Source organism: Gemmata algarum (assembly GCF_034097035.1).
GTDB lineage: Bacteria > Planctomycetota > Planctomycetia > Gemmatales > Gemmataceae > Gemmata > Gemmata algarum.
On sequence record NZ_JAXBLV010000179.1, the window covers coordinates 1 to 57671 of the forward strand.

33 protein-coding genes and 1 pseudogene (1 of these 34 running past the window's edge) are annotated in these 57671 nt (G+C 67.8%); 16 read left to right on the forward strand and 18 right to left on the reverse strand.

The window, feature by feature from the left end:
• Nucleotides 1-16 precede the first annotated feature (16 nt).
• Nucleotides 17-1414 carry a hypothetical protein gene (locus tag R5W23_RS15525; RefSeq protein WP_320687065.1) on the reverse strand — a complete coding sequence of 466 codons (1398 nt, stop codon included), beginning with the start codon at nt 1412-1414 and terminating at the stop codon, nt 17-19.
• 231 nt (nt 1415-1645) lie between these two features.
• On the opposite strand from R5W23_RS15525, the gene R5W23_RS15530 reads away from it, so the two are divergent.
• From R5W23_RS15530 to R5W23_RS15540, 3 genes are read left to right on the forward strand one after another with little or no spacing between them, the layout of a single operon-like run.
• A complete protein-coding gene (locus R5W23_RS15530) occupies nt 1646-2263 on the forward strand; it encodes an AAA family ATPase (RefSeq protein ID WP_320687066.1) in 618 nt (205 codons plus the stop codon).
• Nucleotides 2232-2444, forward strand: a complete 213-nt coding sequence (locus R5W23_RS15535) for a hypothetical protein (protein ID WP_320687067.1) — start codon at nt 2232-2234, stop codon at nt 2442-2444. Before R5W23_RS15530 ends, R5W23_RS15535 begins: the two co-directional genes overlap by 32 nt.
• Nucleotides 2445-2486: 42 nt before the next feature.
• Nucleotides 2487-4868 (forward strand): BatA domain-containing protein, encoded by a 2382-nt coding sequence (locus R5W23_RS15540; RefSeq protein ID WP_320687068.1) that lies wholly within the window; start codon nt 2487-2489, stop codon nt 4866-4868.
• Between the two features lie 48 nt (nt 4869-4916).
• On the opposite strand, the gene R5W23_RS15545 is transcribed toward R5W23_RS15540, so the two are convergent.
• On the reverse strand, nt 4917-8051 hold the full coding sequence (locus tag R5W23_RS15545; protein ID WP_320687069.1) for an SMC family ATPase: 3135 nt from the start codon (nt 8049-8051) through the stop codon (nt 4917-4919).
• Nucleotides 8052-8171: 120 nt separating this feature from the next.
• Nucleotides 8172-9407: a metallophosphoesterase family protein gene (locus R5W23_RS15550; RefSeq protein ID WP_320687070.1), complete on the reverse strand. Its 1236-nt coding sequence runs from the start codon at nt 9405-9407 to the stop codon at nt 8172-8174.
• 126 nt (nt 9408-9533) lie between these two features.
• Between R5W23_RS15550 and R5W23_RS15555 the strand changes: the two genes are divergently transcribed.
• The 3 genes from R5W23_RS15555 to R5W23_RS15565 all read left to right on the forward strand — a co-directional run bounded on the left by R5W23_RS15555 (nt 9534) and on the right by R5W23_RS15565 (nt 16253).
• Nucleotides 9534-10913 carry an OprO/OprP family phosphate-selective porin gene (locus tag R5W23_RS15555; RefSeq protein WP_320687071.1) on the forward strand — a complete coding sequence of 460 codons (1380 nt, stop codon included), beginning with the start codon at nt 9534-9536 and terminating at the stop codon, nt 10911-10913.
• A 167-nt stretch (nt 10914-11080) separates the two neighbouring features.
• Complete coding sequence (locus R5W23_RS15560) at nt 11081-12391, forward strand: efflux RND transporter periplasmic adaptor subunit (RefSeq protein WP_320687072.1); 1311 nt, start codon at nt 11081-11083, stop codon at nt 12389-12391.
• 100 nt (nt 12392-12491) lie between these two features.
• Entirely contained in the window at nt 12492-16253 is a 3762-nt protein-coding gene (locus R5W23_RS15565; RefSeq protein ID WP_320687073.1) for an efflux RND transporter permease subunit, read from the forward strand.
• Between the two features lie 107 nt (nt 16254-16360).
• On the opposite strand, the gene R5W23_RS15570 is transcribed toward R5W23_RS15565, so the two are convergent.
• From R5W23_RS15570 to mnmG, 9 genes are all read right to left on the reverse strand, one after another.
• A complete protein-coding gene (locus R5W23_RS15570) occupies nt 16361-21079 on the reverse strand; it encodes a beta strand repeat-containing protein (RefSeq protein ID WP_320687074.1) in 4719 nt (1572 codons plus the stop codon).
• Between the two features lie 574 nt (nt 21080-21653).
• Nucleotides 21654-22085, reverse strand: coding sequence for a hypothetical protein (locus R5W23_RS15575; protein ID WP_320687075.1), 432 nt, complete (start codon nt 22083-22085; stop codon nt 21654-21656).
• A 33-nt stretch (nt 22086-22118) separates the two neighbouring features.
• The gene (locus tag R5W23_RS15580; protein WP_320687076.1) at nt 22119-25664 is read right to left on the reverse strand and encodes an efflux RND transporter permease subunit; all 3546 of its coding nucleotides are present in this window, start codon (nt 25662-25664) and stop codon (nt 22119-22121) included.
• A gap of 12 nt (nt 25665-25676) precedes the next feature.
• Nucleotides 25677-27122: an efflux RND transporter periplasmic adaptor subunit gene (locus tag R5W23_RS15585; RefSeq protein WP_320687077.1), complete on the reverse strand. Its 1446-nt coding sequence runs from the start codon at nt 27120-27122 to the stop codon at nt 25677-25679.
• Between the two features lie 985 nt (nt 27123-28107).
• Nucleotides 28108-29097 (reverse strand): DUF1573 domain-containing protein, encoded by a 990-nt coding sequence (locus R5W23_RS15590; protein WP_320687078.1) that lies wholly within the window; start codon nt 29095-29097, stop codon nt 28108-28110.
• A 207-nt stretch (nt 29098-29304) separates the two neighbouring features.
• Nucleotides 29305-30114, reverse strand: a complete 810-nt coding sequence (locus R5W23_RS32675) for a ComF family protein (RefSeq protein WP_407936131.1) — start codon at nt 30112-30114, stop codon at nt 29305-29307.
• Between the two features lie 581 nt (nt 30115-30695).
• Nucleotides 30696-32372 carry a HAMP domain-containing sensor histidine kinase gene (locus R5W23_RS15595; RefSeq protein ID WP_320687079.1) on the reverse strand — a complete coding sequence of 559 codons (1677 nt, stop codon included), beginning with the start codon at nt 32370-32372 and terminating at the stop codon, nt 30696-30698.
• A 104-nt stretch (nt 32373-32476) separates the two neighbouring features.
• The gene (locus tag R5W23_RS15600) at nt 32477-33058 is read right to left on the reverse strand and encodes a response regulator (RefSeq protein ID WP_010038808.1); all 582 of its coding nucleotides are present in this window, start codon (nt 33056-33058) and stop codon (nt 32477-32479) included.
• 602 nt (nt 33059-33660) lie between these two features.
• Nucleotides 33661-35544: a tRNA uridine-5-carboxymethylaminomethyl(34) synthesis enzyme MnmG gene (gene mnmG, locus R5W23_RS15605; RefSeq protein WP_320687080.1), complete on the reverse strand. Its 1884-nt coding sequence runs from the start codon at nt 35542-35544 to the stop codon at nt 33661-33663.
• A gap of 169 nt (nt 35545-35713) precedes the next feature.
• On the opposite strand from mnmG, the gene R5W23_RS15610 reads away from it, so the two are divergent.
• Complete coding sequence (locus tag R5W23_RS15610; RefSeq protein ID WP_320687081.1) at nt 35714-37732, forward strand: RNA polymerase sigma factor; 2019 nt, start codon at nt 35714-35716, stop codon at nt 37730-37732.
• Between the two features lie 662 nt (nt 37733-38394).
• Here R5W23_RS15610 and R5W23_RS15615 read toward each other — a convergent pair.
• A complete protein-coding gene (locus R5W23_RS15615; RefSeq protein WP_320687082.1) occupies nt 38395-39120 on the reverse strand; it encodes a hypothetical protein in 726 nt (241 codons plus the stop codon).
• A gap of 622 nt (nt 39121-39742) precedes the next feature.
• On the opposite strand from R5W23_RS15615, the pseudogene R5W23_RS32680 reads away from it, so the two are divergent.
• The 3 genes and pseudogenes from R5W23_RS32680 to R5W23_RS15630 all read left to right on the forward strand — a co-directional run.
• Nucleotides 39743-40495, forward strand: a pseudogene (locus R5W23_RS32680) (serine/threonine-protein kinase); the annotation flags it as partial.
• A 982-nt stretch (nt 40496-41477) separates the two neighbouring features.
• On the forward strand, nt 41478-42089 hold the full coding sequence (locus R5W23_RS15625; RefSeq protein WP_320687084.1) for a histone H1-like repetitive region-containing protein: 612 nt from the start codon (nt 41478-41480) through the stop codon (nt 42087-42089).
• 111 nt (nt 42090-42200) lie between these two features.
• On the forward strand, nt 42201-44171 hold the full coding sequence (locus tag R5W23_RS15630; protein WP_320687085.1) for a phospho-sugar mutase: 1971 nt from the start codon (nt 42201-42203) through the stop codon (nt 44169-44171).
• 54 nt (nt 44172-44225) lie between these two features.
• On the opposite strand, the gene R5W23_RS15635 is transcribed toward R5W23_RS15630, so the two are convergent.
• Nucleotides 44226-46130 (reverse strand): serine/threonine-protein kinase, encoded by a 1905-nt coding sequence (locus R5W23_RS15635; protein WP_320687086.1) that lies wholly within the window; start codon nt 46128-46130, stop codon nt 44226-44228.
• The gene (locus tag R5W23_RS15640) at nt 46127-48418 is read right to left on the reverse strand and encodes a hypothetical protein (RefSeq protein ID WP_320687087.1); all 2292 of its coding nucleotides are present in this window, start codon (nt 48416-48418) and stop codon (nt 46127-46129) included. The genes R5W23_RS15635 and R5W23_RS15640 overlap by 4 nt, the downstream gene beginning before the upstream one ends.
• Before the next feature lie 458 nt (nt 48419-48876).
• Here R5W23_RS15640 and R5W23_RS15645 point away from each other — a divergent pair, with 458 nt between their 5' ends.
• Nucleotides 48877-50346 (forward strand): DUF1501 domain-containing protein, encoded by a 1470-nt coding sequence (locus R5W23_RS15645; RefSeq protein ID WP_261188635.1) that lies wholly within the window; start codon nt 48877-48879, stop codon nt 50344-50346.
• A 256-nt stretch (nt 50347-50602) separates the two neighbouring features.
• Nucleotides 50603-51541 (forward strand): response regulator, encoded by a 939-nt coding sequence (locus R5W23_RS15650; RefSeq protein ID WP_320687088.1) that lies wholly within the window; start codon nt 50603-50605, stop codon nt 51539-51541.
• 230 nt (nt 51542-51771) lie between these two features.
• Here the strand turns inward: R5W23_RS15650 and R5W23_RS15655 are convergent, their stop codons facing one another.
• Together R5W23_RS15655 and R5W23_RS15660 are read right to left on the reverse strand one after the other, a co-directional pair.
• Nucleotides 51772-52026 carry a hypothetical protein gene (locus R5W23_RS15655; protein WP_320687089.1) on the reverse strand — a complete coding sequence of 85 codons (255 nt, stop codon included), beginning with the start codon at nt 52024-52026 and terminating at the stop codon, nt 51772-51774.
• A gap of 580 nt (nt 52027-52606) precedes the next feature.
• Nucleotides 52607-53779 carry a nucleoside monophosphate kinase gene (locus R5W23_RS15660; RefSeq protein ID WP_320687090.1) on the reverse strand — a complete coding sequence of 391 codons (1173 nt, stop codon included), beginning with the start codon at nt 53777-53779 and terminating at the stop codon, nt 52607-52609.
• 354 nt (nt 53780-54133) lie between these two features.
• On the opposite strand from R5W23_RS15660, the gene R5W23_RS15665 reads away from it, so the two are divergent.
• Together R5W23_RS15665 and R5W23_RS15670 are read left to right on the forward strand one after the other, a co-directional pair.
• A complete protein-coding gene (locus tag R5W23_RS15665) occupies nt 54134-55147 on the forward strand; it encodes a DUF1559 domain-containing protein (protein ID WP_320687091.1) in 1014 nt (337 codons plus the stop codon).
• 66 nt (nt 55148-55213) lie between these two features.
• Nucleotides 55214-55624: a hypothetical protein gene (locus tag R5W23_RS15670; RefSeq protein ID WP_320687092.1), complete on the forward strand. Its 411-nt coding sequence runs from the start codon at nt 55214-55216 to the stop codon at nt 55622-55624.
• 99 nt (nt 55625-55723) lie between these two features.
• Here R5W23_RS15670 and R5W23_RS15675 read toward each other — a convergent pair whose 3' ends face one another.
• Nucleotides 55724-56740 (reverse strand): DUF1559 domain-containing protein, encoded by a 1017-nt coding sequence (locus tag R5W23_RS15675; RefSeq protein ID WP_320687093.1) that lies wholly within the window; start codon nt 56738-56740, stop codon nt 55724-55726.
• Nucleotides 56741-56928: 188 nt separating this feature from the next.
• On the opposite strand from R5W23_RS15675, the gene R5W23_RS15680 reads away from it, so the two are divergent.
• The gene (locus R5W23_RS15680; RefSeq protein WP_320687094.1) at nt 56929-57366 is read left to right on the forward strand and encodes a hypothetical protein; all 438 of its coding nucleotides are present in this window, start codon (nt 56929-56931) and stop codon (nt 57364-57366) included.
• Nucleotides 57367-57394: 28 nt separating this feature from the next.
• Nucleotides 57395-57671, forward strand: the start of a protein-coding gene (locus R5W23_RS15685) for a CRTAC1 family protein (protein ID WP_320687095.1). 1559 nt of this gene lie beyond the right edge of the window; 277 of the gene's 1836 nt are visible here — the first part of the coding sequence; it begins with the start codon at nt 57395-57397; the stop codon falls past the right edge of the window.

The window sequence follows — 57671 nt, forward strand, 5'->3', positions numbered from 1 at the left end:
TGTAGGGGTTGCGGTGTCATGCCGGTTCGACGAACTCGCTGTCGTCGAAGAACGTCACGCCACTGGTGCCGACGTTCTTCGTCGTGTTGAAAACCAAGTACAAGCCGTCACCTTGGGTCGCGGAGTTGCTCCCGATCCACACGCCGTTCAGGTTAATGGTGCCCTTCCCGAAGTAGATGCCGCCGCCCTTACCGGTCGTGCTGCTCACCACGTTGTTCTGGACGGTCGTCCCGCCGGTCAGGATCAGGATCGAACCCGCCGCGACCGGGTTACCGACGTAAATTCCGCCACCCCGGGTGGCGGCCGAGTTGCCGTTCACGTCCACCCCAGATAGGGCGACGTTCGACGCGGAGATGTAGAGGCCACCACCGCGGTCGGTGGCGATGTTGAGCGTCAGGTGGGTGTCGTAGATGGAGCCGTTCACGCCGTCGCCGAGGTAGATTGCCCCGCCAAGCGCGGCCTTGTTCCCGGTGAACCCGCCCCCGGTCACCTTCAGCGACTCGGCTTCCGCCGCGATCGCGCCGCCACGGCTACCCGTCGCCTCGTTCTGGCTGAACGTGCAATTCTCGACGTTCAGGTAGCCGTGCGAGAGGATCGCCGCACCCGGGTTGAAGTCGAGCTTCCCGTTCTTCACGGTCAGCCCGTTGAGTCGGGCCCGGACTTGCGAAGTAACCTCGAAGATGCGGTGAAGGGTCGTAGTGCTCGCGTCGCGCCGGACGGTAATGCCCTTGTTCTCCCCGTCAATGAACACACCCGAGCTGAGCGTTAGTTGCCCGAAGCCCGCGTTCGGATTGAGCGTAATCGTCGCCCCGTTTAGGGTGTCCTTGAACTTGATCCGCTGGGAGCCGGCGGGGTTCGGCTTACCGTTGACTACTGCGATCGCCTCCCGCAGTGAGGTCTCGCCGTCGAAGTTATCGACGACGTCTTGCGCGGTCGTGACAAGGAGCGTCGGAGCCGGGGCCGCGACCGGCCCGACCCCGGCGGCACCCGGCCCGCCGGTGCCACCCATGAAGCGCATGTCCGGCCCCAACTCCTCAACGCCCGTCATCGACGTGGTGAACGTGAAGTCGGCCGAGGCGCCGGCGGCGATCGCACCGCCCTGCCAGCCCAGCAGCGTCGGGTACCCGATGTACCCGACGGCGCCGCTCCAGCCCGAGCCGCCCCCGATGTCGGCCACGTCGTCCGGGTCGCCGACCGGGATGGCAAAGCCGCCGATGGCGTCGCCCGTCTGCTGGGTGTAGCCGGTGTTCGTGACGGTGTACGTCCACAGGTACCGCCCGGGGTGCCCCGGCGCGTCGTCCTCGACCGTGACCGTCACGTCGGCCCCCGGCGCGAACCCGTAGTACGACCAGGCGTATGTGTCGGTGAAGATGACGGCTGGCACGTCGCGGCCTTCCAGTGCTTCGACGGCCAACCGGCACTTCGCCGCGCGGCGGTCATTCGCATGGGGGGGGCGATTGTTTAAGGAGCTTGGCGATCCACTTGCGCATTATGGACTCCTGGTGCCACGAACGCTCGTGCCCGATATGGTGTATACACGAGCGACCTTACGGTATACTGTTTCTGAACGGTGTCAATGACAATCTTTGGCAGTTCTGTAACTGGCAATCGAGAAGCCCGACAGGTCGAACGCTGGGTGACGTATATGAATGATGCCGCAGCCATCCGCCCGCAGGTCGCGGTTCTCGCCGGCATCAACGGGGCCGGTAAAACGACCGCCTCACAGCACCTGCTCCGCGACGCGATGCGAATCCCGTCCTTCACGAACGCCGACGCCATCGCCCGCGGGCTGAACGCGTTCGATGTCGAATCGGTCGCGGCCAAGGCCGGGCGCGTGATGCTCGATCACCTGCACGAGCTGGCCGCGGCGCGCCGGAGCTTCGCCTTCGAGACCACGCTCTCGGGCCGGGCCTACGCCCGCTGGCTCCGCGAACTGGCCCAGAGCGGTTACGCCGTTCACCTGCTGTACTACTGGTTGCGAAGTCCCGATATGGCGATCCGGCGCGTCGCAGAGCGCGTTCGCGCCGGCGGGCACCATGTGCCGGACGACACCATTCGCCGACGATACTCGCGCAGCGTGCGCAACTTCCTCGACCTGTATCGACCTGTTGTGACCACGTGGCAGGTGTATGATAACAGCGAGGAACGGCGGCTCGTTGCGTTCAATAACAGCTATTTCGACACGGTTCTCGATCCCGATACGTGGAACGCTTTTCAACGGAGTGCCGACAATGCCGGAACAAGCGACGCTTCCAGCGAGTGACCTCCTTGACCTCGACGCCATCGCGCGTGCGCACGCCGCCGCCGACAAGGAAGCGCTCCTCGAACACGCGCGTATGGGACGTTCTGTGAGCGTGTGGCGGAACGGCGAGATTGTGGAGGTTCCGCCGGCCGAGATCTTCGCGCGGTACGGGCTCGACGAGTTCGGCCGTCCCAAGAGCTGAATCGTGCCAACACGCACCGTCCGCGGTGGTTAGAATGGCACCATGAACGCCATTCTTCTCGCGGGTGCGGCCCTCGTCGGGTTGCCGATCCTGCTGCACCTGATCATGAAGCAGGAGCCCAAGCGGCTCTCGTTCCCGGCGTACCGCTTTCTCAAGCAGAAGCTCAAAACCAACCAGCGCAAGCTGCGCCTGCGGCACTTCATCCTCCTCGCGCTGCGGATGCTCATCATCGCCCTGTTCACGCTCACCCTGTACCAGCCCTCGCTCAAAAGCGACCAGTTCAACATCCGCGGTGAGCAGCCGGTCGCCGCGGTCATCGTGATCGACACCAGCCCGAGCATGGGGTACGCCCCGGACAAGCTGTCCCGGCTCGACGAGGCCCGCCAGCGCGCGATCGAGTTGCTCAACGACCTGCCCGACCGGTCACCGGTCGCGGTGCTCGACACCGCCGACCTCACCGCGGTGTGGCTCCAGGACACCAGGGCCGCCCAGCGCCGCATCGAGGACCTCAAGGAAACCCGCGGCGGGGGCCACAACGTCAGCGCCGCCATCGCCGCGGCCTACCAACTGCTCGCGAAGGTGGACCAGGAAACCGACGCGGCCGACCCGCTTCAGAAGTTGGTCGCGGTGTTCACCGACCGCACCGCGTCGTCGTGGGACGGCACCCGGACCGAAGACCTCAAGAAGCTCCGCGAGCAGGTCCCCGATCCGAAGCCGACGCACGTTGTGTTCGACTTCGGCCCGGACCAGCCGGTGAACGTGTCCATCCTCGCCGTGGAAATGAAGCCGCAAATCGTCCCGGCGAACCAAACCGTCACGGTTGATGTGACCGTGGGGGCCGTCGGCGCGGCGGGCGAAGCGATTGAGGCGGTTGTTACCCCGAAGCTCACCGGCGCGGCGAAGGCCGACGGCTCGCTGGCGAAGCCGGTGAAGGTCGTCAGCGGCCAAACGCAGCGGGTGTCATTCGAGCTGCGGAACCTCAAACCCGGGCTCAATCAGTGGGAGTTCGCCCTCTCCAAACCGGACAACCTCGCGGCCGACAACGTCCGGTACCTGACTTTCAAGGTCGGCGCGGCCCGGCGCATCCTCACCATCACCGACGACCCGAAGGGCGCTACGTTTTGGCAGGTGGCGCACCTCACCAAGGAAGAGTTCGACTGCCTCGTGGTGACGCCGAGCCAAATCGAAACCGCCGAGGGCGGACAGGCGGTGGTGAAATTCGCCCCGGACCCGAAGAAGCCCGCGGAACTCGTCACCGAAGACCTGCGCAGCTTCGAGACGGTGTGCCTGCTGGCAGTGAACAACCCAAACCTACCGGCGGGCAACACCCTCTGGGACAAGCTGCGCCCGATGCTGCGCGCGGGCGGCAAGCTCATCGTGATCCCGGGCCGCGACGGCTGGACCGATCCCGCCGGTTATAACGACGTGGCGAGCGACCTGATGCCCGGCACCCTCGGCAAGGTGATCGACACGCGGCGCGTGACCCCGCCGCCGCCGCCGCAGACGGCCTCGACCTGGGAGGAGCCCCGCGAGGGCAAGAACGGGGTGACGTGGGTTCTGGACGAGAAGGCCCTCGCGCAGCCGCTGTTGAAGCCGATCGACTCCTGGCGACAGCAAAGGACGGAGCGGCTGAACGTGATTTCCAACCCCCGCGTGACCTGGAAGTTCTGGGACGTGACGCCCGCCGCCGGCGCAACCGTGGCGGTGCGGTACCGCGACGCCGAGAAGCCCGAGCAGCAGCACCCGGCGGTGTTGGAGCGATCGGTAACGGACCCGAACGACGGGAACAAGCCGAAAGGCAAGGTGGTGCTGCTCACGACGCGGATGGACGTGGGCGACGACCGGGACAACTGGCACAACTACTGGGCGCAGGACGGGTCCTGGTTCGTGGCGTTTCCGAACCTTCTGGTGCGGTACCTCGCCGGTGACACCGAGGACGCAAACTTCAACTACCCGACCGGCGCAATGGTGACGGTCCCGCTGCCGCGCGGGAAGTTACAGCGGGAGAGCGTGGTGCTGTTCGAGGGGCCGCCGAACGTGATCGTGGGCAACGATGCCACGATCCGCCCGGGCGACAAACAAACGGAGCTGCGCATCAGCCCGCCGAAGACGAACGCCCCCGGCAACTTCGCGCTGTCCGTGCGTCCGGGGGCGACGGAGGTGTGGCGCGACGGGTTCAGCCTGAACGTGCCGGCCGACGAGAGCAACCTTGCGAAGGTCGATGTGAAGGATGTGGAGGAGTTGGTCGGCGAGGGGCGCGTGATCGTGGTGACGCCCGCGACGAAAAACGTGTCACTGGCCGACCTGTTGACAACCACCCTGGGCGGGCTGATCGACCTGTTCCCGTGGCTGCTGATCGCCGTACTCGGGCTGCTTGTGGGTGAGAGCTTCATCGCGAACCGGTTCTACCGCCGGGTGCGATAGGACCGGTTCGCGATCCCGGCGGGCGGCAAGCGTGAAACGCGATACCGCTTACCGCACCAGCCGGCTCACCCGCGTCGCGCCGTCCTGCAACTCGAACTTGTACCCGTCGGGGAACGCGTCCGCGAACTCCTCCTGGTGCGACACGAGCAGAATGCAGTGCAGGTGCCCGCGGAGGTTCTGGAGCTCCTGGATCATCACCTGCCGGCCGGCCCGGTCCAGGCAACCGAACCCCTCGTCGATGATGACGCTCTCGATCGGCCGGTGCTGCTTGCTCGCGTACTGCCCGATCCCCAGCGCGAGCGCCACCGCCACCCGGAACCGCTGGCTCCCGCTCAGGAACGCCACGTTGATCGCGCCGCCGCCGGTCACCCGGTTCGCGCACTCCAGGTCCAGCGCCTTGTCGGTCCCGGCCTCGGACTCGACCAGCCGCATGAACAGTTGTCCGCCGCTCAGCCGGTCCAGAACCGCGTTCGCGTAGTCAACGATCTGGCGCTCGGCCTGGCGCACCAAGTGGCGCTGCAAGCGGTCGCGGCCCAGCAGCTCCGCCAGCACCTTATGGCGGTTGTGGTCGGCGTCCACCGCGCGGAACCGCTCCGCCAGCTCGAAGCGCTGCTGCCGGTAGCCGTCCAGCACGCGCCGGCGCCCGAGCGCGTCGAGGTGCTGTTGGTTCCGAAGGTCCAGCTCCTTTCGCGCCGCGGCCACCTCGTTCCGCACGTCGTCCGGCAAGCGGCGTTCCTCTTCCGGGAACGCATCGGCCTCGCCTTCGAGCTGCTTGATTTCGGCCCGGAGCGGGTCCAACCCGCCCCGCGCGGCCTGGAGCTGCGTGTACCGCGCTTCCGTATTTTTGGTCACCAGTTCGTCGAGTTCGTCCTGCCACCGCGCGCGGTCCGTGAGCCCCGCGGTTTCGAGCGGCTTCTGCCACGCGGCCGGGAGCGCCTTCTTCGCGCGTTCGATCGACTCGCCGCTCTGCCGGCGGCTCGACTCCTCAAGCTCCAGTTTGCCCGCGATGGTGACCAGTTCTTGCTCCGCGTTGTTCACGGCGCGCTGGTAACGTTCGATGTCGCCCTCGGTCGCGGTGATCTCTTTCTTGCCCGCTTCCAGCGCCGCCTTAACGCTTTTCTCTTCGCTCTGCTTCGCGACGTATTCCTGACGGAGCGCGCCGGGGTCGCCCCCGGGCAACGCGCGCTGCGCCCGCGCGAGCCGCTCGCGCGCCGAGTCGAGCTTCGCCCGGAGGGCCTCGGCCTTTTTTGCCTCCTCCTGCGCGGCCTTCAACCTCCGGCGGGTGAGTTCGATCCCGCGGGCCTCGTCGTTGAGCGCGGCGAGATCCTGCCGGTTCGGGTACGTCACCGCCGACCAGTCGGCCGGCTCGGACGGGCCGAGCTTCTGCTTGAACTCGTCGGGCAGCGCGAAGTACGTTTGCCGGCACGCCTCGGTCAGGCGCTTGATGTCGGCGGTCGTCTGCTTGAGCGCCGCGTCGGCGTCCTTCCACCGGTCGCGAAGGTCGGTGAGCCGCTTGCGCTCCGTGACTTCCTTCGAGGCGAGTTCGTCCTCGCGCGTGCGGGCTTTCTCCGCGCCAACGGTCAGCGTCTTGAGCCGCTCCTCGGCCTTTTTCGCCTCGGCCTCGCGGGCCTTCTTCTCGTCCGCAAAATGCTCGGGCGTGAGCTTCTGGCCGCACGCCCGGCACTTCGTGACGCCGGTCATGCTCTTGAACTCGTCGGCGAGTTCGCGTGCCTGCCGGGCGAGCGCGCGGGCCTCGGCCGCAGCCTGGTCTTTTGCGGCCCGGTCCTCGCGGGCGGCCTTCGCATCCGCCTCGAGTTGCGTGAAGTCCTCTTTCGCCTTGATGCCCTCGGCCTTGAGCCGCGACTCGTCGGCGCGGACCTGCCGCTCGGCCGTAACCGCCTTCGTGAGTTCGGAGCGGTCCTGGTGCAGGCGGTCCAATAGCGCGACGTGCTGAGCGAGCAGCGCGAGCCGCTCGTGTTCGGTCTGGAACTCGCGCACCCTCGCGTCGGTGTCCTTCGGGAACGGCTTCAGCTCGTCGTCCAGGCGCGCGATCTCGGACTCCGCGTCCTCGACCTGTTTGACCTTTTCGAGGACCGCGGTCAGCTCGCGCAAGCGCGTTTCGAGGTGCCCCTTTTTGGCCTCGTTCTCGGTCTGCGTGGTTTTGAGCGCGGCGAGCTTCTTCCGGAGCTGCGAGAGCGTGTTATCGGTCTTACGCCGGGTCTCCGTCACCTCCTCGCGCTCCTTGGTGAGGCGGTCGGTGTTGCGCTCCGACGCGTTGACCCGGCCGCGCTCGGTGACGATCGTGTTGACCGCCGGAAGCACGTCGCGGAGCTCGCGCAGCCGGGTGTGGTCCTTCTCGATCGCGACCGCGGTGCCGAGCAGCTTTTCGGCGCCTTGGAGCTTCGCCCGCACCCCCTGGAGCTTGGCCTGCGTGTCGGTCCAGCGCCGCGCCCGCAGCTCCAGCGCGTTGAGGTGGTCGATGCGCTCCTGCGCGCGCAGCCGCGCCTCGTCCAGCTCCAGAATCTGCGCCTCCACCTCGGCGTACTCCTCGTTGGTCACCTCCTTCACGCCGAGCAGTTGATTCGTGAGGCCCTCCAGCTCGCTCTTGAGCGCGCGGCGCTTGTCGTCGGCTTTTCCGTGAAGCTTCTGGTAGCGCTCCAGGTCCACGATCCGCGCGAGCACCCCCGCGCGCCCCGCCGGGGTGCTGTCGAGCAGCTTTTCCGATTTGCCCTGGAGCAACAGCACCGACGACGTGAACGTCTCGTAATCGAGCCCGATCTTGTCCTTCACCCAGGTGTCGAACTTCGCCTTGTACTCGGTCCCCGCCACCGCCTCCCACGTCTCGCCGGTGATCTCGCTGTGCGTGTGCTTCAGCACCTGCTGCGTGCTGGCGACGCCGCTCTGGCGCTTGCGCACGGTCCGCTTGATCCGGTACAGTTGCCGCTCGCTGGTGAAGTCGAACTCGACGCTGAGGGTGGTGGCTTCCTTGTTGATGAGTTCGGCGGCGCTCTGGCTCCCGCCGCGGTGGTGGCCGAACAGCGCGAACGTGACCGCGTCGAAGATGCTCGACTTGCCGCTCCCGTTGGTGCCCGACAGCATCCACAGGGGCGCGCCGTCGAAACGAATCTCCTGCTCGTCCTTGTACGAGAGGAACCCGGACAGCTTCACTCGTTGCGGGATCATTTCGCCGTCTCAATCCAGAAGGCAGAAACGGCACAAAAAGCTCAAAAAGAGGCCAAAGAACATCCGCTCTCAATTTGTGTTCTTCTGCTTCCTCTTGTGCCGTTTTGCGGCCATTAATGCTTAGTTTTCCAGTTCCTTCAGCAGCCCGTCCGCGATCTTCAGGATCGCGTCCCGTTCGCCCTCGTCGTGCTGAACGAGTTCTTGTCCCAGGTACTCGCGCACCGTTTCGCCGAACCCTTTTCCGCCGGCGCCCTCCGCGGGGTTCACCAGCGTCGGGCCGAGTGCGCCGGTTTCCTGCCAGTCGCGGGCGTACCAGCGCGGGAAAATGCGGTCCAGGTCGCGCAGCACGTCCTCGAGCTGGTCCTTGCCCGAGGTGTAGCGGATCTGAAGGTTCACGAGGTCGTTCTGCGCGTCCGGGAACTCCTCCCGCAGCCGCGGGATGTCCTGCGCCGGGTCCAACACGACCACTTCGTAAATCGGAGTGGACGGGAGCGGCAGCACCTCTGGCTCTCCGTTCCGCCCGGTTCGGCCGATGTCGACCAAAACGACGCCCTTCTGGTCGCCCTGTTCGCCTAGGTCCATGCGTTCGATGCTGCCGCAGTAGCGCATGTGCGGCGCGCCAACGACTTGCGGCTTGTGAATGTGCCCCAGCGCAACGTAATCGAACTGCTGCGGCAGGTCCGCGCCCTCGACCACCACGTCCTCTTCGATCGTAATCCGGAACAGGCTCGGCCCCACCGTCGAACCGTGGACGTGAACGTGCGCGCTCAGCACGGCGGGCGCGGTGGCGTCGTATTTAGGGTGCGCGCGGATCTCGCGCAGCGCGTCGGCCCACGCCGACACCAGCAGCGCATTTTTCTCCTCGGGGCTGCCATACTTCAGGGCGGCGTCGCCGCGGAAGAACCGGTGCGGGGTCGGGAACGGCATCAGCACGAACTGCACCGGGAACCCGTCCGTTCGGTCTTCGAGGCGCAGGAACGTGGGCTCGGCCGCGAGGTAGAGCCGCCCCGGGGGGACCACCTCTCCGGGGCGCCCGATCGTGGGCGACGCGAGCGACATCGCGCTCACAAGCGTCTGGCAGAAGTTCTCGTTGTCGTGGTTGCCGGTGAGTGTGAGGATCGTGCCGCCGGTTTCGAGGAACTCGCGGAACACCTCCTGCCAGTGCCGGATCGTTTCGCGCAGCCCGTCCGGGCGAGCCAGCTCGCTGAACAGGTCGCCGGCGACCAGGAGCACGTCCACGTTCTGCTCTTTGCAGTGCGCGGCGACGCGCTCGACCGCTCGGCGGAGGTCGTCGGTACGGTCGATCCGGCCGAGCCGGTCCCCCAGGTGCCAGTCGGCGGTGTGGAGTATTCTCATACCCGCGTATTGTGCCGCCGCGCCGCGCGCCGCGAAAGGTCAGATAGCGCCTCGGGTTCCGGTTGATTCACCCCGCGCATGTCGTTAAAGGACCGGAATCTCCGATGCTTGACGGAACTCCGATCGATGTTGCGCCCCCTGTTCGCGCTGGCTCTTTGCGCCGCTTGCCTCATTTGCGCACGCCTCAGCGCTCAGGAGCGGCCGGCCGTCACCAATGCACCGGTCCAACCGGTCGAGGCCACCTCCCCCGCGGAACTGGTGCCGGCGGCGGACGGACCGAAGGACAAGCTCACGGAACTGATGCAGCGCGTCTCCAACCTGGAAGACGAGCTCAAAAAGTCGAAGCAGAAGGCCGCCGACGCCGCCAAGAAGCCCACACTCAACTGGTCCGTCCAGATTCAAGCCGACTCGATCTGGTCCGATCAGGACGCGGTGAACCGGGCCGCCGTCGGGAGCATCCCCGACGGGGCGGCGTTTCGCCGTGCCCGCTTCAACATGTTCGGTGAATACGGCCAGGTCGAGTACCGACTCGGCTTGGACTTTGCGCTCCCGGGCCGGCCGTCGTTCATCGACGTGTTCGTCGGCCTCAACGACGTGCCGTGGCTCGGTCACGTCCGCGCCGGGCACTTCTTCGAACCGTTCGGCCTCGAGCAGTACAGCCAGAACCGGTTCATCACGTTCATGGAGCGTAGCCTCCCGACGGAGCCGATCAGCCCCGGCCGCAACACCGGGGTGATGGCGTTCGACACCTACGCGGACCAGCGCGGGACGTGGGCCGTCGGGGCCTTCCACACCGACAGCGACGTGTTCGGCGACGACACCGGTAACGATTTCCGCACCGCGGCGACGGGGCGTGTGACGTACCTGCCGTGGTACGACGAAGCAACCGACGGTCGCGACCTGCTCCACCTGGGGCTCGCGTACTCGGCCCGGGCCACGAAGGGGGGCCAGGTGCGGTTCGCCGTGCGCCCGGAGCTGCGTTCCGGGTCCGCCGCGCCCAACGTGCCCAACTTTGTGGACACCGGGGCCGTCGGGGCCGGGTTCTATCAGCTCATCGGGGCGGAGGCGCTGCTGATCCGCGGCCCCTTTTCGGCTCAAGGCGAGTACGTCCTCGTCCCCATCGACACCTACGCCAGCGGCGCGGTCTACCTTCAGTCCTGGTACGTGTACGGCAGCGTGTTCTTGACGGGTGAGAACCGGACGTACCGGCGCAGCACCGGCATGCTCGACCGGATTTCGCCGCGCCGCGATTTCGTCGGCCGGGAGGCGCGGAGCTTGGGCCGCGGCCCGGGCGCGTGGGAACTGGCACTACGGCTTTCGCACCTCGACCTGAACAACGGCAGCGTCCGCGGCGGCCGGCTCACCGACCTGACCGCCGGCCTCAACTGGTACTTGAATCCGTATCTGCGCATCACGGCGAACTACATTCGCGCGTTCCAGACCACCCGAACCGGGCGGCACGGCGCCGCGGACCTCTACGGCGTGCGCGTCGGGTTCGATTTTTGAACCGCCCCCAAACACTTCGTACAAGCATAGTCCAGCGGACTAATGCCCAACACTTTTCTCCATCCGTAAGGGCCGGCGTCGGCGCCAGTAATACAGGTAAAACGGTGCGCGGGCCGGCGCGCCGCTTGCACTATTGCACCCCGTTCAACCTCGCAAGGAACGTCGCGATGCCCCGAATCTGGCTGGGCACTTTTCTGGTCGCGGCCGTTAGTGCCCTGGCCGGGTGCCGCGCGCAGAAGCCCGCACCTCCCGCGCCCCCTCCCCCCCGCGTGACCGTCGTCCGACCCGCCACAACGCCCGTGCGCGACTACTGGGTGTACAACGGGTACCTGAACACCACCGAATCGGTCGAGGTGCGGTCGAAGATCCGCGGGTTCCTCACCGAGGTGCTGTTCAAGGAAGGGACCGAGGTCGCCGAGGACGCGCCGCTCTATACGATCGACAAGCGCGAGTACAACACGGCGGTGCGGAAGGCGGAGGCGGAGCTGCTCAAGGCCGACGCCGAGATCAAAACGTGGGAAGCCCAGATCGAGCAGTCGAAAGCCGACCTGGAGCGGGTCAGCGGGCTCATCAAGGTCGCGTCCGCCTCGAAAGCGGACCTCGATCTCGCCAGGGCAACGCTCGGGGTTCGGGTCGCCGAGTTAAAGGCGGCCGAAGCGAACCGCGACGCCGCAAAGGAAGCTCTGCACTCCGCGAACCTGATCCTGAGCTACACGGACATTAAGGCGCGGATCCCGGGTCGCATCGGCCGCACGCACGTCCACCGCGGGAACCTGATCCAGGCCGACACGACGCTCATGGCTACGATCGTTCGCGTGGATAAGTTGTACGTCGAGTTCGACGCCCCAGAGGCGGACTACTTTGCGGCCCAAAAGGCGCGGATCCGGGCGCACCCGTCCGGGGATGTGGCCGACATCGAAATCGGGGTCGGCGACGAGCGCGACTTCCCGCACCGCGGCACCCTCGACTTCCGGGACAACCGCGTCGAAACGGCAACCGGCACGATTCACGTGCGCGGGACGCTCGACAACCCCCTGCTGGCCAACAACGTCCGGCTCCTCTACCCCGGCATGTACGCGCGGGTGCGCGTGCCAAAATCCGACTACACGCAGCAAACCGTAATCCCCGAAGATTGCCTGCTGAGCGGCCAGGAGGGGCGGTTCCTGTTCGTGGTGGCCGCCAACAACGCGGTCGAGAAGCGAATCGTCACCGTGGGGGCGCCGGTGTGGAAAGCGCCGCCGCCCGAGCCCGGCAAGGCGCCGCCCAGTTGGATCGCGGTCAACCCGACCCCGGCCCCGCCCGCGGAGGGCCAGCCGCCCGCCCCGAGCCGCCGCCCGATCAAGTCGGTCGTGGCGATCACCGCCGGCCTCCTCCCGCAAGACCGCGTTATTCTCGACGGCCTCCAGCAGGCCCGCCCCGGTGCTCCCGTGGCGCCAGAGGAGTGGAACCTGATCCCGCCCGCCGCGCCCAAGAAATAACCTCCGCAGCGTGTTGATCCGGGCAGCCGCGCTCACTCGTGGCCGCCGCGGATCGACACGCGCTCCTCGTCTCGCCCCTCCCAATACACGCACCCGCCGCATGATTTCGAACTTCTTCATCGACCGGCCGATTTTTGCGAACGTGCTCGCGATCATCACGCTCCTGTTCGGCGCGGTGGCGCTGTACCGGCTCCCGGTCGAACGGTACCCACCGATCACCCCGCCCACGGTGGTGGTGAGCGGGCTGTACCCCGGGGCCAACGCCAAGGTGGTGACCGAGACCGTCGCCGCCCCGATCGAGCAGGAGGTGAACGGCGTCGAGAACATGATGTACATGTCCTCCACGTCCTCGGCCGACGGCTCGTACTCGCTGACCATCACGTTCGAGATCGGCACGGACCTGGACGCCGCCCAGGTGCTGGTGCAGAACCGGCTCAGCATCGCCGAGCCGCGGCTCCCGGAAGAGGTCCGCCGCCAGGGGCTCCAGGTCCGCAAGCAGTCGTCGGCGATCATTCTGGCGATCTCACTGACCGCGCCGCCGCCGAAGGATCGGTATGACCTGACGCTCGACCCGAACTCCCTGAGGGCCACCGGCGCGGCCCCCGAACACGTGCTCGAGGCGGTCCGCGCCGCCGGGGCGCGGGTTGAGCCGCATCTGTCGCACGTCACCGAGATCGCGGCCGGGGTGATCGCGGCCGGCTCGACCGGCGCCGCACCCGCAACCGAACACCCGCTGTACTACCGGATCGCCGTTGCAGACGACTTCGCCAACGACGGCCCCGCGGGCGCGGACAAGTTTCGCGCGCTCACCGTCCGCCCCCCCGGCCGCCCGCCGATGCCGCTGACGGACGTCGCCCGCGTGGACACGCTCCCGGACCCCTACGACGGGCTGTTCCTCTCGAACTACGCGACCCTCAAGCTGCGCGACGAGCTGAGCCGCGTGACCGGCGTCGGCGACGTGCTGGTGCGCGGGGTGGGCGCGTACTCGATGCGGGTGTGGCTGAACCCGGACAAGCTCGCCGCCCGGCAGCTCACGACCGAGGACGTGCTGGCCGCGCTCCAGCGCCAGAACGTGCAGGTCGCGGCCGGCCAGGTGGGGCAGCCGCCGAACCCGTCCGGGCAGCGGTTCCAGTACACGGTGACCACCCTGGGCCGGCTCCAGGACCCGGAGCAGTTCAAGAACATCATCGTGAAGTCCGGCGCGGCCGGGCAGATCGTCTACCTGCGCGAGATCGCGGACGTCGAGCTGGGGGGCCAGTCCTACGACTCGTTCGCGTCCCGCAGCGCGTTCCCGGCGGCCAACATCCTGATCTACCAGCTCCCCGGGTCCAACGCGCTGAACGTGGCGAAGGGCGTGCGGGCGGCGATGGAGAAGGTGAAGCCGACGCTCCCGCCCGGGGTCGAGTACAGCATCCCGTTCGACACCACCAAGTTCGTCGAGGCCGCCATCGACGAGGTGTACACCACCCTGTTCGAGGCCGGGGTGCTGGTGCTGGTGGTGATCCTGGTGTTCCTCCAGAGCTGGCGCGCGCTGTTCGTCCCCGCGACGACGGTGCCCATCACCATCATCGGCGCGTTCGCGTTCATGCCGTTCCTCGGGTTCTCGGTGAACCTGCTCACGCTGTTCGGGCTGATCCTCGCCATCGGCATCGTGGTGGACGACGCGATCGTGATCGTGGAGAACGCCAGCCACCACATCGAGAAGGGGATGACGCCCCGGGCGGCGACGATCCAGGCGATGAGCGAGGTGACCGGGCCGATCATCTCGATCACCTTCGTGCTGATCGCGGTGTTCCTGCCGACCGCGTTCCTGGGGGGCATCACCGGACAGCTCTACAAGCAGTTCGCGCTGACCATCGCGGCCACCGCGGTCATCAGCGCGGTGAACGCGCTCACGCTGAAGCCCGCGCAGTGCGCCGTGTGGCTCAAGCCGGTGAAGAAGAAGGGGCTGTTCTCGCGGGCCTTCGACGCGGTGTACGGGCCGATCGAGGGCGCGTACGCGTGGAGCGTGAAGTGGCTGCTCCGCGCGTGGCCGGTGGCGCTGGTGGCGTTCCTGGCGCTGGCGGTCGGCACCGGCATGTGGTACCAGCAGACCCCGCAAGGGTTCCTGCCGGACGAGGACCAAGGGTACATCGTCATCGCGGTCCAACTGCCGGACGCGGCCAGCATCGACCGCACCCGCGAGGTGACGGACCGGATGAACACCGCCCTGCGGAACACGCCCGGCGTGGAGAACTGGTTCGTGCTGGGCGGGTTCTCGCTGCTCGACGGCACCGCGGCGCCCAACAGCGCGACCGCGTTCGCAGCCTGGAAGGACTGGAAGCACCGCAAGGACCCGGCGCTCAGCCAGGAGGCGCTGGTGGCCCGGCTCCAGCGGGAGTTCGGCGTGTACCGCGACGCGATGATCCTGGTGCTGGTGCCCCCCTCGATCCAGGGGCTCGGGTTCGTGGGCGGTTTCCAGATCCAGATCGAGGACCGCGAGGGCGTCGGGACCGACGTGCTTCAAGAGCGGGCCAACGCGGTCGTGGCGGCGGCGGCGCAGCGGCCGGAGATCGAGGGCCGCCAGACCCGCAGCACGTTCCGCGCGGGCGTGCCGCAGATCTACCTCGACATCGACCGCGAGAAGGCGGAAAAGATGGGCGTGAAGGTGGACGACGTGTTCAGCACGCTCCAGGCGAACCTCGGGTCCGTGTACGTCAACGACTTCAACAAGTTCGGCCGCACCTACCAAGTGCGCATCCAGGCGGACGCCCGGTTCCGCGGCGACACGGACATCATCAAGCGCCTGGAGGTGCCCGGGCGCGAGGGCGGCGTGAACCCCGACGGCTCGGCACGGACCGGCCCACGCCCGCGGGTGCCGCTCGGCACGCTGCTCGCCGCGGACGTGGTGATCGGGCCGCAGTCGATCATCCGCTACAACCTGTACCCCACGGCCCAGATCCCGGGCCGGGCGAAAGAGGGCATCAGCTCCGGCGAGGCGATCGCCGCGATGGAAGAGGTGGCGAACAAGGAGCTGCCGCCGACGATGGGCTTCGAGTGGACGGCGCTCTCGTACCAGGAGAAGCGGTCGAGCGGGTCGGCGTTCGACCTGCTCGGCAAGCCCATCACCGAGTCGTTCATCGTGTTCGGCCTCGCGGTGCTGATGGTGTACCTGGTGCTCGCGGCGCTGTACGAGAGCTGGCTGCTGCCGTTCGCGGTGATCCTGGTGGTGCCGCTCGGGCTGCTGGGTGTGGTCGCGGCCGTGAACACGAAGGCGTGGCTGCACGACAAGTACCCGTCGATCGCGTCGATGGACAACAACATCTACACCCAGATCGGCGTGGTGCTCATCATCGCGCTGGCGTCGAAGAACGCGATCCTGATTGTGGAGTTCGCGCGCGAGCTGCGGTTGGGAGGCCGGAGCGTCCGGCAGGCGGCCCTGGAGGCCGCCCGGATGCGGTTCCGGCCGATCATCATGACCAGCTTCGCGTTCATCCTCGGCGTGGTGCCGCTGGTGCTCGCGACCGGCGCCGGCGCGGCGAGCCGACAGTCGCTCGGCACCGCCGTGTTCGGCGGCATGATCACCTCGACCGTGCTGGCGGTGTTCTTCGTGCCGGTCTTCTACGTGGCGATCCAGGGCTTCATCGAGCTGATGAACGGCCCGCCGAAGCCGTCGCCGGGCGAAGAGCCGGCGGTCGCGGCCGGTCACCACAGCCACCAGCCGGCGGCGGAACCGGTCGCCGAGGTCCCGGCGACGCCGCCAACAGAAGTGCCACATGAGGACCGGAGCCCGCCCGATGACCCGGCGGCGCCACCGGTCGGACCGGTGGCGCCCGAGCCGGACACCCCGGGACCGGCCGACAGCGTGCAGAAGCACCCCTGACCGGGGCCGGCCGGTCGGGGAAAGCCCGTGAGCCCGCGCGCCGAGTCAAACGCTCGGCGCGCGGGCTCACATTCGTGTCGGAGCTGGGGTCGTCACCGATCGGCCGATCAGCCGACGTAAACGCCGCCGGTAAAGCTGGTGCTACCGGCGAACAGGCTGCTCACCTCCAGGCCGTTGACGAACGCTTTCACGTGCGGGCCGGCGCCGGGGCCGGCGCCGGTCAGCACCGCCGTCTGACCGTTCACGACCCCGGTGCCCACGCGGACCCCACCCCGGAAGCCGGCGTCGTAGGCGAAGAAGCTCTGGAGCAGCGACCCGTCCGACGCGCTGAACACCTTCACGTGCGCCCGGGTGCCAGGCCCGGTGCCGGTGACGATGTCATCGCGGCCGTCCCCGTTAACGTCCCCGGCCGCCACGTACACCCCGCCACCGAACCCGGCGTCGTACGCGAGGAAGCTCCGGAGCAGTGACCCGTCCTTGCCGCTGAACGCCTTCACGTGCGGGGCCGACCCGGGTCCCGAGCCGGTGATGATGTCGTCGAACCCGTCCCCGTTCACGTCCCCGGTCGAGACCCGCACCCCGCCCCGGAACCCGGGGTCGTACGCGAGGAAGCTCTGGAGCAGCGACCCGTCCTTGCCGCTGAACACCTTCACGTGCGGAGCCGCCCCGGCGTCCGCGGCGACGACGATGTCTTCACGACCGTCCCCGTTCACGTCCCCCGTTGCCACGAACACTCCGCCCGAGAACCCGGAGAACGCCAGGAAGCTGTACAGCAGTGTGCCGTCCGCGGCGAACACCTTCACGTGCCCGCCGGCGGCGCCCGCGCCCGCCCCGGTGATCGTGTCCGCCAAGCCGTCGCCGTTCACGTCCCCGGACGCCACCCGGATCTCCCCGCCGAACCCGGCGAACGCGGTGATCGGCGTCCCGGGCGCACCGGTCACCGGGTCCACCGGGCGCACCGTGCCGGGCGTGCCGCCGCCCGTGCCGATGCTGACCACCGCCGGACTGGTTTTGTCGTCGTTGGTGATGGTGCCGGTGCCGGTGCCGGTCGCGATGGTCGCGTTGCTGGCTCCCGAGAGCACGACCGTGAACGTCTCGTCGGGCTCGACGGTCGTGTCGCCTGTCACTGCGACGGTGATGGTCTTCGAGGTTTCACCCGGCGCGAACGTGAGTGTGCCGGAGGCGCTCGTGTAGTCGCTCCCGGCCTGCGCCGTCCCGTTCGCCGTGGCGTAGTTGACGGTCACGGTCTGGGCGCTGACGGCCGACAGCGTCACGGTAAAAGTGAACGCCGTAGAGCCGGAGTTGCCCTCGCCCGCTGTCACGTTACCGATGCTGACGGTCGGCGGCGCCACCGACACCACGACGTCGTTTCCGGTGCCGCCGACATAGCTGATGGTGAAGGTCTTGCCGCCGGAGGTGAATGTCGCGCCTTCGGGCAGCCCCGCGAACGTCCCCGTCACCGCGTCGACGCCGTCGTTGGCGATCAGGATGAAACTGGTGCCCGCCGACGGAGCGAAGCCGAGTGTGGTGCTGAGGGTTGAACCGGTCAGGTTCACGGTTCCCGTCACCGAAGCCTGGTCGTAACCGGTCCCGACCGTTGTACCGTTGATCTCCGCGCTGAACGTGGCCCCGGCCGGAAGTGTCAGCGCGCCCGTGTTGATCACGCCCGGGGACGTGCCCGGGGCCAACGTCGCGCCGGACACAGCCGTGACGGCCGGAACAGTACCGGTCCCGCCCAGCGTCGCGCCGTTACTCACTTGTACGCCCGAGCTGGTAGCGATGCTCCCGGTGACGAGTGTTGTGCCGGCGCTCGCGGTGGTAGCGCCGGTGTACGTGTTGGTGGCCGACAGGGTCAGGGTACCGGTCCCGGCCTTGGTGAGGCCCCCGGCACCGGAGATGACGCCCGACGCCGTCACCGCGGCCGAGTTGGTGATGGTCGCGGCGCCGCTCAGGGCGATGGCGTTGTCGATGGTGGTGGCCCCGGTGACGGCGAGCGTGGTGGTGGCCACCAGGGTCACCGCCCCGGTGCCCAGGTTCGCGTCCCCGGCCACGCTCAGCGTGCCGGCGCTCACTGTGGTCGTGCCGGTGTACGTGTTGGTGCCCGACAGGGTCAGGGTTCCGGTCCCGGCCTTGGTGAGCCCGTTGGCCCCGGAGATCACCCCCGAGAGGGTGACCGCGGCCGAGGTGTCAACGGTCGAGGCGCCGCTCAGGGCGATGGCGTTGTCGATGGTAGTGGCCCCGGTGACGGCGAGCGTGGTGGTGGCCGCCAGGGTCACCGCCCCGGTACCCAGGTTCGCGTCCGCGGCCACGCTCAGCGTGCCGCCGGACACGGTGGTGGCACCGGTATACGTGTTGGAGCCCGACAGGGTGAGCGTGCCGGTCCCCGCCTTAGTCAGGGCCCCCGTGCCGCTCATCACACCCGAATACGTGGTGCTCGTGTTATCGCCGCCGGCCGTGAGGAAGTTCACACCGAGGCTCACGCTCCCGGCGCCCGCGAGCGAGCCAATGGTCTCGTCGGCGCTCACAGCCAGGGTGGCCCCGGCGCTGACGGTGACGGCGCCCGTATCCGCGATCGCCGAGTTGCTCCCGAGTGTCAGCGTGCCCGCGCTCACCGTGGTGGCGCCGGTGTACGTGTTGGCCCCCGACAGGGTCAGGGTCCCGGTCCCGGCCTTGGTGAGCCCGCCGGTGCCGGCGGCCACGCCCGAGAACGCGGTGCTCGTGTTGTTCCCGCCGGCCGTCAGCGTGAACGTGCCCAGGGTCACGCCCCCGGCACCGGCCAGCGAACCGACCGTCTCGTTCGCGCCCAGCGCCAGGGTGCCACCGGCGCTCACCGTTACCGCGCTCGTGTCCGCGATCGCCGCCCCGCCGTTGAGCGTCAGCGTGCCCGCGCTCACCGTGGTCGTGCCGGTGTACGTGTTCGCGCCGCCCAGCACGACCGCTCCGGTACCCTGGTTCGAGACCGTCAGGCTACCGTTACTCACCACGCCCGAAAACGTGAGGTCCGCGCTGATGCTGTCGTTGATGGTGCGCGTGCTGCCGGTCAGGTCCACCGCGCCGGTGAACGTCAGAGCGGCCGCCCCCGACATCGTGAACGTACCGCCGAGCGTCAGCGCGTTGGCGATTGTCCGCGGGGTCCCGCCCGACGCCCGCACCTTCCCGCCGTTGATCGCCAGCGCGCCCGAACCGAAGGCCGCGTCGTCCCCGAACTGCAGGATGCCGTTGTTCAGCGTCACGGTGCCGCTGTAGGTGCCACCGTTGGCCACAGGGATCGAGAGCACGTTACCGCCGACAGTGCTGTTCACGGTCAGCCCGGCGGACCCCGTCAGCGTGCCGTTCAGGGTGACGGACCCGTTCGACAGGTCAACGGTGGCGCCGCCGCTGCCGACGGTCACCGCGACGCTGGTGCTCAGGGACACGGACGCGGCCGAGAGGGTGCCGCCGTCGAGAGTCAGCGACGCGGTGCTGCCGAGCGAGTTCGTCGCGAGTGTGCCGCCCGAAACGGTGGTGGCACCGGTGTACGTGTTGGCGCCCGAAAGGGTCAGGGTGCCGGTCCCGGTTTTGGCGAACCCGCCGGTCCCGCTGGCGATGCCCGAGAACGTGGTGCTCGTGTTGTCCCCCCCGGCCGTCAGAGTGAACGTGCTCAGCGTCACGTTGCCGGCCCCGGCGAGCGAACCGACCGTCTCGTTCGCACCCAGCGTCAGGGTGCCACCGGCGCTCACCGTTACCGCGCTCGTGTCCGCGATCGCCGCCCCGCCGTTGAGCGTCAGCGTGCCCGCGCTCACCGTGGTCGTGCCGGTGTACGTGTTAGTGCCCGACAGGGTCAGGGTCCCGGTCCCGGCCTTGGTGAGCCCGCCGGTGCCGGCGGCCACGCCCGAGAACGCGGTGCTCGTGTTGTTCCCGCCGGCCGTCAGCGTGAACGTGCCCAGGGTCACGCCCCCGGCACCGGCCAGCGAACCGACCGTCTCGTTCGCGCCCAGCGCCAGGGTCGCCCCGGCGCTCACCGACACCGCGCTGGTATCGGCCACCGCCGAACCGCCGTTGAGGAGCAGCATACCGGCACTCACGGTGGTGGCGCCGGTGTACGTGTTGGCCCCCGACAGCGTCAGGGTTCCGGTTCCGGCCTTGGTGAGCCCGCCGGTCCCACTGGCCACGCCCGAGAACGTGGTACTCGTGTTGTCCCCGCCGGCCGTTAGGGTGAACGTGCTCAGCGACACGTTCCCGGCTCCGGTGAGTGAGCCGATGGTCTCGGTCGCCCCGAGGGTCAGCGCGGACCCGGGACCCACCGTCACCGCGTTCCCGTCGCCCAGCGCCGCCCCGCCGTCGAGTTGCAGCACGCCGCCCGAGATCGTGGTGCCCCCGGTGAACGTGTTCGTGCCCGACAGGATGAGGTCCGCCCCGCCGGACTTCGTCAATGTTCCTGCGCCGTCAATGCTCAGCGAAATCGCGCTCGAGCCCACGGGCGTCGAATCCGTCACCGCCGTCACCACGGTAACGGGTTGCGTGCCGGTGATCGTGTAGCCCGGGAAGCTGAGCTGGATTTCGCTCACCGTCAAACCCGGGATATCGTTGTTGCTCGTGAAGGTCGAGGCCGAACCGTCGAACACGAGGACATCAGCGTTCGAACTTGGAACAGTCGTGTTCATCCCCCCGTCGTTCCAGTTACCCGAAGTCGACCAGTTGTTGTTCCCCATTGCCCCACCGATCCAGGTGAGCGTTGCGGGGACCGTGCGGTCTTCGAGGAGCGCCAGTTGCAACCGTGTGCGGGTAGACGTGGCGGCGGAGGCGAACGTTTGTGTTCGGCGGAGCAACGCGGAAAGGAGCGACATCTCTGACCTCGGGCTTGGGAGTGGGCGGCGCGACCGCTCGAGCCGCAGACAAGGAATCACCGACCCGCCGCATGGCCGACGGTCGGAGGGACGGGACTCACCGGCTCAGTCGATTGACGCGCGCACGTTCACACGCACGGCGGACCCGATGCCCGGTGGTGAGCGTCGAGTCAGTGCGTGCGGTAGCGCTGCACCTGAACAATCGCAGTGCGAGTCAAGAGCGGTGATTAAGTACCCGCACGAATCCTATTTAGATTGAGGAAATACGGTATGCAAGCAAGATAGGCAAAATTCATGCGGGAAGTGCAACCCTTCCGCCAGTGAAAGTGAGCCGATTAGTTGCGGAGAGCGAGCCGTTCGGATCCCATTTCCGGTTTCGAAATCACCCATCCGAGAGTTGTCAAGGAAGCACGATTCGCCCCGGTTCCTGAGTGCGTCCGCGTTCCGCGAGCGGTGCTGCGGACGCTCAAAGCGCTGTTGAGGATCACAGCGCGCACCGTTTCGCAACCGCTCGCGGCGCGGACGCACTCAAAGCATAGCCACATCAGTCGGCGCCGACTCGCGCCGTGCCCAATCACTTCTGCTTGAAGTCGCCGGAGTACGGCTTCGTACCGACCTTGCCGCTGATGGTGCCCACCAGCTTCTTGTCGGTCTTGAAGGCGTCACTCTTGCCCGTGAACACCGACGACTTCCCCTTGGGGTCGTCCTTGGCCGGCTTGGCCTCCAGCTTGACCGTCGTGGCCGGCTCCGTGGTCTTCAGCGCGAGGGTCAGCGTCTTGGCGTCGATCGGCAAGGCCCGGCCCTTGTGAAGGTCGTTGTGGTTGCCGTACACGTACACCGTCACGTCGCCCGTCTTGGCGTCCGCGACCACCTCCAGGTGGAGCTCCTCGTCGCCCCACTCCGCGACCGGCCCCTTGTGCGGGCCGACCTCGTCCTCGGCCCGACTCACACCGCCGAACGCCAGCCCGATCACCGCCACCAGCCCCAGCACGAACATCGTGCGCATCGTGTCGCCCTCCTCGTCGAAAAAGCACCGTCGTCACGGCCCCTGCGGGGCGGCCGTGCTCCCAGAACCCGCCGCACCGTGCGGCGGGTGTGGTTCGTGTGACGCGGCGGGCGGGTCGTCCAGCCCGTCGGCGTCCGATCCGTGCCCGGCGAGCCTCACCGCATCCGCCCCGCTGAACCGCCAGAACAGCCCGGGCCGCAGCAGGAACTCGCAGAACGTGCTGGTGATGAGGCCGCCGAGGATCACCGTCGCGACCGGGTACAGGATCTCGCGCCCGGGCTGCTGACCGGCGACCACCAGCGGGATCAGCCCGATGCCCGCGGTGAGCGCCGTCATCAGCACCGGCGACAGTCGCTCCAGACTGCCGCGCAGGATCATGTGCTCGGTGAACCCCTCGCCTTCGTGCCGCATCAGGTGTAGGTAGTGGTTGACCAGCAGGATACCGTTGCGGGCCGCGATCCCGCCCAGCGAGATGAACCCGACCAGGCTCGCGACCGTCAGCGTCTGACCGGTCACAACCAGCGCGAGCACCCCGCCGATGAACGCCGCGGGCACCGCGTTGAGGATCTGTAACACCACCCGCGCGGACGGGAACAGCATGTACAGCACGAAGAACATGCCCACCACCGACAGGGCGGCCAGCGCCGCGATCAGCCGGGTGGCCCGCTTCTGGCTCTCGAACTGCCCGCCGTACTCGACGAAGTACCCCTCCGGCATCGGCACGTCGGAGCGCACCACCCGCTCGATGTCCCCGACCACAGACGCGAGGTCGCGCCCGGCGGCGTTGCACCGGATCACGATCCGCCGGCGCACGTTCTCGCGCTTCACCTGGTTCGCGCCGCTGTCCCCGCCGGTCAGCGGCGTCACGTCGGCCAGATCTTTGAGTCGGACCTGCCCGCCCCCGTTGGGCAGATCGAGCCGCAGCTCCTTCAAGTTGCCCACGTCGGCCCGGTACGGCTCGTCCAGCCGCACCACCAAGTCGAACCGGCGCTGCCCCTCGACCACTTGCGACACCACTTCGCCGTTGAGTGCCGTTTGGACGAACGCGCCGACGTACGCCCGGTCCACCCCATAAAAGGCGAGCGACTCGGGGTCGAGCTTGATGTGGATCTCGTCCACCTTGCGGATCGGCTCAACCGCCAGCGAGCTGATGCCCGGGACGCCGCCGACCGAAGCCTTGATCGCGTTGGCCAGCTTTTCCAGCGTGTCGAGGTCGTCGCCGTACACCTTGATCGCGATCTGGGCCGTACTGCCCGAGATCATGTGACTGATCATGTGGGCGAGCGGCTGCTCCACCTCCACGTCCACCCCGGGCACCTCCTCCTTCACCTCGCTCTGGAGCAGGGCGATGACCTCTTTGCGGGATTTGCCGGACGCCGGGTTGATGGCGACGAAGTACTCGTTCACGTTCGGCGGCTCGGCGTGCTCGTCCAGCTCCGCGCGGCCGGTGCGGCGGAAGAACGCCAGCACCTCCCCGTCGGGCCGGGCGCCCGACTTCTGCATCGCGCGCAGCTTGGCGTCCACCAGTTTGGCCACGGCGTTGGACGCCTCGAGCGACGAGCCGGGCGGGAGCGTGACGCCCACCTGCACGGTGCCCTCGTCGAACGGCGGCAAGAAGTCGGCCCCTAGCGTGGTGACCCGCCACCCGCAGTACGCGACCATCAGCCACGTCAGCAGCAGCAGCAGCCCGGCCCGCCGCATACTCAGGCGGACGAGCCCCGCCGCCCCCCTCTTCAGCAGCCGCACCAGCAGGCCGTCCGTTTCCGCGTGGATGGCTTTCGAGTGCGCCAGGAGGTAGTACGACAGGACCGGCGTCACCGTCAGCGAGACGACCAGCGAAGCCAGGATCGACACGATGTAGGCGACGCCGAGCGGGGTGAACAGCCGCCCCTCAACCCCGGACAGGGCGAACAGCGGCAGGAACACCAGGATCACCACGGCCGTGCCGAACACGATCGACGAGCGGATCTCGGCGCTGGCCTCGTACACCACCCGCAGCGCGGGCTTCGGGTCGGGCGCGTGGGCGTTCTCGCGGAGCCGGCGGTAAATGTTCTCCACGTCCACGATCGCGTCGTCCACCAGTTCGCCCATCGCCACCGCGATGCCGCCCAGGGTCATCACGTTGATGGACAGTTCGGTACCGGTCAGCGCCCCGATCAGCTTGAACACCAAAACGGTGATGGCCAGCGACAGCGGAATGGCCGACAGCGAAATGAACGTGGTGCGGAAGTTCAGCAAGAACAGGAACAGCACCACCAGCACCAGCGCCGCTCCGATGACCAGCGCCTCGCCGACGTTGTAAACGCCGCGGTCGATGAACTCGCGCAGCTCGTACAGCCCGGGCTCCAGCACCACGTCGGCCGGCAGCGACGGCTCCACTTCGGCGAACGCCGCCTTGACCCGGTCGGTCAGTTCGCGGGTGTCGGTGTGGGGCTGCTTGGTGACGGTGATCGCGACCCCGGGGTGCCCGTTGATGCTGGAGTCGCCGCGCTTGATCTGCGCCCCTTCGACCACCCGGGCCACGTCTTTGAGGAGCACCGCGCGGTCGGGTGCCCTGCCCGGCTCCGGCTTCGCCGGCGGTTTGACGACGATCAGCCGCAGGTCGGCGACCACCTGTTCGGGCCGCGGCCCGAGCCGGCCGATCACCCGCACCGGCTGCTCCACGCCGCCCAGGTCGGCGAACCCGCCGGTGAAGTTGACGTTGTTCGCGCGCAGCGCCACGTCCACGTCCCGGAGCGTGACGCCGTTTTTCTGCAAGGCCGCGGGGTCCACGAGCACTTGATACTGCTTCCGCCCGCCGCCCATCGTAATGACCTGGGCCACGCCGGACGCCTTGAGCAGCCGGGGCCGCACCACCCAGTCGGCGAGCGTGCGGAGCGCCAGCGCCCGCTGCGTCTCGGACGGGAAGGTGACCTCGTAGTACCGCCCGCCGACCGTGGCCCGAGCCCGCCGCTCGCCGTCGGCCGCGGGCTCTCCCCACCGCGCCCCGGTCACCGGAACGGATTCCCAGGCGGCCGGGTTCTTCCGGTCGGTCACCTTCCACGCGAACAGGTCGGGCGGCCCGTCCGCCTTGGCAACCCGTTCGGCGTACAGCGGCGAATCCGGTACCTGGACCAGATCGCCGCCGTTCGGCCCCGGCTGGCGGCGCATCCCGGCGATCAGGAACTGGCCCATGATCGAACTGATCGGGGCCATCTGGGGCTTCACGCCCTCCGGCATGTCGCCGGTCACCGTCGCGAGCCGCTCCTGCACCGTTTGGCGGGCGGTCTTGATGTCGGTGCCCCAGGCGAACTCGACCGTCACCACCGACAGCCCGAAGCCCGACTGGGTGCGCACGTCCTGCACGCCGGTGGCCCCGAGTACGGCTGACTCGAGCGGGTATGTGACGAGCGTCTCCACTTCTTCCGGCGCGAGCCCCGGCACCTCGGTCATGACGGTGACGCGGGGCCGGTCCAGGTCCGGGAATACGTCGATCGGCGTGACCGTCCCCAGATAGCCCCCGTACAGAAGGGCGACCAGGCACAGCACCGCGACGAGCGGGCGGTGGCGGAGCGACAGTTTGATAACGGCGTTGAGCACTGCGGCCTCCGGTTAGTCGTGTGAGTGTCCGGCGTGCGGGTCGGCGCCCGCGCCCGCGGCAGCCGCCTTGAGGGCACGGTTGAGAGCGGCCGCCTGGTTCCGGACCACGAAATCGGCCTCGCTCACGCTCCCGTCGCTCGCGACAACGACCTCCCGGCGGTCCTCGTACAGCACCCGCACGGGCTTGCGTATGAACATGTCCCCGTTCTGCACGAACAGATAAGCCTCGGCGCCCTCCCGAACGACCGCCCCGGCCGGGAGCACGAACGGCAGGAGCTCGCTGCGGCCGTTCGGTGCGAGCGTGACGAGCTTCTCCACCGGCAGCCGCAGCCGCACCCGCTGGCCCGGCCGGTACCGCCACACGTAGTACGTCCGCCCGTCGCGCTCGAACGTGCGGGACTGGTTGTCGAGCGGCAGGTAGAAGGCGAACGTGCGCGCGGCCGGGTCAACCTGGTTGGACAGGTGATGGACTGTGAGCGGCCCTTGCGCGGCCCACGCGCCGGGCGCCTCGTCCGAGAACTCGGCCCGGATCGGCGTCCGGTTCTCGGCCGCGGCGGCGAGCGCATCGGCCTCGGACTTGAACGCCTGCCCCTCAACGAACAGCCGCTGGTGATTCGCGAGCAGGCAGAGCGTCTGACCGGCCTGTACCTGTTCGCCGAGCGACACCTTGAGTTCTTGCACCTCGTACAGCGGTTCCGCAACCACCCCCGCGGCGGGCGCGGGTTGCGGCGACCGGCCGGGGACGGCCACCGTCACCTCGGTCACAATTTTGCCCTTCTGGACCTCGTCCACCTGCGCCTGCGTGAGCCCGAACACCTGGAGTTGACGGCGGCCCGTCTCCAGTTGCGTGTTCAGCCGACTCACTGCGTTCTGCTGCTTAATCAGCTCGGCTTCCGATGTCGTGCCTTGCTTGACGAGGTTGGCGACCCGGTCCCGCTCGGCGCGTGCGAACTCGATCTCCTTGGCGGTCTTGGACAGGTCCGCCTGCGCGCCCTGAAGGAACTCGCTGGCGAGTTGCAGGGAGAACAGCGGTTGCCCGGCCTTCACCGTATCGCCGGGGCGGGCGGTGATCGCCGTCACCACGCCCGCGACCTTGGTGGTGACCCCGCGGTCGCTCTCGCCGGGGCGGTCCACCACGATCCCCGGCACCATCATCGTCCGCCAGTACTCCTGGGGGGTGAGCTGGTCCACGTCGAGCGCGAGGTTCCGCTGCGCTTGCGGGGACAACTTCACACGATCGTCGCGGGGTCCGTGGTCGTGCCCGGCGTGATCGTGCCCGGCGTGGGGGTCCGCGCCCCCCTTCCCCTCACCGTGCCCGCCGTGCCCGTCCGCCTTTGTCGCGGGGCCGACCGGGAAGACGTGCGGCACCCACCGATCCCGGGCGCGGTAAGCGGTGTACCCGCCCGCACCGAGAACGGCCAGCGCGACGACCGGTAGAACGAATCTGCGCAGGTTCATGGCGCACCCGTAAACGCACCCACGCCACACCGCGCGGGCCATCAGAGAAAAGGTGGAAATCGACCGGACGCGGAAAACCGCGGGACGGCGCACAATCGCGCGGTCAGGTGCCTAGTTCCGGAGGGTGCAGAACGAAAGGAAAAGGGGAACGTGAGACGCGAAGTGGGACCTGCTGACAGTCGCGCCGAAGGAAACGCGACCGACGAATACCGGCTCAAACGCCGTGATCACATTTTCCGGAATAACATCTGACCCCAGCGGCGCGGATACCTGCGCGGTCGCTGACGAGAGAGAAGGCGGACAAACCGACGGACAGTCGCGTTCATGGCGTTCAGGGTGAGAATGGCTATCCGACTCACCTGTTTGCGATTTGGCGCCGCTGGGCGAGGCCGGCGGATCGACTGTCGGCGTGTGGTGCCCACAGCCGCACAGTTCCGTATCCGCGTCAGCGTCCGGCGCGGAGTTATCCACGGGCTGAGCAGGTTTTGCGGCGTTCGCGCAGGTGCAAACGCGGAAGGGCACAGGCCCCATCGCCAATAGCACCATGAGCAGCAACCGCACCAGCATTTCGCCCCTTTTTGCGTGTCAAACAGTAACGCTATTATCACGCGTGTGGCAACAGAGTCAATGCGACCACATTATTGATCACCTGCTACCGGCCCCGTTCCGTTATTCATGTTCGAGGAACTCGATAAGCCGTTGGGCATGGTCGGGATGCACTCGGAGCCACTCGATGGCCTAGGGACAACTGTTTACGGAGCTGAACAAGATGACGGCCATAACGCGATCCGTTATCGCACACATGCCACCGCGTCCCGACCTGATGATAAAATAGAGAACAATCAGCTTATCACGACGGCCATAGTGGGACCTGCTGAAGTGACTCGACCGGGAAGAAAAGTGCGACCGGCATTTAATTCATGTTCCGGAACGGAACACCGCCGGGGAACAGACCCCGGCGGCTGAAACAACTCGCAAGCGGTCGTTATTTGCTCACAACCTTCGCCGTCACCGGCACGATAACCGTCGGTTGGTCCTTGTTGTCGGTCACGATCTCGACCGACCGGGTGAACCCGCCGGTAGCGGTCGGGTTCGCCGCGATGACGACGGTGTGAACCGGCTTCGCGCTATCCTTTTCAACCTTAACGGTCAACTGATCGTCGGCGCCCTTTACTTCCAAAATCTTGAATGGAGTGCTGCCCTGAATCGTCACCTTCTGCTCCGCAGTCGCGGCCCCCATCTTCACGTCACCGAACGACACCCGCTCCGGCAGCGCGGCCACCGCCACGGTCACGTTCACCGTCACCGGGATGCGGAGCTTCGCGACCGCCGCGTTCGAGGTGTCGAGCAAAACGTCCGACGTCCAGTTCCCCGCCGGGCACTCCTTGTCGAGCGTCGCGGTGATGTCGTAGGTCACGATGCTACCGCTGCGGGACGCCAACTTCGCCTCGACGTTCACAAACCCGCCGGTGCTGGTAGCCTTGTTGACCGTCCACTTCGGGTCGCTGGTGAACGTGACCTTGGTTGAGACGGTCGCCCCCTTCCCCTTGACCACATTGCCGAAGGCCAGGGTATCGGGCGACATCATCAAGTCGTCGCGGGTGACGGTGGTGACCTTCAGCGCGACCTCTTCAAACTGCGGCCCCTGGAACGGCACATAGACCAGAACGGTCTTGGTGATGCCGGCGTGCGGGATGCGCTTCGTATCCATGTACGCGATCACCGCAGCCGTCTCCCCCGGGGCCACACGGTTGGATGTCAGGGCCGGCGTGACGCACCCGCACGAAACCCGCGGTTGCCCGAGGGTAATAGTTTCTTTGGTCGTATTGGTGAACCGGAAGTAGTGGACCAGGACGGTCCCCTTCGGGCTGATCCCGAAGTCCTTCTCCTTCTCGGCAAACAGCTCACCCGGACCGGCCAGCGAGACGGCGCTGAACGACAACACGCCCACGAGCCCCAATGCGAAACGAGTCATTCCTCTTTCCCCCATTTGAGCCCGCGCCGCACCCCCCGGAACGTCGCGAGCCTTAACCTATTTGGTATCACACCGACGCGGGCAACATCATCAACCAACCCCGCTGATTCGGGTTGCCAATCTCGCGCCGTAACGGTGGCCAATGCGCGACTCCCCAACCCGTCAGCCCCGCCCCTCCCTGCATTTCCGGACCGGCCCGCGCAACTCCTACCGTCGGGCCAACACCGCAATCGCTACGCGCCTCGCACCGGCATCACGAAGGGCCTTTGCGGCCACACTCGCGGTGCTCCCCGTGGTCATCACATCATCCACGAGGAGTACCGCTTTTCCGGTGATCCTTGCGCCCGTTCGCACGCGGAAAGCGTCCCTCATGTTCGCCAGCCGCGCCGAACGTGTCGGTTGTGCGTGCTGTGTCGTAAACCGCGCTCGGCGAAGGATGTGCGGATCGTACGACCGACCCATCAAGCGGGCGATTTCCCGAGCCAAGGCCTCCGACTGGTTGTAACCCCGTGTCCATTTGCGCCACCAGTGGAGCGGAACCGGCACAACGGTGTCGATTTCGGCAAATGCCTGTGCGGTTCCCCGTTCTTCAACCAGCACCCGACCGAGACGATCGGCTAGTCCTTCTCCGGAAAGCAACTTCATGCGCAAAACTGCGTCGCGCAGTTTCCCGGCGTATGGTCCGAGGCGCACAACCGAATCGAACGCGAAGGCCGCGCCTCGGCACTCCCCACAGCCTTGAGAAGTGTCCACATGCGGACCGACCGTTTGGCCACACCGTGGGCACGCCGGAAACGGGTCCGTCGTGACCGATCGCAGGCATCCGGAGCAGAGACCATGCCGAAGTGGTTCGGCAGGCGGTTCTTCGGTGTCACAAACTATGCAAGAATTCGGGTACACTAACCCGACGGCATGGCGAACGAGTTCTGATGCGACTCGCAGCACAACAGAATCCCCGAAAGGCGTTGCGACCAGCGCCGCCGGCACTGTTCTCCTGAGACTATCACACCGGCCCACAACTCACAATTACTCGCACGGATAACGGAACTGGTGTTTCGTTCGGTACCCGGTTTCCGTGAGCAATCCGACCGGCCCTCATCCTCACCTCGCGCCCCCATGATTCCGCACGACCGGGTTGTTTTCTCGCCCCTACCGAGGTGCCGTTGGCCATACTCCTGCCTCACAACGTGAACCGACCACGAAACCCACAAGACAGAAAATCTTCAATTACAACCGTTTACATCAACTCGTTTGCGTCCAACTTGCTTGCGATGAGGGCCGAATGCGAACGTCTGTGGTGTAAATTGCTGGTAGCGACCGCCCAGCGAATCGCCAGTCGCTGGGTAGCGAATGAGCCGTTCGGATACCATCGACACGTCACTCGACGCCCCAGAACAAGGGTCCCAATCGCTGACTTGCAGAAGTTGCCTCGACACCGACCGAAATGGCCCGTGCGTTTGCAGACAGGGTGACGCTACCGCGGCACGACGTGCCCCAGTTATCAAACCGATGGCACGCGGCGCATAACGGCGCGGGTTACGAGTTGTTTGAAGGGATTTGTCCCACAAACGGAGAACGGCGTGGGGTTCAACGACGGCTCACGCCGACTGGCGGTCGAGGAATTCGAGCGTGACGGAACGGGGAACGGTCACCACGAACCGGGTCAGGCCGGTGCCCGGTTCGTAGCGAACGTCACCACCGTTCTGTTTTGCGAACTGCCACGCGGTCGGCAGCCCGAGCCCGCGCCCACGCCCGGCCGAGCGACCACAGTAGAAGGGATCAAAGGCGTGTTCGAGGGCGCTGCCGGTCAGCCCGGGGCCGCTATCCTCGACGACAAACGCAACGAACTCGTCGTCACTCTCCGTACACGAAAGGCGGACCCAGCCACCGCCCCCGGCGGCCTCAATACCGTTGCGGGCAACCGCGGCGAGGGCGTGTTTGATCTGCGCGCGATCGGCCCGAACGAACGCCTCGGCGGGCGTGCCCGTGAGTTCGATCCGCACGTTTTTCTCGGTCGCGAACGGGGCGAGTTCGTCCCGCACCTGCCCGAGCAGGTCCGCGGCGGCGAACCGGAGCGGGTGGGGCTGCGACGGACGCGCGAACTGCATCAGGTCGCGGACGATTCCGGTGATCCGTTGCGTCTGGCGAATGACGGACTGAAGCGCCTCACCCCGGTCCGGGTCGGGCTCGGTGCGGTACAACCGCTGCGCGTGCCCCGAGATGACCGCGAGCGGGTTGTTGATCTCGTGCCCCGCTCCCGCGGCCAGTTCGGCCAGCGCCCGGAGCTTTGCGTCACGGGCGCGGGTATCAGCCTCGCCCCCGACGCGGGCAACCGCGCGGTGCAGGTCGTCGAGCCGGTCTTCCAGGCGCGCAACGAGCGCCGCCCCGTTCCGCCGCCGGCTCTCCCCGGCCATTTTGAGCAGATTGACGACCAGCGGCACTTTGTGCGGGTTCGGGTCCAGCGTGTGCGAAAGGGCCTCGGCCGGCGCCCCCGCCGACCACAGCGTTTCAGCGGCGGCCTCGGTGAGCTTGAGTTCCGCGAGGAGTTCCGCCCGGCCGACCCCTTCGGTCAGCCCGAGCGAACCGAGCCGGCGCTCCGTTTCGAGCGCCGCGAACTGCGCGAGCAGAAACGAGCCGAGATCGGGAACCAGTGCCCGGGCGGCGGCGACCGGCAGGTTGAAGTTCCCGAGTGCGCTGGCGACCCATTCGGGCAGCCGCCAACGGTTCGCGAGCCGTCGGGCCACGGCCCCCTGGTCGAGCCCCCAGATGGCCACCTGTGTTGCCGCCGCGGCCGGGGCCTCGGCGTCGTACAGCGGCTCGCGGGCCGTCCCGGGATCGACGGCCGCGACGGCGAGCCAGCCCAGCGGGGCTAGCGCCGCGAGCGCGGCGGCGCGTTCCCCGCACGCGCGGCGGGTGTGTTCGGCGAGGCGCCGCGCGAACGGGGCCGCCGCGCGGGCGAAGGTCCGGCACCGTTTGGCGACTTCGCACTCCGGGTCAACCCACGCCCCGGGAACCGCTTGCAGGTGGGCGGCAGCCGTAGACGGCAGCGCCGCGGCACACAGCGCAGACGAACAGAACAGGCTTTCGGCGGGCGGAGCCGAAGGCGGCACGAACCTTAACAGGAACAGTACCAAGGCCACATCGGCGGCCACAGGGTCGACCGAAAACGGCCGCGCGAGGCCGGCGGGCGCCTCCGCGAGCCGGATCAGGCCGTCCGTGTTCGGGCACAGCCACGGCAACGCCGCCGCGGCCCGGCCCACCGCCTTCCCTGGCACTGGAAGTCCTCCACACACGCGAGACGCAGAGTTCGGAACCGATCGCAACAAACCTGGGCGGTTCGGTGCGCGTTAATCCCGAGCCCCGCGCGCCGCACTCCGGATCAGGCCAACACCCCGGTCTCGATGTCCAGTTGGGCGCACATCTTCTCGATCAGGTGGTCCACGTCGAACGGCTTGGGCAGGAAGTCGTCGGCCCCGGCGAGCTTCAGCTCCTGCACCTTGTCCTCTTCGATCATGCCGGAGATGCAGATGATGCGCACGTCCTCCATCGAGGCGTCGGCGCGCACCCGGTGGCACACTTCCTTACCGTTGATGTCGGGCAGCATCACGTCCAGGATGATGAGGTCCGGGCGGTAGTCCTTCACCATCATCCCGGCGTCGAACCCGTTGGACGCGATCCGCACCTCGAACCGGCCGTCGGCCTGGAGCGCGTCGTTGACGACCTGGACCAGTTCCGGCTCGTCGTCCACCAGCAGCACCTTGCGCTTGCCGCTCTCCAGGGCGTCCGTCGGGATGCCATTGTCTTTCATGAACTTGTACAGGGCCTCGCGGGGGATGCGCCGGAACTTGCTACCCGGAACGCGGAACCCCTTGAGCTGGCCGTTGTCGAAGCAGCGGATGATGGTCTGCTGCGAGACCTTGCAAATCTTGGCCGCTTCGCCGGTCGTGAACACCGTCTTCATACGCGCATCCACCTGGCCGGCTCAGCCGGCTCGCATGGGGGAGATCCGCGCACGGCCGAAACGACCGAGCCGAGCGGCGGACCGAAACAATTCGTCCGTGACTCACGCAGGACACATCTGGCACCACGCGGCGCCCCGACAAGCGGGGCGCACTGCGACGGAGAGGGAAAACAGCGGACCGGTCCGGGGTGAAACGACAGTGGCGACGGCACAGATCGGAGCGGCCTCGTCCGCCTCACCCCATCATACCCCGGCCCCCTGTCCGATCAACGGTGCGAACTTCACGGCGTCCCGGCGTTTTGCCCGGCCGCCCCGAGTTCCGCCCGCGATACCGGCACAGGGTGCCCAGAGCGCCCCGCCCCACTTCGACCCGCGCGAACCGCGCCGCAGACTTCCTCCAGACCCGGGCTCCTGCCGACTCGGTCGCGGAACTCATCGTCTCCGCAGCCCCGTCACCCGATCGACTTTACCCGCTTTCTCCCCGAGGAGGGGCGGGAACTCGTCCGGCTGTGACGGACGCCCGGAGGGCGCCTCCGCGACCGACCCCGCGGGTCTCACCGGTTACCCGGTTTCTCCCCAACGGGCAAGCGGCCCATAACGGCTCAATCCAGATAAAGCAACAGCATTGCGAGGTCGGCCGGGGTGATGCCGCTGATGCGGCTCGCCTGGCCCAAGCTGACGGGCCGAACGCGACTCAGCTTCTCACGGGCCTCGTGCCGGAGTTGGGTCACCAGGGCGTAGTCGAACGCGCCCGGAATGCGCCGGTTCTCTAGCCGCTGGAACCGCTCCACCTCGGCGGCCTGTCGGTCAATGTAACCGCTGTACTTGGCTTCCAGAACCACCTGCTCGACCACGTCCGGGCGGGCGTCCCACTCCGCCAGGGCCGGGCACCGGGCGACCACCTCGCTCCACTGAACTTCGGTGCGCCGCACCCAGGTCGCCAGCGAGTCGCCGTCGCTCTTGTTGGACCTTAGCACGCCTTGCAGGTCGGAAATGCCCTTCTCCTTCCGCTCGAACCGCGCCCAGTCGGCGGCGCCCACGGACCCGACCTTCCGGCCGAGCGGGGTGAGGCGCCGGTCGGCGTTGTCGTGCCGCAGCAGGAGCCGGTACTCGGCCCGGGAGGTGAACATCCGGTACGGCTCGTCCACCCCCTTCGTCACGAGGTCGTCGATGAGCACGCCGATGTACGCGGCACTCCGGTCGAGGACCAGCGGCGGCTCGCCTTTGAGCTTGAGGGCGGCGTTCAGGCCCGCCACGAGCCCCTGCGCGGCCGCCTCCTCGTAACCGGTCGTCCCGTTGATCTGGCCGGCGAAGTAGAGCCCCGCGACCGGCTTGGTTTCGAGCGTCGGGTGGAGCTGCGTGGGCGGGGCGTAATCGTACTCGACGGCGTACCCCCACCGCATCACCTCTGCGTTTTCCAAGCCGGGGATCAGTTTCAGCATCGCCGCCTGCACGTCCTTGGGCAGGCTGGTGCTGATCCCGTTGCAGTAGTACTCCCGGGTGTTCAGCCCCTCGGGCTCCAGAAAGAGGAGGTGCGAGTCCTTGTCCGCGAACCGCACCACCTTGTCCTCGATCGAGGGGCAGTAGCGCGGCCCGCGGCCGCAGATCTGCCCACTATACATGGGGGCGCGGTGGAGGTTCGCGCGGATCAGGTCGTGAACCGCCGCCGTGGTTTCCGTCGAGTGGCAGACCACCTGCGGGACCGTGATCTTCTCCGTACTGAAGCTGAACGGGCGCGGGACCGGGTCGCCGGGCTGCTCCTGGCACTTCGAGAAATCGATGGTGCGGCCGTTGAGCCGGCAGGGCGTGCCGGTCTTGAACCGGGCGAGCTCGAACCCGGCGTCCGCGAGGCTCGCACTCATCCCCTCGGCCGAGGCGTCGCCGGCGCGCCCGCCGACGGTCTTTGCCTCCCCGGTGTGCATGATCGCTTTGAGGAACGTGCCGGTCGTAAGGATGACGGCGGGGGCCAGGTACCGGGTGTCGCCGCGCGCCACCACCCCGACGACGCGGCGCGTGGCGGGCGAAGCGGAGTCCGCGTGCGGTTCGAGCAGCAGCCCTTCGACAAGTTCCTGTCGCAGGGTGAGGTTCTCCTGGTCCTCCACCCACCGCTTCATCGTGAACTGGTAGAGCTTCTTGTCGGCCTGGGCGCGGGGCGAGTGCATCGCCGGCCCCTTGGATGCGTTGAGCACCCGGAACTGGATGCCGCTGGCGTCGATACACTTCCCCATCACCCCGCCGAGCGCGTCGATCTCGCGGACGATCTGCCCCTTGGCGACCCCGCCGATCGCCGGGTTGCAGCTCATCTGCGCCACCGCGTCGGCGTTCATGCTCAGCAGGCACGTGCGGAGCCCGAGCCGGGCGGCGGCCATTGCCGCTTCCGTGCCCGCGTGCCCCGCGCCCACCACCACCACATCGAACCGGTACTCCAGGTCGCTCACAGCCCCCTCCCCCACGCGCGCGTCGGCCGACGGTACGCTGAAATCCATGATAGCCGTTCCCGACGGCGCGCACGGGACCGAATCGCTCCGGCGAGGGGGCACCGTTAGCGAGGGCGCGCCGGGCCAGCGGGAGCGGCCCGGGAACCCGATTTTTTCCGAATCGTCGTGTCGCGGCGAGCCGGCAGGGGCACTAATGGGCCGAAGCGGGAGGACAGCCATGCCGTTCGGGTCGTTCGTGCGACAGCTGGGCGAGGGGGCCGATTCGGAGCTGCTGGATCGGTTCATCGCGGGTGAAGACCAGTCGGCATTCGCCGCCCTGGTCGGCCGGTACACCCCGACCGTTCTGGGCACCTGCCGGAGGGTGCTCGGGCACACCCAGGACGCGGAAGACGCGGCCCAGGCGGTGTTCTTACTGCTCGCCCGCAACGCGGCCCGGGTGCGCCGCCCGTCCGCGCTGGGCGCGTGGCTGCACGGGGTGGCGGTGCGCGTGGCCCGCAAGGCCCGGCGCCGGCGCCGACGGGTGCAACCGCTCCCCGGCTCATCGCCCCCGGCCGCACCGCCGGCGCCGAGCTGGGAGGACGCGCGGCGGGTGATCGACGAGGCCCTTGCCGCGCTCCCCGAACCGCTCCGCGCGCCGCTGGTGCTGTGCTACCTCGAAGGGCTCACCCGGGACGAGGCGGCGGCCCGGCTCGGCTGGCCGCTCGCGACGCTCCGCGGGCGGCTCGAGCGGGGCCGCGAGAAGCTGCGCGCCCGGCTCGCGCGGCGCGGGTTCGCGCTCGCGGTCGGGCTCCTTCCGGTGCTGCTCGAAACGCCCGTGGCCGCGGCCCCGAATTGGAGCGCGCACACCGCCGCCGTCGCAACGGGTACCGCCCCGCCCACGCCGGCCGTCGCCGCACTTGCTACTGGAGGATTTCCCGTGTTCCGACCGCTCGTTTGTTTCGCCGCGCTCGCCCTCGCCGGGGCCGCAACTGCCGGCTGGTACCTCACCGCGCCACCCGAACCGATCGCTCCGCCGGCGTCGAAGCCCGTCGCCCGCGCGTTGACGCCGGACCCGCAAGCCGGCTTGCCCGAGAAGTCACTTGAAGGCGCGTGGCAATCCACCGCCGCAGGCGACGGGGCCGTGCGGACCGAAACCCTCCGGTTCGTGGACGGCAAGCATCTGGTGTGGCAGGTCCACCTCCGCAGCCCGGGTGTCGACACCAACGCCACGCTCCGGGGCCGGTACGAGTTGAAGAACGGCACCCTGACCTATCAGGTAACGGACCGGTGGGCCGGTGAAGAGAGCGTGCGCGTGCGCCCCGAGGACGCGCTGCGTAAGTACCAGCTCACCTGGGCCAAAGACCGCACCGAGTTCGAGCTGAAGAACGCGGACACGGGGGCCGTCCGTAAATTCCGCGCGCTCAAGGACAAGGAGACAATCGCGCCGGTGCCCGATGCGCTCAAAGCGATCGAACGAAAGATCCAGAAGGAACCCAAGTACGCCGGCGAACCGCGGTACCTGCTCCTGGCGTTCGGCCCCGAAGCCAAGTTTCTGGTTTGGGCGGTGTCAGACGGCACCACACTCTACGTCGATCGAAACGGCAACGGCGACCTCACGGATGACGGCGAGAAGGTCGCCCGCCCCACGCGCGACCACACGTCCGGAACGCGGCGCGCGCTCACGTTCACGGGAATCGAGGTGACCGAGCCCGGTGGGACGACGCACAAAATTGAGGTGCTCACCGTCTTGTACCTCGAAACCGGGAGCGTGGCCGCGGACGTGCTCGCGCAAGCCAAAGGACGCCCCCTCCAGAGGGCGCTGGGTGACCTCTGGTGGGCGGACGCGGCGAGGACCGCGCAGGTGCTCCACTTCGGCGGCGCGGAGATGGTCTGCCGCCCGTGGATCTCGGGCCGATCGCTGCTGAACGCCGCCGCACCGGCCGAATTCACTGTCCAGGTCGGCACACCGGGGATCGGCCCGGGCAGCTTCACCGCGTTCTCGAACGACCAAGTACCGAAGGGGACCGGGCCGGTGGCGGAAATCGAGTTCGACCCGCTCGTGGGCGGAGCGAAACCAATCACCGTGACGGTCAACCTCACCGACCGCGACCACGGAGACAAGTTCTTCGCACGGGTGACCGTCCCGGACGGCGTCAAGACCGGGGTGGAGGCGGCCAAGGTGAAGCTGAGCTTTCCCAACTGTCCGTGGGGACCGGTGGGCGCGTCCACCCACCGCGTCGATGTGAAACCGAAATAGTCCGGTTGCGGCGTTCGAGCGAAACGACCTGTTGGATAACGGCGAACGCCGTTAGGTTAGGCCTGAACTTCAGCGGCTCGCCCACCGCATTTGAAGAGGAGAGGCCCCAGGCGCGGCGAACCGGGCCAGTAGCACCCGATCACATCAGCCGAATCAAGTTGCCGTGCTCAGGGCCGCCGATCGAAACGCGCCTTTGATAGAAGGCGGGGACCGAGACACCCTCGGCCAAACAGAACTGCGCGACGGTGACACCGGCGGAGCGGAACCGCTCGATGCGCTAGACCCACTTCTTCCGCGTGGCCGCCGGATTACGCCGAGACGGGCGGCCTAAACCACTGGGCACACTCGTCGGAGGGGAAAACGGACTCGCTGATCGAAACGCCCTCGGGTTGAGAAAACCAACCCCGAAGGTAAGTCGCTCGTCAATGATGTGATGCGCCGGGACCCGTCCGACGGGATCGGCTTAGCACCTGTGGGCAACCACCCCTGGCTGCTCGGGGCCAACGAGGCGATATCGGCGCTCGCAACGGTGTTTCAGGTGCTACACCACGCCCTCGGCCGGTTCAGCCCGACGCCGGCCGGCGATCCGATACTAACGCGCCTGAACTTATCAAATCGATAAATATCAAAAATTCACATGAATTTGAACGTATTTAACGCTATTATCTATCTTCGGCATCTTTAACTGCTATACCAATCTCTTTGCTTTCGATTTTTACGCTCCCCAGGATTTTGCCGTCGCGGTACAGCTCACTCGTGGACGGATACAATAACCCCCCGGATTTCTTGAACTCGCTGTAGCACAGCTCGTTCTTATGCACTTGGTCGCCATCATCAAGTGTAAGATAATCAATTCTATTTAGCAAATATCTCTTTCTGTCAAAATATAAAGTAGCAATATAATGCTTGTCGCGGAAGGCTTTCACACCAATTGTTGTTGCTTTCGCACCTGGATCCCCCACAATCTCCAACGTATAGGCACTTTTATCTAGCAACGGCAGCAGAGTTGATAAGTAGCTAATAGACACGCTCATTCGCTTTTCGCGTTGCTGACCCTCACTAATTAGAATCGCTTTGTCATTGCATTCAATAACCGATTCTCCATTTTTATAAATACACTTAATTACTGAACTATCACCCTCAGTCGATATAATTGCACAATCGTAGCCAGGAAGTCGGGTTATGCAATCAATACTGTGGGCGGTCGCCTTGTCGCCTTGGTAGTATTTTGCGGATATTTTTGTTTTATGCGACTGAGATTTCCGTAGATTCTCCGCGCCGCCGTGTGCCGAAATGGCCTTGTTGAGAACGTCTTCCGCCGTCTCTTGCGATTGCAGAGGCGCAGCTATCCACATGAGGCAAATGATCGCAACGCCGACATCGCGCATGATTGGCCCCTTGGTCAGCACTTGGCCTTGGTCAGCACTTGGCCTTGGTCAGCTATTGCCACGGACGCTACCCATTGGCCCTGCGGGGCAGCATTGACGACGCCTACCCACCGGCCCGCTTTATTTCAATAGCTAATGCCGTTGGGCACAGCGCCGTCGAACCCGTCAGCACCGGCCGCGCGCCGCTTCCGTAACCGCCAAGCGGCGGCGATCCGCTGATACAATCCGCAGCGCCCGGCCGCGCCCGAGGGTGCGGTGATGAACACGTTTGAGACCGTTCGTGGTGTGCAGGGGTCATTTTTCACAATCGCACGCTTCCCATCGCGCACCCGTGGGTTATGATTCGGGGAATTCGTAAGTGCGGGCCGCCGGCGAACGGCGCTCACGCACCCGATCCCGCTCCTTGCGTCCAACCCTCCACCGAGTGAGGCCGCCCGTGCCGATCCCCCTCACCGCCGGAACCGAGACCGGTGCCCCGGAGCCACTCGCGTCGCTCCCGGCCCCCGACTCGCCACCTCCTCCCGTCAACGCGGGCGAAGACACAACAGATCCCACCGCCCCAATCGACGTGAACCGCGGACCCGGGAATACGCCCCAACTGCCCCAGATCCCGGGCTACGTGATGGAACGGTTCGTTGCCTCGGGGAGCACCGGGGTCGTGTTCCGCGCCCGCCACCTAGCCACCGACCGGCTTGTGGCTCTGAAGCTCATCAGCCCGCGCGGGGCCGGCGACGAGATCGCGCACGAGCGCTTCCTGCGCGAAATCCGCACCCTCGCCCGGATCAAGCACCCGAACGTGGTCCCGGTGTACGACGCCGGCAACTGGCACGGGTTCCCGTACTGCACCATGCAGTTCGTCGCACAGGGCACACTCGGCCAGCACCTCGAGCGGTTCCGCCGGGACCAGCGTGGCGCGGTGGGGTTGCTGGTAAAAGTGGCCCGCGGTGTCCAGGCGCTGCACGACCAGGGGATCATCCACCGCGACCTGAAACCGCTCAACATCCTGATCGGGCCGGACGACGAACCGCTGGTCGCGGACTTCGGGCTCGCGAAGTGTCTCGGCGACGAGTCCGACCTCACGCTCACCGCGCTGCCGCTGGGAACGCGCATGTATATGGCGCCCGAGCAGACCCTGGGGCGGCGGCAGGATTACAAGGCCCCGTGCGACGTCTGGGCGCTGGGCGTGACCCTGTACGAGGTGCTGACCGGGCACCGCCCGTTCGCAGACGACGGGCACCACGACGTGTATCACGTGATCCGCACGGCGCAACCGGTGCCGCCCGCGGCGCTGTCCGCGGACGTGCCCGCGGCGCTTCAGGCGATCGTGCTGAAGTGCCTCGCCAAGCGCCCGGAGGACCGGTACCCCACCGCTGCCGAGTTGGCGGACGACCTCGACCGCTGGCTGCGCGACGAACCGGTTCGCGCGCTGCTCGAGTCTCAAGCGAAAGAGTCCTCCCGTCAGGCGACTTTGCCCCAAAAGCCGTTGCCCCGCTGGCGCAGCCGGCGCGCCCTCACCGCCGCGGCGGTCGCGCTCGTCGCCGTAACAATGACCGCCGCATTACTGCTCCAGAAGCCGCCACAGAACGCCGCGCCTCGGGAGCCCACCTTCGCCGAGCGGATCGCGGCCGGCGGGCCGGTCGCGCTCACCGACGACACCGGCCTCCCGCTCATCGAACCGGTTAACGAGCCGGAGCACGCGCTGATGCGCGACACGATCGACGGCTACGTCAAGTTCTCGCACACGGGCACCGGGATGGCGAACATACTCGACCAAAAGCTCCCGGCCGATTACAGGGTCGAGGCGCTGATCGGGACAACGTTCAACAACACGGTCAACGCGCGGGCCGGTATTTATGTCGGTCGGCGACTGTGGGAGGACCTCCCGTTCAAGCACGAATCGTTCTTCACGGCAACCATCGGCCCCGAGTCCGTCAAGGCGGAGCGCCGCCTCGTCAGCACGTTCGAAAAGTACTGGTGGGCACGGCACGAGAACGGGGGCGTGAGTCACCACTTGCGAGCAACGAAGCCCTGGCACCCGGAAAACAAGAACGAGACGCTCCGGTTCGCGCCCGTCCGCATTGATGTCCGCGGCGACACCCTGGAGGTGAGCGTGGACGGGCACCCGGTTCGGTCGCTCACCGCAGAAACGATCGCGCGGGATGTCAACTCCACTGTGCAAATCCAACACTTGAAGGGCCGATTGCCGGAGTACACCTGCGAAGCACCGTACCTCGGCAACGGAATCGGAATTTTCTGCCATTCGTGCGAATGCGTCGTCAGAAACCTGACAGTGACCAAACTGGCCCCGAACCCGTAACCCCGACCCTTACTCCAGCCCTCACCGAAGGACCTGAACCGTGGCCAAACAGTCCAAGGCGTCTGCTGCGAAGTCCGTGACCAAACAGCCGACCGCCAAGAAAGTCGTCGCCAAAAAAGTCGCTGCACCGAAACCGGCCGCCAAAAAGACCGCCGCCAAGCAGCCGACCGCCAAGAAGGCCGCCGCGAAAAAGACCGCTGCACCCAAACCGGCCGCCAAGAAGATCGCGGCTAAGCAGCCGGCGGTCACAAAGCCGGCCGCCAAGAAAGCCGCCGCGAAGAAAACCGCGGCAAAGAAGGCGACCAAAAAGGTCGCGGCCCCGACCCAGTTCACCGCGACACTCGTCAACGCGGAACCGGTCATCACGTCACCGGCCCCCGGCCCGGTGACGGCGAACACGGATCTGACGGTGACCATGACCACGAACCGCGACGACCTCCCCTACGTGATCTCGCTGATCGACATCACCACCAGCCGGCCGTCGGTCCCGTATACGGCCGCCATTCCGGCCCCGGGCACGAGCCCGTTCACGCACACGATTCCGGCCAACAAGCTCCCCGCCGGCCGCACGTTCAAGATCTACCTCGAGGTGGACCCGTCCGCCGGTTCGACCCCGCCGAACAAGACCGCCGAGGTCGTCATCACGACCTGAATTCTGCTTCCGTCCCGCGGGCGGCGCAGTAGTCTCCGGCGCCGGGCGCCGGTAGAAAACCCTCCCGGCGCGGGTCGCAGAGACCTCGCGCCGCCCGCGAGGACGCTTGACATGGATCTGCTTTCTAACGCCCGAGCCGGGTTCGCCGGGATCGACGCCGACGCCGCGCTCAAAGAGAAGGCGCTCGGCAACCTCGAGACCTGGCTCACCCACCCGGACTTTGCGGCCTACCGCCCCCAAATCGAGCACCTGTGCGGCGCCGGCGCGTGGTCCGTTCTGCTCGACTCCTTCTACCAGGTGATGCCGTTCGGCACCGGCGGGCGCCGCGGCGCGGTCGGCATCGGCCCGAACCGCATGAACCTGTGGACCCTCGGCGCCAGCGTCCAAGGGCACTGCGAGTACCTGCGCCAGCGGTTCCCCGGCGTCGCGCCGCTGAAGGTGGTGCTCGCGTTCGACGTGCGCCAGTTCGAGGACAAGCGTAAGGTCTACAACCCCGCCCTGCCGAACCCGGTGCTGCACCTGTCCAGCCGCGAGTTCTGCCAGCACGCGGCCGGGGTGTACGCGGCCAACGGCATCCAGGCGCACATCCTCCCGCCGGACAGCAAGCGGTACGTCCCGACCCCCGAGCTGTCGTTCACCGTCCGGTTCCTGCGGGCGCACGGCGGGCTGAACATGACCGCCAGCCACAACCCGCCCGACGACAATGGGAGCAAGTTCTACGACGACCGCGGCAGCCAGCTGGTCCCGCCCGAGGACCAGCTCATGAGCGAGATGGTCGATCAGGTTACGGCGATCAAGCACGTCCCGTTCGCCGACGCGGTCCGCGCCGGCAAGGTGCAGTTCCTCGACGACGCGCCGCACCGGGCGTTCATCGACCTGTGCCGGCACGAGAGCGTGCTGGGCGCGCCGAAGGCGGACGAGCTGCGGGTGGTGTACACGCCGATGCACGGGTGCGGCGGGTTCTGTGCCGGCGAGGTGCTGGAGGCGCAAGGGTTCCGGCCGATCCCGGTGCCGGAGCAGGCGACCCCGGACGGCCAGTTCCCGAACGTCACGAAGACCCCGAACCCGGAGGTGCCCGAGTGCATGGACCGGGCCGAGCGGGTCGGGCTGGAGAAGGGCGCCGACCTCATCATCTCCACCGACCCGGACGCCGACCGGCTCGGCGGCATGGCGAACCGCTCGCCGGACGGTAAGGGCACGTTCCGGTTCCTGACGGGCAACGAGATCGCGGCGCTGCTCACGCACTTCAAGCTGGCCCAGCTCGCGCGCTCGGGCTCCCTGCCCGCCGCCCCGATCGTCATCACCACGGAGGTGACCACCGGCCAGGTGGCACGCATCGGCCGGCACTTCGGGGCGCAGACGATCGCGGACCTGCTCGTCGGGTTCAAGTACCATGCCGACGCGCTGTGGCAGATCGAATCGACCGGCCAGTTCGGCGACGTCCGCGGCACGGTCCAGGATTTCGTGATCGCAAGCGAGGAGAGCCACGGGATCATGGCGACCGCCGGGGTCCGCGACAAGGACTCGGCCTGCGCCGCGCTGCTGCTGGCGGAGGCGGCGCTCTACCAGAAGCGCCAGGGCAGCACGCTGGTTGCGTACCTCGACGAGCTGAACCGGCAGTTCGGGTACTTCCGGAACGAGCTGCTGAACATCGTGCTCACCGGGCTCGAGGGCAAGGTGAACATGGGCCGGATGCTCGACGCGCTCCGGCGGAACCCGCCGAAAACGATCGGCGGGCTGCCGGTCACGAGCGTGGAGGACCTTCAGGACGAGGGCGGGCGGATGGGGCCGTTCAAGGGCGACACGGACAAGGCGGCGCGCAACTTCCTCATCTTCCGGCTGACCGGGGACGGGATCGGGGCGAAGGTGTGCCTCCGCCCGAGCGGCACGGAGCCCAAGGCGAAGGCGTACATCGAGGTGTCGGGCCAGCCGTGGAAGCCCGGAACGCCGCAAGCGGACTGGGACGCCGCGTGCGCCGAGATCGACAAGCGGGTGCAGCTCCTCGCGACCGACTTCCTGACCCAGGCGCTGGCGACCATCGGGCAAACGCCGACGCCCGGAGCCGACAAGCTCAGCCGCTAACCGCCCCGAAAACGTCGGTCGCGGACACAACACCCGGGGGCCGCCCGGGTGCGGTCATTTCTGAACGCGGAACAGGAGCTCGGCTTCCGAAACCGCCCCCTGGGGCGCGGGCGCGGTGCCGGACTTCTTGACCACCACCCCGCGGACCGTGGAAACGAGTGCTGCACGGTCCTGGGGGGTGGAGTACGTGGTGAACCGGCCGCTCTTGGCGCCGGGCGGGAACGGGGGTTGGTCCCCGGTCGTCGCAATCACCCGGAGCCGCTCGTGTCCTGGACCGTCCGTCGGGAGGGTTTCGAGCACGTAGCTGGCGCTCCCCGGAACCACCCGCTCCGTACCGGCGGTGAGCCGGTCGTCGGGCTCGTTGTCGTTCGGGAACAGGCGGGTCACCTGCCCGCCCGGTTCGAGCACCCACACCGACACGCGACAGTCCGCCGCGGCCTTCAAATGCAACTTCATCGGCGTGCCGGGCACCAGTTGCAGCGAGCCGTCGGCCGCCTTCTTCGCTGCCGGGGCGGACAGGTCCACCTTGAGCTCGAAATCACTGCGTGCGATGCCGGGCCATGCGACCGCCTCGCCGACCGCCTGCTGGACCGCCTCGGCCGGCCGCGGTTCGGGCTCGGCCGCTTTCGGCTTGTCACGGGTTAGCAGGAACGCGGCCACGCACGCCAGCACCGCCGCCACGCCCGCAAGGGCGAACGCCACCGGTTTACCGCTCTTGGTGCGCCGCCCGGGGCACTCCTGGGGCGCCGGTTCGACCGGCGCTACGGGCGCGGGCACCGCTGGCGCGACCGCCGCCGCGGGTGCGGCTGGGGGCGCCGGCCGAGCAGCGGCCGATATCGGCTTCGCCAGCGCGGCCCCGAGCGACGGGACCGAGTCCGCCACGTTCGCGAACGGCACGCTGCCCAGTGAGGGCATGGTGCGCGCCTTCGGGAACGGGATCTTGACCGCCGACGGGGTCAGGCTGGTCGAGGGCGTGAGGTACTGGTCGGCGATCGGGCCGAGCGCCACGAGCAGCTCCTGCGCGTCGGCGAACCGGTCCGCAGGCGCCTTCGCCAGGCACCGGAGGCACAGCTCCTCGAGATCGGCCGGTACGTCGGCGCGGCGCGCGCGGGGCGGCACGGGCGGCTCCATCACCACCTTGATGAGCAGGTCGGTGACGCTGTCCGCGTGGAACGGGGCCGTGCCCGTGAGCATGAAGTACAGGATCGCGCCGAGCGAGTACACGTCGGCCGCCGGGCCGACCTCCTTGCTGTCGCGGGCCTGCTCGGGGGCCATGTACGCGGGGGTGCCGACCACCTGCCCGGTGGTAGTCAGTTGGGCGTCGGCGGACGCCCGCTTGGCGAGCCCGAAGTCGGTGACCCGGGGCCGCTCGTCCTTGTCGATCAGCACGTTCGCGGGCTTCAGGTCGCGGTGGACGATGCCGTGCCGGTGCGCGTGGGCCACCCCGCTGACGGTCTGGAGGAACAGCGACACCAGCATCGGGATCGGGGCGGCCGGGTGCGCGTCGATGTACCCGCGCAGGTTCGGCCCATCGATCAGGGCCATCGTGAAGTACGGCTTGCCGCCGATCTCGTCGATGTCGTAGATGGGGACCACGTTCGGGTGGTCGAGGGCGGCGGCGGCGCGGGCCTCCTGGAGGAACCGCTGCGCGGCCTCTTTGTCCGACCCCGTGTCCAGAATCATCTTGAGCGCGACGAGCCGGTCGAGCCCCTTCTGCCGGGCCTTGTAGACCACCCCCATGCCGCCCCGCGCGAGCTCGCCGTCGAGCTGGTACTTCCCGAAGTTGCTCTCCTCCCCCACGCCCATGATCTCGGTGACGGTCATGGCCGACGGCCGCACGCGCACGACGGTCACGTCCGCGGCCGCGGTGGCGTCGCGCTCGGTGTTGTCGTCGGTCTGGCCGCGCGGGCGGCTCACGGCGGTCTGGTCGGGCGGGGTGTTCGGCGCGGGCGCGGTCATGCGTTCCCCTGTGTCGGTTGGCGGTGGGTGGGAGTGAACAGCCGGCGGCCGGCGCGGAGCAGTGCGGCCGCGTACCCGCGTGCCCACCACCCCACAACCGCCGCGAGTGCCCCGGCGGCGGCGTAGACGTAGTTGTCGGGCGGCGGCGCCGGGTCGGAAGCCGGTTCGACCGGAACGGTCGCCGCGGAGCCGCTGGGAGCCGGCTGCTCGCCCGGCAGGGAGGTGGGCGGAGCGGGATTCGGGTTAACGTTCGCCGAAAGGGCCGTTTCCGGATTCACACCAATTAGCGCGACGAGCACCTGCTGGTCGGCCCCGGTCGCCTCGCGGTAGATGCGATCGACGAGCCCCAAGCTGTCGCCCGCGGACTCGCTGAACCCGGTCACCGCTTGGGACTGGTCGAGCGGGAGCACCGGCGGGAGCAGGTGCCGCCCGTCCGCGCCGAGGTACACCGGCACCGCGTCGGTCTTCGGGAACGGCTGGTTGTGTGCGGGCGGCACGGGCGCGCCCCGCGCGCCCTCGTTCCCGCGCGGGCCGTCCGGCCCCCGCGCGCCGCCGCCGGTCGCACCGAGGTACACCGGCCGCTCGCCCTCGCGCTCAGCCCGCCGCTCCGCCTCGCGCCCGGCCTCGCGCCCCTGCTCCTCGTGCTCGCTCGCGCGATCCGCGGGGTGCTCCCCCGCGGGGCCGGCCGGCCCCGCCGGACCTGCCGGCCCGGCCGGACCTGCTGGCCCCGCCGGACCACCTGGCCCGGCCGGACCCGCCGGACCGATGGGACCCGCCGGACCGATGGGACCCGCCGGGGGCGCGAACACGTTCGGCCCACGCGGCGCGCCGGGTGGGGGCTGCCCCCCGGGGCCGAGAGTCGGAGCCGCGGTAGCGGGTTGCCCGGGACCGGAGAGCGGGGTGCCCGGGGTGCCCGGGGGCGGTGTTCCGGGGGCCGGGGGCGGCGCAATCGTCAGCGCGACCAGCGCGACCGTCGGCGGGGGGTAATCGCTGACGAACTGGCCGCTTACGAACCCCGATGAGCCGACCATGCCCGGCAGGTTCTGAAGCTCAAATATGAGAGGGAGTTGCCCGATGAACTGCGGATCGTTCGTCGAGTAGGTGATCCCGCCCGGCGTCGCCAGGAACGCGTTGATCTCCGCCAACTCACCGGAGAGCACGAGGGCGGCCCCGTTCGCGGTGACGGACAGGGCGGACGGAACCGTGGCCGGGTTGAACGTCAGCGCGCCCACGCCGGGCGTGATGGTGAGGGTGTGCGTGTCTTCGGGCAGCTCGGCCGGGTCGATGACCGTGTACAGCCCCGCCAAGCTGAACGGCTCCCCCCCGCCGGGGCCGAGCACGGGCGGGGCGAGTACCACCGCCGGGGCGAAGAACCGCAGACCGGCCGTCACCGGGAGCACCTGCTTGGAGTCGCTGGCGGTGCTGCCATCGGATAAGTAGGATTCGCGGTCGGTGACCGTGCCGCCGGCCTGCAATGTGGCTCGCCCGCTGAACCCGACCGGCGGGACCAGGACCAGGGAGTTGAGCAGCGCCCGGAAGGCCAGCGGGTTGGTCCCGGAGACGGTCCACTCCCCCGGCGCCGTGGGCGTGACGGCCGTGCCCCCGGCCCACAGCGCGAACCCGCCGGAGAGCCGCGGGTCGTCGGCCGTGAGAATGATGGTGAGCGCGAGCGTCTCCGACCCGTCGGCGTCGAACCCCGTCGAAACCGCGAGGAAATCCGGCGGGAACGCGAACGGGCGGTCGGGCAGGCGGATCTCGGTCGTGGCATCCCAGAACGCGTAAATGGTCGACGCGGACGGCAGCACCTGCACGGTCAGCAGGCCAGCGTCCGTCATCGAGTCCGCGCTGTCGAGAACCATCAACCCGATGGGCACATCGCCCCCCACCCCCGGGAACGCCGTAAACGTGAACCCGGCCTGGAGCAGGCTACTGATGGCGGTGCTGCCGCCGACGAGCTGCACGACCGGGGTGCGGTCGCCGGTAACGACGACATTCAGGGACGCAGCGAGCGTCTCGTCAACGTCGAGCAGGCCCGCCGGGGTACTCAAGGTCGCCGTGAGGGTCGAGCTGACCGGGGTGAACACGTCGAACGAGTTACCGCCGAGCGTCGGGTTACCGCTGATGACGACGCTACCGCCCTCGGTGACTTGGAGGTACGGGTCCGTCGGGGGCGCAAAGGTCGGCGAGGTGACGACGGGCGCGAGCAGCTCACGTTCCTGAAGCCGTTCGACGAACAGCCGCGCGCGGTGCCGCGGGAGCGGTTCGGGAGTGGTACGGGACCTCAGCATGCTTCGCCAACGGTGCATCGCGCCCTCGGTCGAGCTCGGGGCCAGAGTGAACCTCCGCTGGCTGCCGACCACAGCTCCGATCGGGGAGCGGGTCGGTAGCGTCGCAGCGCGAGCGAGGTTTTTTCGGAACTCGACGACTCTAGCATTTTTTCCACGCGGGCGCGCCGCCGGTACAACCGTTGGAATGGACCCTCCTTCCAGCACGCACCAGCTCCGGGCAACAGACGCTCCTGCACGAACGAAACAATATTGCGAAAGTTAAATTGAGAGATCCGGCCCGGCCCGCTGGCCCCTCGGTCCCGATGACACGAACGTGCCCATGCTCCCACCCCGAGCGGAACGGTGAAGAAACCGTTTGCGGCGGCTACGGGGTGACGTTAGACTTGCGCGTACTTCTCAGAGCGGTCACGCCGCCCTGCGCTCCTCAAGCCCTCCCACCCCACTGCGGAGCCCTTTCCATGCTCGTCATTCCTGGTGCGGCTGCGAAAAGTGATTGTGACCGCGTCACCCGGCGCGACCTCCTCCGCGTCGGCGGGTCCGGCGTGCTGGGTGTCACCCTCGCCGACCTGTTCGCGCTCCAGAAGGCCCGCGCGAACGCGAACAAAGCCGAGATCGGCGGCGGCCCCGGGTTCGGAAAGGCCAAGAGCGTCATCTTCATTTACCTCCAGGGCGGCCCGAGCCACCTCGACCTGTGGGACCCGAAGGACAACGTTCCGGACAAGGTGAAGAGCGTTTTCAAGCACCAGCAAACCAAGCTCACCGGCACACACGTCACCGAATTGCTACCGAAACTGTCCCAGGTGCTCGACAAAACCACCCTCATGCGGGCGGTCAGCTACACGCCGTACGGGCTGTTCAACCACACGGCCGCGATCTACCAGATGCACACCGGGTACACCACCGACAAGGTGAGCGCCTCCGGCCAGCTCGAACCACCCAGCCCCAAAGACTTCCCGACGCTGGGGTCGAACATCATCAAGATGAAGCCGCCGACGGTGCCGATGCTGCCGTTCGTGATGATGCCGCGGCCGTTGCAAGAGTCCAACGTGGTCGGTAAGGGCGGCACCGCCGGGTTCCTCGGGAAGGGGTACGAGCCATACACGCTGTACCCGTCCGGCGACGACATGGACATGGCGAAGATGGACCGCATCCGCACCGACGACCTCAAGCTGCGCGAAGAGCTCACCCCGGTCCGGATGGAAAAACGCGCCACGCTCCGCGAGACCATCTCGAAGGGGATGCCCGAGATCGAAGAGGCGGTCGCGAAGCACGACCTCGACGAGTACTACGGCAAGGCCCTTGGTCTCGTCGTGAGCGGCCGCGCGAAGAAGGCGTTCGAACTCGCGGAGGAGAAGGCCGCGTTGCGCGAGAAGTACGGGAAGAACACCTTCGGGCAGTGCCTGCTCCTGGCCCGCCGACTGGTAGAAGCCGGAACGCGGTTTGTGGAAGTCGTGTGGCCCAAGGTGGCCAACAGCGACAACCACTCGTGGGACGTCCACGTCGGCCTCTCGAAGCGCATGAAGGACCAGGCCGCGCCGATGCTCGACGCCGGGCTCTCGGCCCTCATCACCGACCTGGACGAGCGGGGGCTGCTCAAAGAGACCCTCGTTGTATGCGTGGGCGAGTTCGGCCGCAGCCCGCAGCGGGGCGTGAGCACCTCCGGCAACCAAAACTCGGAAGACGGCCGCGACCACTGGCCGTACTGCTACACCGGGGTGATCGCCGGCGCCGGGGTCAAGCGCGGGTACGTTCACGGCAAGAGCGACAAAACGGCGAGCGCGCCGGTCGAAGGCGCGATCCATCCGACCGAGTTGCTCGCGACCATCTACCACTCCGTCGGCATCAAGCCGGACACGATCGTTTACAACCACCTGAACCAGCCGCGCGAGCTGGTGAAAGGGGAGGTCGTGAGCGGGCTGCTGGGCTGACCCAGTACCGGAACGCGAACGGGCGAACAGCGACACCGCTCGGGTTTATCGCCCGGGCGGTTTTCTTGCGCCCGCCCCAACTGCCGCAGACCGCCCCGCCTGCCCAAGCACCCGAAACGGACTTGCTTCGCGCCAGGGAGGTGGCACAGTTGAGTCGCGGTGCAGCCGGGTGATGCGTCCGTAGCGAACCGGACCGAAACTGGTAAAATGGCTCTACTCAGCGTTTCAGCGCCGTGCCGCCACAGGGAGCCGCCACATGGCCGACCCGCCCGCCGCCCATCCGGCACCGGATTCACCACTGATTCTCGTTGCCGACGACTCGCTCCTGGAACAGCGGTACGTCGCCCGCATTCTCGAACAGCAGGGCGGGTGGCGCGCGGTGTTCGCGCGCAACGGTGAGGAGGCCCTGGCGCTGCTCGCCAAGACCCAACCGGCGCTTCTGTTGACCGACATGAACATGCCGCGCATGGACGGGCTCACGCTCGTCGAAAAGGTGCGCGAGAAGCACCCGCACGTGCCGGTGGTGCTCATGACCGGCAGCGGGAGCGAGCGGGTGGCGGTGGCGGCGCTCAAGGCCGGCGCGGCGGACTACGTTGCCAAGCAGGCGCTGAGCCACGACCTCGTCAGCGTGCTCGACCGGGTCCTGTCGGCCGGTCAGGCGGCCCTCCGGCGGTACCAGGTGCTGCGGGGCATGACCCGGCGCAGCTCGCAGTACGTGCTGGAAAACGACCCCGCCCTGGTGCCCCCGCTGGTGGCACAATTCCGCGAGGATCTGATCGAAATGGGCCTGTGCGACGTGACCGGCGCCACGCGGGCCGGCATCGCGCTGGAAGAAGCACTCCTCAACGCCGTGTACCACGGGAACCTGGAAGTCAGTTCGGAGCTGCGCGAGGGCGGCGACAGCGCGTTCCACAAACTCGCGGCCGAGCGGCGGTCCCGAGCGCCATACGCCGAGCGCCGGGTACGGGTAGCCGCCCGCCTGACATCCGCCCAGGCGACGTTCGTGGTACTGGACCAGGGACCCGGGTTCGATGTGAGCAAGCTGCCGGACCCGACCGAGGACACCTTCATCGAACGGGCGAGCGGGCGCGGCATCCTGCTCATGCGGGCGTTTATGGACGAGGTGCGGTACAACGCGACCGGCAACCGCGTCACGATGGTGAAGCGCCGCGACCGCTCGTCGGCCGACGAGTGAAGCCCAGCGCCAGCGGGCCAAAGGCGAGCGCCTCACCATCTTATCGGATGTGATCGGGCGCCCTGGCCCGGCGGGCACGCGGCCCCACCGCAACCACCAACACCGGTCGGATCGGGGCTGCGACGGCGATCATTCGCAGCGCCGCCAGCGACTCCCCGTTCGACCGTCTCGGAGCACGGCACTTCGCAACATCTAACCAATACCAAGACGAACGGCACCACCGGCGCCGGTCACACCCACGCCCACCGGCTCCGCGGGACGAGGACGTACCCCTCGGGCACAACGAACTTGTCGAACCGACCGCACCGCTCCGGCGGGCCGGCGACCGCCCGCTCGTCCCCGCGCCGAACCACGGTCCCCGCGGGCGCCCCGCCCGTCTCGGCCGGAAACACACGCCAAGCGAACGTGGTGGTCATCCGGATGCGGGTCTTCGTCCGCCGGTCCACGCGGACGTGCCGGGCGCAAAAGCTCTCGGACTCCCACATGAACAGGGTCTGTGCCCAGCGACCACACCGGCAGCACGGCGCCTCGGTCCCACTGACCCGCTTGTACACTCGATGGTCTTCACCCCGGAAAACACCGGGTACGCGAGTCTCGGTGAGCCGAACGGTCCCCATGCCCCGACCTCTTGATGTGCTCGCAGTGCGGCCGAACGTCGGCTGCGGTGCGAGTTTGTTGCGAGTGGAAAAGTGTATTGGCCTCCCTTTCAGAAGCAGGTCTTGACGCCCGAAGTTCTCCGCGAAATGGGCACGACTGGCGGGGGCACTGTTCGGCGGTCGCGCGCCGCAAACGCGACGCACCGAATTCGCGTCCCGCACCGCGATCCCCGACGTTCGGCGGTGTGTTCCGGGCGCGGGCGAAGGCCAGGGCACCTGTGATGTGGATCGACCGGGTGAGGTGAGCAGAACTCGGGTGACAGGCGGCCGTGTGCCCCTCCCAGCTCCGGACGCGGCGCCCGCCTCGGGCACGGCGCCGGTCCCCAACGTTTTGCGATCGCGTTCCCCGCTTCCGGCGGCGCCCGGCGCCCCGGCGGTGACCGCCGATCGGACGGCCCGGGGAGGCGCATCAGTGCCCGCGGCGGATGTCCGACGGCGGGTACCGGATCTCGATCCGGAACACCTTCTTCGTCTGGCAGACGATCGCCCACGTTTGCGGGTCCACCCGCTCGGGCACGTCTACCCGGTGCAGATCGACGGTCACGTGGAACCCGCGCTCGGAGAGCACGTCGATCATCATCCGAAGGGCAGTCGGGTCGTCGAGCAGCGCCTCCTCGCTGTTGATCTGGGCGTGCCCGGACATAGCATGGGCGTGAACGATCGGGAGCACCTTCGCCTCGATCCAGCCGATCACCCGGCGGAACACGTCGGGGCTCTCGCGCGCGTACTGCTCCAGCCGCCGCACCAGCTCCTGCCGCGCGTGCCGGGCCAGCTCCGTGGCCAGCGGCAAGTGCTGGATGCTCCGGAACACCTCGGGGCTCAGCTCCAGCGAGCTCTGGTACGCGAACTCGCGGACGATGTTCCGCTGCACCTCAACGAGGTCGCCGTCGGCCTCGATGAAGTGGAAGTGGAAGATCTGGCGCAGCGACTGGAGCGCGTCGAAGGTGGTGTCCTTGAAGCCCTGGTACCGCTTGCGGCACAGCCCCGGGTCCAGGTCGGTGACGCGCTCCTCCAGTTGCTCACCCGCGCCGGACGCGCGCACCTGCCGGTTGTGCTCCAGCACCTCGCGGCCGCGCTTCAGTTGCCGCTCGACGCTCACGTCCTCGGTGACGAACAGCAGGGCGATACGGAACATCGGCGGCGGGCCGCCGCGGGCGAGCAGCGCGTGGTAGAACAGCTTCAGGCACTCCACCTGCACCTTGGTGCGCGGGAACCCGTCCACGATCACCCCGTCGCGGTACTGCGGGTGGAGCAGCTCCTCGAGGAGCAGCGCGACCACCTCGCGGTCGCCGACCAGTTGGCCCGCGTTCTTGATCGCCACCGCCTGCGGGGTGGTGAGCAGCGCGCTGATGACCACCGGGGGCGCGGTGATGTCGCGGGCGCGGGCGATGAACGGGGTGTTGGTGCCCTTCCCGGCCCCGGGCGCGCCGCCCAGCCAGATGAACTCGCTCGGGAACTGAACGTCCGCGCCGTGTTTCTCTAACAGGTCGGCCCAGACCGCCGGGAAGATGAGCTGTGCGTCCTTGATCTCCAGGTCGGCGGGTGCGGCGGGCGGGCGTGGCGCGGGATCGGGTTTGGTCACCGGGGGCTCCGGGCGGGCAGAGGTCTGAGGGGGTCGGGCCTGCGGCGCGCCGCGAGCGGGGGGCGGCGCGCCGGAACGGGTTCAGTGTAGCGTCCCGGGTCCTTGCGAGCCAACTCGGGGCGGCCGAGTTCGCGGTTCGTGCCGGGACCGGGAAACCGGGTCTCGCCCGCGCCGCCTTCGCGTTTCAATCCTGAGCCGCGGCTCTCCGGTTCTCAAGTGCGCCAGGAATTCTGTTGCACTTCCCCCGGGTGCTCCGGTACTTTCTCCGAACCTCCGCTCTCCATCTCCGGCCGGCCACCTTCTCCATTCTCCCCGCCCGACAAACTCACCCCCCGCTCCGCTTCAGGACCCGCTATGCGCTCATCCCGTACCCCCCGGCGACGCACCGTCGCCCGCGCGTTCACGCTGATCGAACTGCTGGTAGTGATCGCGATCATCGCGATCCTGATCGGGCTGCTGCTCCCCGCCGTCCAGAAGGTGCGCGAGGCCGCCGCCCGGATGCAGTGCAGCAACAACCTCAAACAGATCGGACTCGCGCTCCACAACTTTGAAGGGGCGTACCAGAAGTACCCGGTGGGGCAAGAAGGGTACGGGATCGAGCACGGCAACTGGCGCGTGGAGATCTTCCCGTACCTGGAGCTCGACAACCTGTACAACGCGCTGCCGAGCGAAACGATCAACGGCCGGCTCAAGAAGCGCGTGTACTCCAGCCCCACCCCGCTGACGGTGCTCAACAACGCCGTGCTCAAACCCTGGAAGTGCCCGTCCAGCGCGCTGCCCGAAACGCAGCCGCAGGCGTGGGTCACGTGGTGGACGCAGCAGAACCACCAGGTGCCGGCGTATCAGGGCGTCATGGGCGCCTACCCGGACCCGTCCGGGGGCTCCGCGTACTCCGCGTCGAACTACGGCGGTTGGTGGACCAACAACGGGATGCTGTTGTGGAACGAGCAGGTGACCGTCAGCGGCGTGACCGACGGCCTCTCGAACACGATCTTCGTCGCCGAGCAGTCCGGCAAGGTCCAGAACTGTAGTTACGCCAGCGGCGACGCCCGCAACGGCTACTTCAGCACGTGGGGCGGGTGTACGAACACGTCCGCCCGCGGGGTCAGCACGTGCGGCACCGGGGGGTGCGGGGACCTCTGGGGCATGGGGCTGACCGCCAACGCCTACGCGATCAACTCCAAAACGTGCGGGAGCGGGGCAGGGTTCAGTTACGGCGGCAACACGATCCTGAACTCGTTCCACAGCGGCGGCATCAACGTGCTCGTCGCCGACGGCTCGGTCCGCTTCGTGAACGAGAGCATCGACTTCACCACGTTCCAACGGCTGTGCGCCCGCAACGACGGCCTCGTGGTCTCGTTCAACTGACCCCGTGGCGGCGGGCAGGTTCGCCCGCCCGCCGCCCCTACCCCACCAGCCGAGGTGCCCGACCCCATGACAACAGGATTTCCGGCCCGCGGGTTCAGCGGCGCGGCGCTCGTCGCGCTGTGCCTCGTCGCCGGGTGTTCGGATCAGAAGCCGACCGCCTCCGTGAGCGGGACGGTGAGCTACAACGGGAAGCCGCAAACGGTCGGATCGATCAACCTGATCTCGGACAGCGGGTCCGGGGGGCAGGCGATCCTGACCGAGGCGGGCGCGTTCAAGATCGAAGGCCCGCTGGACGCGACCGAGTACAAGGTGTTCCTCCAACCGCCGGTCCCCGGGCAACTCCCGCCCGGAACGAAACAGCCACCGGCGGCCAAGTTCAACCTGCCCCCGAAGTTCCAACAGCCGAACTCGAGCGGTGTGCGGATCACCCTGAAGCAGGGCACAAACGACGGAGTTGTGATCGAGCTGAAAGACTGACCGGGCTGCGCCGGAAAGTTGCGGCCAGTCCGCGACGTGAGAGGAAATGCGACGAGGGGACGGGTGGCCCCGTCCCCTCGCGACTGATCGTTGCGTGCGTCAGTAGTTGCCGAGCACTTCGCCGTTCGAGGCGGTGCCCAGCCCGCGCCACGTCGTGATGTCCACGCTGTTCGAGACGAACCGCACCGACCCGTCACCGAGGGCGACGTTCACCCCGCCCGTGTGTTTGCTGAACGCGGAGGCGTACGAGTTCGTCTGCGTCGAGCCGGACCACGCGCACGGCGGCTTGTACGCCGTGTCGCCGCGGGACTGCGGGCACACCTGCGAGTCCCCGTCGCCGTTCCCGCGGAGCAGGTCCGCGACGGTGGTGTTCGGCTGGTTCAGGGTGCTGAACAGCCCGGCGCCCATGTTGCCGAGGGTGATGTCCCCGGGGTTCCCGCCCCACCCGGTGACCGTGGTCGAGATCCGCTCGCTCAGGAACAGGGTGTTGCTCGACCCGTCGCTGGCGCCCTGGATCGTCTGCCGGAAGTCGTTCGCGCGCTGGCCGGCGTTGACGGCGAAGTAGCCCGGGCCGAACGGGGTCGCGCTGTTCAGTTGGGTGCCGTAGATGCTGCCGGCCCCGACGCACGCGGCGTAGTTGCCGCGCGCCCGGGCCCAACCGCCGCCGGCCTCGCCGACGGGCGTGTAGCTGTCGCTGGGGCACAGCCAGCTCGACACCGCGGCCTCGAGCGAGACCTGGGTGACGGCCGCGGTGCCGGCCGCGATGCTCTGCTGGTGAACCGAGCCGGTGTCGCCGAGCGCCGGCGCGAAGCCGGCGTGCTTGGCCGTCTGCTCGATGAACGGCAGGGTGTACAAGGACCACGTGAACGCGTTGTAGACGTCCACCTTCCGGCCCGGCGGCAGTTTGCCGTTCTGGTCGTGGTAGTTGTGGCACGCCAGCGCCAGTTGCTTGAGGTTGTTCTGACACTTCATGCGTGCCGCCGCCTCGCGCACCTTCTGGACGGCGGGGAGCAGCAGCCCGATCAGGATCGCGATGATCGCGATCACCACCAGCAGTTCGATCAGCGTGAAGCCTCTGCGGCCCCACGGCGTTCGCACAATCGCCCTGAGAGACATGACACCGTCCTACCTGGGAGAAAAAGGAGAACGAACGGGAGCCAACGGAGCATTGAGTTGTCGAATTTCTCCGTTCAGCCCATTGCTGGTTCCGCCACGGGTGACGGAACCAACAATTTCCGCTTCCGCATACCATGAATTTGGTATGATGGCAATCGGCATCGTACCTTTCTCTCTCCGGAAGTGCAATGACGCGTTTCAAAATCTTCTCCGCACTTACGCTCACATGCTTCGCAATTCTGGGCTGCGGCGGCGGCGGGAGCACCGTGACAGGTGAGGTCTCCTTCAACGGAAAGCCGCTCGAAAAGGGGTACGTGACCTTCAACCCGACCGACGGCAAGAGCGCCCCCGTCGGGGCCGAGGTCGTGGGCGGGCGCTACACGGCGAAAAACGTGGCGGTCGGCAAGAACAAGGTGGTGGTGGTCTCGACGGCGGTCAGCGGCCCGGCGCCCGAAACGATGGACGCGGCCATCGCGGAGGCCAAGAAGGCCAAGGGCGGCCCGACCGCCGACGCCCCGACCGACAAGTCCGAAGGCAACAACCAGGAACACGACATCCCGGCCGGCAGCCACACCCTGGACCTGAAGCTGCGGGCCTCGGTGTCCTCCGACGGCAAGGTGCGCTGACCCGGGCGCCGGCCGCGGAGGAACCGTGATGGGTGCGCGCGCGATCTGGGCGCTCGTCGCACTGGGTGCCGTCGCCGCCGCGACGGCCGCCTGGTGGGTGCGGGGGCCGCGTTCCGAAGGCACTGCCGAACAACCCTCGACCAGCGAACCGAACGCGCCGGCGCCCGAAGCGCCCGGGCCGTTCCGTTTTACGGACGTAATCGGTGCGAGCGGGATCACCTTCCGGCACCGCGACGGCGCCACGCCCATGCAGTACCTCCCCGAGGTCATGGGCGGCGGCGCGGCGTGGCTCGACTACGACCGCG

What these genes read in the sequence shown, in the direction of transcription:
- R5W23_RS15535 (WP_320687067.1), top strand. Translation starts at nt 2,232, where the DNA reads ATGCCGGAACAAGCGACGCTTCCAGCGAGTGACCTCCTTGACCTCGAC.
- R5W23_RS15645 (WP_261188635.1), top strand. Translation starts at nt 48,877, where the DNA reads ATGCTCGTCATTCCTGGTGCGGCTGCGAAAAGTGATTGTGACCGCGTC.
- R5W23_RS15530 (WP_320687066.1), top strand. Translation starts at nt 1,646, where the DNA reads ATGAATGATGCCGCAGCCATCCGCCCGCAGGTCGCGGTTCTCGCCGGC.
- R5W23_RS15650 (WP_320687088.1), top strand. Translation starts at nt 50,603, where the DNA reads ATGGCCGACCCGCCCGCCGCCCATCCGGCACCGGATTCACCACTGATT.
- R5W23_RS15575 (WP_320687075.1), bottom strand. Translation starts at nt 22,085, where the DNA reads ATGCGCACGATGTTCGTGCTGGGGCTGGTGGCGGTGATCGGGCTGGCG.
- R5W23_RS15640 (WP_320687087.1), bottom strand. Translation starts at nt 48,418, where the DNA reads ATGCTGAGGTCCCGTACCACTCCCGAACCGCTCCCGCGGCACCGCGCG.
- R5W23_RS15560 (WP_320687072.1), top strand. Translation starts at nt 11,081, where the DNA reads ATGCCCCGAATCTGGCTGGGCACTTTTCTGGTCGCGGCCGTTAGTGCC.
- R5W23_RS15675 (WP_320687093.1), bottom strand. Translation starts at nt 56,740, where the DNA reads ATGTCTCTCAGGGCGATTGTGCGAACGCCGTGGGGCCGCAGAGGCTTC.
- R5W23_RS15680 (WP_320687094.1), top strand. Translation starts at nt 56,929, where the DNA reads ATGACGCGTTTCAAAATCTTCTCCGCACTTACGCTCACATGCTTCGCA.
- R5W23_RS15670 (WP_320687092.1), top strand. Translation starts at nt 55,214, where the DNA reads ATGACAACAGGATTTCCGGCCCGCGGGTTCAGCGGCGCGGCGCTCGTC.
- R5W23_RS15635 (WP_320687086.1), bottom strand. Translation starts at nt 46,130, where the DNA reads ATGACCGCGCCCGCGCCGAACACCCCGCCCGACCAGACCGCCGTGAGC.
- R5W23_RS15565 (WP_320687073.1), top strand. Translation starts at nt 12,492, where the DNA reads ATGATTTCGAACTTCTTCATCGACCGGCCGATTTTTGCGAACGTGCTC.
- R5W23_RS15540 (WP_320687068.1), top strand. Translation starts at nt 2,487, where the DNA reads ATGAACGCCATTCTTCTCGCGGGTGCGGCCCTCGTCGGGTTGCCGATC.
- R5W23_RS15590 (WP_320687078.1), bottom strand. Translation starts at nt 29,097, where the DNA reads ATGACTCGTTTCGCATTGGGGCTCGTGGGCGTGTTGTCGTTCAGCGCC.
- R5W23_RS15600 (WP_010038808.1), bottom strand. Translation starts at nt 33,058, where the DNA reads ATGAAGACGGTGTTCACGACCGGCGAAGCGGCCAAGATTTGCAAGGTC.
- R5W23_RS15630 (WP_320687085.1), top strand. Translation starts at nt 42,201, where the DNA reads ATGGATCTGCTTTCTAACGCCCGAGCCGGGTTCGCCGGGATCGACGCC.
- R5W23_RS15655 (WP_320687089.1), bottom strand. Translation starts at nt 52,026, where the DNA reads ATGTGGGAGTCCGAGAGCTTTTGCGCCCGGCACGTCCGCGTGGACCGG.
- R5W23_RS15570 (WP_320687074.1), bottom strand. Translation starts at nt 21,079, where the DNA reads ATGTCGCTCCTTTCCGCGTTGCTCCGCCGAACACAAACGTTCGCCTCC.
- R5W23_RS15555 (WP_320687071.1), top strand. Translation starts at nt 9,534, where the DNA reads ATGTTGCGCCCCCTGTTCGCGCTGGCTCTTTGCGCCGCTTGCCTCATT.
- mnmG (WP_320687080.1), bottom strand. Translation starts at nt 35,544, where the DNA reads ATGGATTTCAGCGTACCGTCGGCCGACGCGCGCGTGGGGGAGGGGGCT.
- R5W23_RS15665 (WP_320687091.1), top strand. Translation starts at nt 54,134, where the DNA reads ATGCGCTCATCCCGTACCCCCCGGCGACGCACCGTCGCCCGCGCGTTC.
- R5W23_RS15585 (WP_320687077.1), bottom strand. Translation starts at nt 27,122, where the DNA reads ATGAACCTGCGCAGATTCGTTCTACCGGTCGTCGCGCTGGCCGTTCTC.
- R5W23_RS15610 (WP_320687081.1), top strand. Translation starts at nt 35,714, where the DNA reads ATGCCGTTCGGGTCGTTCGTGCGACAGCTGGGCGAGGGGGCCGATTCG.
- R5W23_RS15615 (WP_320687082.1), bottom strand. Translation starts at nt 39,120, where the DNA reads ATGCGCGATGTCGGCGTTGCGATCATTTGCCTCATGTGGATAGCTGCG.
- R5W23_RS15545 (WP_320687069.1), bottom strand. Translation starts at nt 8,051, where the DNA reads ATGATCCCGCAACGAGTGAAGCTGTCCGGGTTCCTCTCGTACAAGGAC.
- R5W23_RS15550 (WP_320687070.1), bottom strand. Translation starts at nt 9,407, where the DNA reads ATGAGAATACTCCACACCGCCGACTGGCACCTGGGGGACCGGCTCGGC.